The organism is Pseudomonas simiae (assembly GCF_900111895.1).
Classification (GTDB): domain Bacteria; phylum Pseudomonadota; class Gammaproteobacteria; order Pseudomonadales; family Pseudomonadaceae; genus Aquipseudomonas; species Aquipseudomonas simiae.
This window is the reverse complement of sequence record NZ_FOKB01000004.1, coordinates 342852-400522: the sequence shown is the minus strand read 5'-3', so window position 1 is coordinate 400522 and position 57671 is coordinate 342852. Positions and strand designations below refer to the sequence as shown.

The 57671-nt window shown below is 63.2% G+C and carries 26 protein-coding genes and 2 pseudogenes (2 of these 28 cut by a window edge); 16 read left to right on the top strand and 12 right to left on the bottom strand.

The genetic code is table 11. From position 1 onward, the window contains the following. Together BMZ57_RS30155 and BMZ57_RS30150 are read right to left on the bottom strand one after the other, a co-directional pair. Window positions 1–619, bottom strand: the 5' portion of a protein-coding gene (locus BMZ57_RS30155) for a methyl-accepting chemotaxis protein (protein ID WP_406550083.1). Its footprint begins 89 nt before the window's first position; 619 of the gene's 708 nt are visible here — the first part of the coding sequence; it begins with the start codon at window positions 617–619; the stop codon falls past the left edge of the window. A 420-nt stretch (window positions 620–1039) separates the two neighbouring features. Next, window positions 1040–1528: pseudogene (locus BMZ57_RS30150) on the bottom strand (MCP four helix bundle domain-containing protein); the annotation flags it as partial. A 258-nt stretch (window positions 1529–1786) separates the two neighbouring features. Between BMZ57_RS30150 and fmdA the strand changes: the two are divergent. The 5 genes from fmdA to BMZ57_RS15240 are packed head-to-tail and all read left to right on the top strand — an operon-like array spanning window position 1787 to window position 6806. Next, window positions 1787–3016, top strand: a complete 1230-nt coding sequence (gene fmdA / locus BMZ57_RS15260; protein WP_010211069.1) for a formamidase — start codon at window positions 1787–1789, stop codon at window positions 3014–3016. A 2-nt stretch (window positions 3017–3018) separates the two neighbouring features. Beyond that, the gene (locus BMZ57_RS15255) at window positions 3019–3366 is read left to right on the top strand and encodes an FmdB family zinc ribbon protein (RefSeq protein ID WP_010211068.1); all 348 of its coding nucleotides are present in this window, start codon (window positions 3019–3021) and stop codon (window positions 3364–3366) included. 15 nt (window positions 3367–3381) lie between these two features. Continuing rightward, on the top strand, window positions 3382–4425 hold the full coding sequence (locus BMZ57_RS15250) for an aliphatic amidase (protein WP_010211067.1): 1044 nt from the start codon (window positions 3382–3384) through the stop codon (window positions 4423–4425). Window positions 4426–4428: 3 nt separating this feature from the next. Further along, the gene (locus BMZ57_RS15245) at window positions 4429–5394 is read left to right on the top strand and encodes an AAA family ATPase (RefSeq protein WP_042571145.1); all 966 of its coding nucleotides are present in this window, start codon (window positions 4429–4431) and stop codon (window positions 5392–5394) included. Window positions 5395–5450: 56 nt separating this feature from the next. After that, complete coding sequence (locus BMZ57_RS15240; protein ID WP_042571146.1) at window positions 5451–6806, top strand: MATE family efflux transporter; 1356 nt, start codon at window positions 5451–5453, stop codon at window positions 6804–6806. Here the strand turns inward: BMZ57_RS15240 and BMZ57_RS15235 are convergent. Beyond that, window positions 6790–7377, bottom strand: a complete 588-nt coding sequence (locus tag BMZ57_RS15235) for a TetR/AcrR family transcriptional regulator (protein ID WP_042571147.1) — start codon at window positions 7375–7377, stop codon at window positions 6790–6792. The two genes, BMZ57_RS15240 and BMZ57_RS15235, sit on opposite strands and share 17 nt — an antisense overlap. 140 nt (window positions 7378–7517) lie before the next feature. Between BMZ57_RS15235 and BMZ57_RS15230 the strand changes: the two genes are divergently transcribed. Next, entirely contained in the window at window positions 7518–8690 is a 1173-nt protein-coding gene (locus tag BMZ57_RS15230; RefSeq protein WP_010211063.1) for an MFS transporter, read from the top strand. Between the two features lie 9 nt (window positions 8691–8699). Here the strand turns inward: BMZ57_RS15230 and BMZ57_RS29210 are convergent. Then, window positions 8700–8894, bottom strand: a pseudogene (locus tag BMZ57_RS29210) (toxin-antitoxin system HicB family antitoxin); the annotation flags it as partial. Window positions 8895–9196: 302 nt separating this feature from the next. Between BMZ57_RS29210 and BMZ57_RS15220 the strand changes: the two are divergent. Next, a complete protein-coding gene (locus tag BMZ57_RS15220) occupies window positions 9197–23236 on the top strand; it encodes a non-ribosomal peptide synthase/polyketide synthase (RefSeq protein ID WP_069672672.1) in 14040 nt (4679 codons plus the stop codon). Between the two features lie 3 nt (window positions 23237–23239). Further along, window positions 23240–35086: a non-ribosomal peptide synthetase gene (locus BMZ57_RS15215; protein ID WP_069672671.1), complete on the top strand. Its 11847-nt coding sequence runs from the start codon at window positions 23240–23242 to the stop codon at window positions 35084–35086. A gap of 144 nt (window positions 35087–35230) precedes the next feature. Here BMZ57_RS15215 and BMZ57_RS15210 read toward each other — a convergent pair whose 3' ends face one another. Both BMZ57_RS15210 and BMZ57_RS15205 read right to left on the bottom strand, forming a co-directional pair. Then, a complete protein-coding gene (locus BMZ57_RS15210) occupies window positions 35231–37666 on the bottom strand; it encodes a TonB-dependent siderophore receptor (RefSeq protein ID WP_042572041.1) in 2436 nt (811 codons plus the stop codon). A gap of 110 nt (window positions 37667–37776) precedes the next feature. After that, window positions 37777–39429 carry a cyclic peptide export ABC transporter gene (locus tag BMZ57_RS15205; protein WP_044287024.1) on the bottom strand — a complete coding sequence of 551 codons (1653 nt, stop codon included), beginning with the start codon at window positions 39427–39429 and terminating at the stop codon, window positions 37777–37779. A gap of 200 nt (window positions 39430–39629) precedes the next feature. Here BMZ57_RS15205 and BMZ57_RS15200 point away from each other — a divergent pair, with 200 nt between their 5' ends. After that, complete coding sequence (locus BMZ57_RS15200; protein WP_031291047.1) at window positions 39630–40460, top strand: formyl transferase; 831 nt, start codon at window positions 39630–39632, stop codon at window positions 40458–40460. 905 nt (window positions 40461–41365) lie between these two features. On the opposite strand, the gene pvdO is transcribed toward BMZ57_RS15200, so the two are convergent. From pvdO to pvdM, 3 genes are read right to left on the bottom strand one after another with little or no spacing between them, the layout of a single operon-like run. Next, complete coding sequence (gene pvdO, locus BMZ57_RS15190) at window positions 41366–42226, bottom strand: dihydropyoverdine dehydrogenase (RefSeq protein WP_010211056.1); 861 nt, start codon at window positions 42224–42226, stop codon at window positions 41366–41368. 34 nt (window positions 42227–42260) lie between these two features. Continuing rightward, complete coding sequence (gene pvdN, locus BMZ57_RS15185; RefSeq protein ID WP_010211054.1) at window positions 42261–43532, bottom strand: pyoverdine-tailoring periplasmic protein PvdN; 1272 nt, start codon at window positions 43530–43532, stop codon at window positions 42261–42263. A gap of 18 nt (window positions 43533–43550) precedes the next feature. Further along, window positions 43551–44900 (bottom strand): pyoverdine-tailoring dipeptidase-like protein PvdM, encoded by a 1350-nt coding sequence (gene pvdM, locus BMZ57_RS15180; protein ID WP_010211053.1) that lies wholly within the window; start codon window positions 44898–44900, stop codon window positions 43551–43553. Window positions 44901–45042: 142 nt separating this feature from the next. Between pvdM and pvdP the strand changes: the two genes are divergently transcribed. Further along, complete coding sequence (pvdP, locus tag BMZ57_RS15175) at window positions 45043–46677, top strand: pyoverdine maturation tyrosinase PvdP (protein ID WP_069672669.1); 1635 nt, start codon at window positions 45043–45045, stop codon at window positions 46675–46677. Between the two features lie 146 nt (window positions 46678–46823). Here the strand turns inward: pvdP and BMZ57_RS15170 are convergent, their stop codons facing one another. Next, the gene (locus BMZ57_RS15170; protein ID WP_069672668.1) at window positions 46824–48059 is read right to left on the bottom strand and encodes a methionine gamma-lyase; all 1236 of its coding nucleotides are present in this window, start codon (window positions 48057–48059) and stop codon (window positions 46824–46826) included. A gap of 123 nt (window positions 48060–48182) precedes the next feature. Between BMZ57_RS15170 and BMZ57_RS15165 the strand changes: the two genes are divergently transcribed. Both BMZ57_RS15165 and BMZ57_RS15160 read left to right on the top strand, forming a co-directional pair. Further along, complete coding sequence (locus BMZ57_RS15165; RefSeq protein WP_010211050.1) at window positions 48183–48653, top strand: Lrp/AsnC family transcriptional regulator; 471 nt, start codon at window positions 48183–48185, stop codon at window positions 48651–48653. A 182-nt stretch (window positions 48654–48835) separates the two neighbouring features. Further along, window positions 48836–49273, top strand: a complete 438-nt coding sequence (locus BMZ57_RS15160) for a carboxymuconolactone decarboxylase family protein (RefSeq protein WP_021491739.1) — start codon at window positions 48836–48838, stop codon at window positions 49271–49273. 3 nt (window positions 49274–49276) lie between these two features. Here the strand turns inward: BMZ57_RS15160 and BMZ57_RS15155 are convergent, their stop codons facing one another. Then, window positions 49277–51442 (bottom strand): TonB-dependent siderophore receptor, encoded by a 2166-nt coding sequence (locus BMZ57_RS15155; protein WP_069672667.1) that lies wholly within the window; start codon window positions 51440–51442, stop codon window positions 49277–49279. 192 nt (window positions 51443–51634) lie between these two features. On the opposite strand from BMZ57_RS15155, the gene BMZ57_RS15150 reads away from it, so the two are divergent. After that, entirely contained in the window at window positions 51635–52414 is a 780-nt protein-coding gene (locus tag BMZ57_RS15150; protein ID WP_021491737.1) for an acetoin reductase, read from the top strand. Between the two features lie 49 nt (window positions 52415–52463). On the opposite strand, the gene BMZ57_RS15145 is transcribed toward BMZ57_RS15150, so the two are convergent. Beyond that, window positions 52464–54329, bottom strand: a complete 1866-nt coding sequence (locus BMZ57_RS15145) for a sigma-54-dependent Fis family transcriptional regulator (RefSeq protein WP_010211046.1) — start codon at window positions 54327–54329, stop codon at window positions 52464–52466. Window positions 54330–54638: 309 nt separating this feature from the next. Here BMZ57_RS15145 and BMZ57_RS15140 point away from each other — a divergent pair, with 309 nt between their 5' ends. The 3 genes in view from BMZ57_RS15140 to BMZ57_RS15130 are tightly spaced (at most 26 nt apart) and all read left to right on the top strand, a layout consistent with a single transcriptional unit that may run on beyond the window. Further along, the gene (locus BMZ57_RS15140) at window positions 54639–55616 is read left to right on the top strand and encodes a thiamine pyrophosphate-dependent dehydrogenase E1 component subunit alpha (RefSeq protein ID WP_010211044.1); all 978 of its coding nucleotides are present in this window, start codon (window positions 54639–54641) and stop codon (window positions 55614–55616) included. Between the two features lie 26 nt (window positions 55617–55642). After that, the gene (locus tag BMZ57_RS15135) at window positions 55643–56662 is read left to right on the top strand and encodes an alpha-ketoacid dehydrogenase subunit beta (protein WP_010211042.1); all 1020 of its coding nucleotides are present in this window, start codon (window positions 55643–55645) and stop codon (window positions 56660–56662) included. Next, window positions 56659–57671, top strand: partial view of an acetoin dehydrogenase dihydrolipoyllysine-residue acetyltransferase subunit gene (locus BMZ57_RS15130; RefSeq protein WP_038453166.1) — the 5' portion only. 82 nt of this gene lie beyond the right edge of the window; only the first 1013 of its 1095 coding nucleotides appear in the window; its start codon is at window positions 56659–56661; its stop codon lies off the right edge, out of view. Before BMZ57_RS15135 ends, BMZ57_RS15130 begins: the two co-directional genes overlap by 4 nt.

The following is a 57671-nucleotide window of genomic DNA, read 5'->3' as shown; positions in this document are numbered from 1 at the left end:
CCGCCGCCGATTGCACGGTGGAGCTGTGGATGCGCGTGACGTTCTGTGCAACCTCTTCAGCCGCCGCGCTTTGCTGCACGGAAACACTGGCGATCTGCGCGTTCATCGCATTGATCGCGCCGACTTCCTGGCTGATCTTGCCGAGCGCCAACTGAGAGTCGCGGGTCTGCGTCACGGTGGTCTGGGCCAGGCTGCGGCTGCGTTGCATGATGTCGGCGGCGTCCTGGGTGCCGCTTTGCAGCTTGCCGATCATGTCGCGGATTTCCTGGGTGGACTCCTGGGTGCGCGTCGCCAGGGAGCGCACTTCATCGGCCACCACCGCAAATCCTCGGCCATGTTCACCGGCACGTGCGGCCTCAATCGCCGCGTTCAGCGCCAACAGGTTGGTCTGGGCGGCGATGGCGTTGATCACTTCGATCACGGTTTCGATGTTTTCACTGTCGCTGGACACCTGGTTGACCCGAAGGGTGGCCTGGTCGAGGATCGTCGCCAATTCTTCGATGGACACGGTCACTTCGCCCACCAGGCGGTGGCCGCTGTCCACTTCGGCGTCGGCCAGGATAGTCGCCTTGGATGCGGCGGAAGCGTAGCCCGAGACCTCGCTGACCGAGGCGGCCATTTGCGTGATTGCGGCGGCCACGTGCTGGGCTTCGCTGGTCTGCAGGTTGATCTGCTGGCGGTTATCGCTGGCCACTGACAGCAGGGTGACCGAGGAATGGCGCAGGGCCTGGGCTGCCGAGCGCACTTCGCTGATGGTGTCGCTCAGGCGTGCCAGGGCGTTTTTCAGGATGCCCATCACGCTGTCGGGGTAGCGGGTCTCGATGCGCTGGTCCAGCTCGCCATCGGCCAGGCGGCGGATCGCCTCGGCGACTTCCTCCGGCTCTGCGCCAAGGGTGGCCTTGACCTTGCGGATAATCAGCAGTGACACCAGCACGCTCAAGATGATCGCGACGGCGCTGGCCAGCACCATCAGCATGGCAAAGGTGCCGGCAGCCGATTGCACGGTATCCAGGCGTTGCTTGATGTGCGCTTCTTCGAAGTCGATCAGCGCATTCACGCGTTTGAGCCACTCGGTGTAGTGGACCGAAGCCTGGGCCAGCAGCAAGTCCTGGGCGCCGGCAATGTCATTGCTGCGACGCAGGTTGATCACCCGTTCGGTGGACGCCAGGGCCTGGGTCTCGATGGTCTTGATATCACCCAGCAGACGGGTTTCCTCGGCGCTGGCGGTGGTGTTGGCGAATAGGCGGTCCAGCATCACGGCAGAGTCCTGGTAATCGCGCTTGAGCTGGTCGATCTCGGCCAGATGGCGGTTGAGCGCCGCTTCATCCTTGACCAGTACCGCATCGCGAATGGCGATGGCGCGGTTGTGCACGCTGCCACGGAAGTTGATCGCGTAGCGCTGGACGACGGCGGCTTTTTCACCGACATCCTTGAGCGTACTGTCGATAAAACCCACGCGTTGAATACCGACGGCAGTGATCAGCACCAGCAACGACAAGGTGGACGCGAAGCCCAGCCCGATACGCATTGCCAACGACATAGGGTTTTTCATAAAAGGCTCGATATTCAAGGGGGCAGGAGTGATGGCTAAAAGCTATCTTCGCGGTGGAATCTAACGACCTGCCTGCCTGGCGTCCAATCAGTAAATACTTAAGCTGTCATCGAGCGAATTGATGGAATAAAACCGCGACACCGTCGTTAATACGTCATCCAACGTATTTCCCGTTTTTCCTGGCCGCCTGAGACTGGATCCCACGCACCCCGTCATCCGTCCAGGAGCCAGTCCATGACCGAAACGCTGATCAAAGTCGACCTCAACCAGCCTGTCACCGAGAACGAGCAGATCCATAACCGCTGGCACCCGGACATCCCCATGGCCTGTTGGGTCAAGCCGGGCGATGACTTCATCCTGGAAACCTACGATTGGACCGCCGGCGCGATCAAGAACAATGACGACGCCAGCGATGTGCGCGATGTCGACCTGTCGACCGTGCACTATCTGTCGGGCCCGGTGGGTGTACACGGCGCCGAACCGGGGGATTTGTTGGTGGTGGACTTGCTGGATATCGGTGCCAAGGCCGATTCCCAGTGGGGCTTCAATGGTTTTTTCTCGCGGCAGAACGGCGGTGGTTTCCTTACTGATCACTTCCCCAGCGCGCAGAAAGCCATCTGGGACTTCAAAGGCATGTTCACACGTTCGCGGCATATCCCCGGGGTGAACTTTGCCGGGCTGATCCACCCAGGCTTGATCGGTTGCCTGCCCGACCCGGTGATGCTCGCCGACTGGAACCGTCGCGAGCAGGAGCTGATTGACACAAACCCGACGCGCGTTCCGCCACTGGCCAACGCACCGCTGGCCGCCACTGCCCACATGGGCAAACTCACCGGCCAGGCCCGTGACGATGCGGCAGCGACCGGCGCACGCACAGTGCCGCCGCGCGAGCATGGCGGAAACTGCGATATCAAGGATTTATCCCGGGGCTCGAAGATCTTCTTCCCGGTCTACGTCAACGGCGCCGGGCTGTCGGTGGGCGATCTGCACTTCAGCCAGGGCGACGGCGAAATCACCTTTTGCGGCGCGATCGAGATGGCTGGTTGGGTGCACATGAAGGTCGAGCTGATCAAGGGCGGCATGGCCAAGTACGGGATCAAGAACCCGGTGTTCAAGCCGAGCCCGATCACGCCGAACTACAAGAATTACTTGATCTTCGAAGGCATTTCGGTGGACGAACAGGGCCAGCAGCACTACCTGGACGTCAATGTCGCCTACCGCCAGGCGTGCCTGAATGCGATCAACTACCTGACCAAGTTCGGCTACTCGCCGGCCCAGGGTTACGCGCTGCTCGGCTCGGCACCGGTGCAAGGGCATATCAGCGGCGTGGTGGACATCCCGAATGCCTGCGCCACGTTGTGGCTGCCGACGGAAATCTTCGAGTTCGACATCAACCCCAACGCCAGCGGCCCAACTCAATTCCTCGACGGCAGCATCGACCTGCCCATCGCTCCGGACCTCTAGCCATGCCGACCTACGAATACGCCTGCGACACCTGCGGCACCTTCACGATGTTGCGCCCGATTGCACAGCGCAACGAACCCAGCCAATGCCCGTATTGCGCAGGGCCGGGCGGGCAGTTGCGGGTGTCGGCTCCGGCGCTGCAAACCCTGTCGGCCAACCAGCGCAGGGCCATCGCCGGCAACGAGCGCAGCGCCAACGCGCCGCAAACGGTCGGCGAATACCAGGACAGCCGCAAACACCCGGCCGGTTGCAGTTGCTGCGGCACCCGCAAGAAGGTCGAGCCCAGCAAGGCCAACCCCTTGGGGCTCAAGACCCGCACCGGCCCACGGCCGTGGATGATCAGTCACTAGAACAGGAGCGTTGTAATGCGCCATGGCGACATTTCCAGCAGCCCGGACACCGTCGGTGTAGCGGTGGTGAACTACAAGATGCCGCGCCTGCACAGCAAGGCCGAGGTCATCGACAACGCAAGCAAGATTGCCGAGATCATTGTCGGCATGAAACAGGGCCTGCCCGGCATGGATTTGGTGGTGTTCCCGGAATACAGCACCATGGGGATCATGTACGACCATGACGAGATGATGGCGACCGCCGCGAGCATTCCCGGCGAGGAGACCGCGATCTTCTCGGCAGCCTGCCGCCAGGCGAATACCTGGGGCGTGTTCTCCCTGACCGGCGAGCGCCACGAAGAACATCCGCACAAGGCGCCCTATAACACCTTGGTATTGATCAATAACCTGGGCGAGATCGTGCAGCGCTATCGCAAGTGCATTCCCTGGTGCCCGATCGAGGGTTGGTATCCGGGGGATCGAACCTACGTGTGCGACGGGCCCAAGGGCATGAAGATCAGCCTGATCATCTGCGACGACGGCAACTACCCGGAGATCTGGCGAGACTGCGCCATGAAGGGCGCCGAGCTGATCGTGCGGTGCCAGGGCTATATGTACCCGGCCAAGGAGCAGCAGGTGCAGATGTCCAAGAGCATGGCCTGGGCCAATAACTGCTATGTGGCGGTGGCGAATGCGGCGGGGTTCGACGGGGTGTACTCGTACTTCGGGCACTCGGCGATCATCGGCTTTGATGGGCGCACCCTGGGCGAGTGCGGCGAGGAGGAGATGGGTATTCAGTATGCGCAGTTGTCGGTGTCGCAGATCCGCGATGCGCGGGCCAATGACCAGTCGCAGAACCATCTGTTCAAGCTGCTGCATCGGGGCTACACCGGCATGCATGCCTCGGGCGATGGCGACAAGGGCGTGGCGGATTGCCCGTTCGAGTTCTATCGCACCTGGGTCTTGGATGCGCAGAAAGCCCAGGAAAACGTGGAGAAAATCACCCGCAGCACGGTAGGCGTCGCGGAGTGCCCGGTGGCGAATTTGCCCCATGGTGGTCAAGAAAAGACGGCGGGGTAGGGCATGCGCTTTACCTTTGAACCGGCCCAGGTGATGGCCCTGCTGCGCAGCCGGATCATCGGCCAGGAGGCGGCGCTGGCCCAGGTGGAAGGCTTGCTCAAGGTGGTCAAGGCCGATATCAGTGAGCGTGACCGCCCCCTGAGCGTCAACCTGTTCATGGGGCCGACCGGTGTCGGCAAGACCGAAATCGTGCGCCTGCTGGCCCAGGCGCTGCACGGTCGCGCCGACGGTTTCTGCCGCATCGACATGCACACCCTGGCCCAGGAACATTACGCGGCCGCGCTGACCGGCGCGCCGCCGGGGTATGTGGGCAGCAAGGAGGGCATCAGCCTGTTCAACAGCGAGTTGATCCAGGGCACCTACAGCCGGCCGGGGATCGTGCTGTTCGATGAACTGGAAAAGGCCAGCCAGGAGGTGGTACGCAGCCTGTTGGGCATACTGGAAAACGGTCAGCTGACCTTGGCCGGCGGCACGCGCACGTTAGACTTTCGCAACAGCCTGATCTTCATGACCAGCAACATCGGCGCGCAACAGGCGCGTCGGCATCGCCTGCGTTTTACCCAGGGCTGGCGACGTCTGCTGCGCGTGTGTGCACGGGGTGAGGCACAGGTGTTGGAAGAGGCGCTGCATGGGCATTTCGAACCGGAGTTTCTCAATCGGATCGACCGTATCCTGATGTTCGAGCCCATCGACGCGCAGTGGCTGGAGGCGCTGCTGGCGGTGGAACTCGACAAACTCAACCAGCGCCTGGCGGTGCAGCAGCGCTCGTTGGTGCTGGATGCGCAGGCGCGGGCTTGGCTGTGCCGCCAGCACGACATGCGATTTGGCGCGAGGGCGCTGGCCAGGCGCTTGCGGGTCGAACTGGAGCCCGCGATTGCCGAATGCCTATTGCAAGGTAATGCCCGACACCTGAGTGCGACAGTGCGCAACGCCTGTTTGGTGGTCGAACCCGAAAGCACAGGAAGATAGGATCCACTTACGGTATAACCCTCGGACGCTTTAGTTCTTCGAGGCCCCGTTTTTTCATGCAAAGCCCTTTGCAACGCCCGCTGTGGCAGATCTACCTGATCTTTCTGGCACCGATGGTCCTGTCCAACTTCCTGCAAAGTTTTTCCGGCACCCTCAACGGTATCTATGTCGGGCAAATGCTCGGTACCCAGGCGCTGGCGGCGGTGTCGGGGATGTTTCCCATCGTGTTTTTCTTCATTGCCCTGGTGATTGGCCTGGGGGCGGGCGCCTCGGTGTTGATCGGCCAGGCCTGGGGTGCCCAGGAAACGGCAATGGTCAAGGCAATCACCGGCGCGACCCTGACCCTGGGCGCGCTGGTGGGGGTGGTTGCCGCAGTGTTGGGCAGCCTATTTGCGCGCCCGGCGCTGCAGGCGCTGGGCACACCGGTTGATGTGCTCGACGATGCGGTCGGCTATGCGCAGAAGATGATGCTGATCATGCCGCTGCTGCTGGTGTTCATCCTCTACACCCAGCTGCTGCGCGGTGTCAGCGACACGATCTCGCCGTTGCTGGCGCTGATGGTCTCGACCCTGGTCGGCCTGCTGCTGACGCCGGCGCTGATTCGCGGCTGGGTCGGCCTGCCACCCATGGGTATCCAGAGCGCGGTGTATGCCGGGCTGGTGGGCAACGCGTTAGCCATGCTGTTTTTGATCTTGCGCCTTCGGCATAAAAACCATGTGATGGCACCGGACCGCGAACTGCTCGCCGCCTTGCGCCTGGACCGTGTGATTCTTGGCAAAGTCCTGCGTATCGGCTTGCCCACCGGCCTGCAGATGGTGGTGCTGTCGCTGTCGGAATTGGTCATCCTCGCCTTGGTCAACGGCCATGGCTCCCAAGCCACGGCGGCCTATGGCGCGGTGACGCAGATCGTCAACTACGTGCAGTTCCCCGCGCTGTCGATTGCCATCACCGCGTCGATTCTCGGCGCCCAGGCGATTGGTGCCGGGCGTTTGGAGCGCATCGGCCCGATCCTGCGCACCGGCCTGTTGATCAACACCTGCCTTACCGGTGGCCTGATTGTGCTGGGTTACGTCTTGTCGCACTGGTTGCTCGGCCTGTTCATCACCGACGACACGGCGCGGGTCAATGCCGAGCACCTGCTGCACATCATGCTGTGGAGCATCCTGGTGTTTGGCTTCCAGGCTGTGATCGGCGGGATCATGCGCGCCAGCGGTGTGGTGCTGATGCCGGTGGTGATCTCGATTTTCTGTGTGCTCTGCGTTGAACTGCCGATGGCTTACCTGTTGAACGCCCACTTCGGCCTGGAAGGGGTGTGGATGGCGTTTCCGGTGACCTACCTGGCCATGCTGGCATTGCAGACTGCGTATTACCGCCTGGTGTGGCGACACAAGCAGATCAAGCGGTTGGTGTAAGGCTGAGGCCACGCAACAACAGCTCCAGGCCCTGCAAACCTTGCTCCAGCCGCTCGCCCGGATGCTCATCCCGGGCGATCCACAGGGCGGTGTTGACCAGGCTGCCGTTGATCAATTGCGCCAGCGCGGCGCTCGGGGCGGGGCGGATGACACCGGTTTGCATCAGGGCTTCCAGCCGTTGGCGCAACGACTCGACACACTGTTGCTGGGAGCCGGTATCGCCCAATACGGCGGGCGCATCCTGCAACACAATGCGCTGGATCTCGTCGTCCTGAGCCATGCGCAAATAGGCGCGGCAACGTTCGCAAAAGCCGGCCCACGGATCCGTTGCTTCATCTGTAATGCGCTGCAAGTGTGTGTCCATCTCACTGTCGAGTTGGGCAACCACGGCGGCCAACAGTCCTTTTTTGTCACCAAAGTGATGGTACAACGCGCCGCGTGTCAGGCCGGCGCGGGCGGTAAAATCGTCCATCGATGTGTTCGCGTAGCCTTGGGTGGCAAAGGCCTGTCGCGCGCTGGCGATCAGCCGGGCGCGGGTGTCTTCGATCATTTCGGCACGGGCTCGGCTCATGGTAGGTCTCACAACGGACAAGTGAACGATTGACATACGTCGCGTATGTTACGCATTATTTGCCACATACGCACCGTATGTATTTTGCCTCGGTCATTGCAGATAGCAAGTCGCAGGCATTCAGGAAGAGGTCCAGCAGGATGGCAAACCCTTACGCCGAGTTATTCCAGGTCCCCGGCGCCCGGGCCTTTGTACTGGCAGGCATGCTGGCGCGCATGCCCGTGTCGATGACAGGAATTGGCTTGATCACCATGCTTTCCCAGGTGCACGGCGGTTACGGCCTGGCGGGTTCGGTGGCGGCGGTATTTGCCCTGGCCACGGCGTTTTGCGCACCCCAGGTATCACGGCTGGTGGATCGCTACAGCCAGGGCCGGGTGCTGCCGGTGGCCGCGCTGATCGGCGGTGGGGCTTTGTTGATGGTGCTGCTGTGCACCCGCTTGCAGGCACCGAACTGGACGTTGTTCCTGTTTGCCGCCTTGGCCGGTTGCATGCCGAACATGTCGGCCATGGTGCGTGCGCGCTGGACCGAGTTGTACCGTGGCCAGCCCAAGTTGCAGACCGCGTTCGCCCTGGAGTCGGTGCTGGATGAGGTGTGCTTCATCATCGGGCCACCCATTTCGGTGGGTTTGAGCGTGGTGCTGTTCCCCGAGGCGGGGCCCTTGGTGGCGGCGCTGTTACTGGCGGTCGGCGTCACCACCTTTGTATTGCAACGTGAGACCGAGCCTCCCGTCCATGAACATCAGGACCATCACGGCGGCTGGCTGATTGCATCGCCCTCGGTGCTGATCCTGATGATCCTGCTGCTGGCCATGGGCGTGATCGTCGGCGTGGTGGACGTGGTCAGCGTCGCCTTTGCCCAGCATCAGGGCCAGCCGGCGGCGGCGAGCATTGTGCTGTCGGTGTACGCCATCGGTTCGTGCCTGGCGGGGCTGGCGTTCGGTACCCTCAAGCTCAAGGCACCGTTGCCCAGGCAGTTCCTGTTCTGCGGCGTGGCCACCGCGTTGACCACCTTGCCGTTGCTGCTGGTGAGTAACATCCCGGGGCTGGCGGTGGCGATCTTTATTTCCGGGCTGTTCTTCGCCCCCACGTTGATCGTGTCCATGGCCCTGGTGGAGCAGATCGTGCCCGCCAGCCGCCTGACCGAAGGCATGACCTGGCTGATCACCGGCCTCAGCATCGGCGTGGCCATCGGCGCCGCCAGTTCCGGTTGGATGATCGACCACTTTGGCGCCACCAGCGGGTTCTGGGTCGCGTTGGTGGCCGGGGCGGTGGTGCTGGGGGCCGCGGTGCTGGGGTATCGGCGGTTGGGATAATCGGCTTATCGCTGGGCAAGTGTCTGCACTGTGGTGGTGCGGAAAATCGCTCAAGGCTTGGCGAGTCAGGTCATTGAGGGTCAGTTTCTTGCGGGTCGCCGCCAGGGCCGCCGCCAAGTGCAGGTCATGGCCGACCCGGACATTGAAGGAGCCCTTGCAAGGCTTCTCCGGTGTGTGGCCCAGGGACTGGCACGTAATGAGGTAGTAGCCCAGTCGACGCAGCAGCGTGACGAGTTCGGGCCAGGTAAATGCCATGTGCTCATCGAGCAGTTTGGCGAGCAGCTTGTTTTGGGCACGGCGTTTCCTGCGTGTAACTAAATTCAGTTGCAAAAAGTGGTGTTCGTCAATGCTAGCCCGACGTTGTGCGGTCTTCCTGAGACTGATGTAACCCTTGATGACACCTCGCCTTGCGCCTCTCATCCCCCCGCTAATTTTTCCCTCTCCGGTTCGTTTTATAGGGACGACGTGCCTTTGTGCTTCCTGCCTATTGCTCCGGACTCCAAGAAATGAATGCTGAAGACTCCTTGAAACTTGCTCGCCGGTTTATCGGGTTGCCCCTGGAAAAACGCCAACTGTTCCTGCAGGCCTTGCAGAAAGAAGGCGTGGACTTTTCCCGGTTTCCGATTCCGGCAGGGGTGCAAGTTGAGGATCGCCAGGCGCTGTCCTACGCGCAGCAGCGCATGTGGTTTCTCTGGCAATTGGACCCGGCCAGCGGGGCCTACAACCTGCCGGGTGCCGTGCGGCTCAAGGGCGCGTTGAGCCTTAATGCGCTGGAGCAGGCGTTTGCCAGCCTGGTTGCGCGCCACGAAACCTTGCGCACCGTGTTCCAGCGCCAGGCGGATGAACGCCTGTTGCAGGTGGCGGCCGACACGTCGTTGACCGTCGAGCAACTCGATCTGAGTCACCTGGCCCTCGCCGAGCGTGAAGAGGCCGTCAACGCCGCTGCGACCCGTCAATCGCTGCTGCCGTTCGACCTGGAAAACGGCCCGCTGCTGCGCGTGCAACTGCTCAAACTCGACGCCCAGGAGCACGTGTTGCTGCTGACCCTGCACCACATCGTCTCCGACGGCTGGTCGATGAACGTGCTGATCGACGAGTTCATCCGCTGCTACGACGCCCATGAGCGCAGCCAGGCCCCACAATTGCCGGCCTTGCCGATCCAGTACAGCGACTACGCCCTGTGGCAGCGCCGCTGGCTCGAAGCCGGCGAGCAGGCGCGTCAGCTGGAGTACTGGCAGGCGCGCCTGGGTGATGAGCACCCGGTGCTGGAGCTGCCCACCGACCGCCCACGCCCGGCCATGCCGAGCTATCAGGGCACGCGCCATGATTTTGCGATCAGCCCGCAGCTGGCCGCGCAATTGCGCACCTGTGCGCAAAAGCACAACGTCACCCTGTTCATGCTGTTGCTCGGTGCCTTCAACGTGCTGCTGCATCGTTACACCGGGCAGGGCGATATCCGCGTCGGCGTGCCGATCGCCAACCGCAACCGCACGGAAGTCGAAGGCCTGATCGGCTTTTTCGTCAACACTCAGGTCCTGCGCACCGAGCTGACCGGGCAAACCCTTGTCACTGAGCTGCTGCAAAGCATCAAGGAACACGCACTGGGCGCCCAGGCTCATCAGGAGTTGCCGTTCGAGCGGCTGGTGGAAGCGCTCAAGGTCGAGCGCAGCCTCAGCCATACGCCGCTGTTTCAGGTCATGTACAACCACCAGCCAGTGGTGGCCGACATTGCAAACGTCAGCACCGCCTCCGGCCTGGAGCTGGCCCTGGTGGAGTGGCAGGGCCGCACCACTCAGTTTGACCTGACCCTCGACACCTATGAAAAATCCGGCACCCTGCACGCCGCGCTGACCTATGCCAATGACCTGTTCGACGCGCTGACCATCGAGCGCATGGCCGGGCATTGGATCCGCCTGTTGCAGGCCATGGTGGCGGACGGCGCGCAGCGTATCGGCGAGTTGCCGATGCTGGCCGCAGATGAACAGCAATTGCTGGTCCACGCGTGGAACCAGACCGCCGAGGCGTACCCGACCGAGCGCGGCATCCATCACCTGATCGAAGACCAAGTGCAGGCCACGCCCGACGCGCCGGCGCTGGTGTTCGGCACCACGACGCTGACCTACGCCCAGCTGGATGCGCGTGCCAACCAGCTGGCCCATGCCCTGCGCGAGAAGGGCGTAGCCCCGGACGTGCTGGTCGGAATCTGCATCGAGCGCTCCATCGAAATGGTGGTCGGTCTGCTGGCCATTCTCAAGGCGGGTGGCGCCTACGTTCCGTTGGATCCTGAATATCCCCAGGAACGCCTGGCCTACATGATCGAGGACAGTGGCATTCAGTTGTTGCTCAGCCAGCACAGCCTGTTGCCAGTGCTGCCTGTCGAGGGTATCCAGGTGATTGCCCTGGGCCAGCCTGCCAGTTGGCTCGATGGCTACAATGCCGAGTCGGCAAACGTCCCCCTTCACGCGCTGAACCTGGCCTACGTGATCTACACCTCGGGCTCCACCGGCAAGCCCAAGGGTGCCGGTAACAGTCATCGCGCACTGGTCAACCGCCTGTGCTGGATGCAGCAGGCCTACGGTCTGGATGCCCGCGATGCGGTCCTGCAGAAAACCCCGTTCAGCTTCGACGTCTCGGTGTGGGAGTTTTTCTGGCCGTTGATGACCGGCGCACGCCTGGTGGTCGCGGCCCCTGGCGAGCATCGCGAACCGGCCCGCCTGATCGAGACGATTGGTCGGCACGGCATCACCACGCTGCACTTCGTGCCCTCGATGCTCCAGGCGTTTATTCATGAGCCGGGCGTGCAGGCCTGCACCAGCCTCCAGCGCATCGTGTGCAGCGGCGAAGCCTTGCCGCTGGATGCGCAATTGCAAGTGTTTGCCAAGTTGCCCCAGGCCGGGCTGTTCAACCTCTACGGCCCGACCGAAGCGGCCATCGACGTCACCCATTGGACCTGCGTCGACGAAGGCGCCGACAGCGTGCCCATCGGCCGTCCAATCGCCAACCTCGGCACCTACGTGCTCGATGCCCAGCTCAACCCGGTGCCCGCTGGCGTCAGCGGCGAACTCTACTTGGGCGGCATTGGCCTTGCCCGCAGTTACCATCGGCGCCCGGCGCTCACCGCAGAACGTTTTGTGCCCAACCCCTTCGGTGACGGCGCGCGTCTGTATCGCACGGGCGACCGCGTGCGTCAGCGGGCCGACGGGGTGATTGAATACCTTGGCCGTCTCGATCACCAGGTCAAGCTGCGCGGCCTGCGGATCGAGCTGGGTGAAATCGAGACACGCCTGATGCAACACCCCTCGGTGCGCGAAGCCGTGGTGCTGGTGCAGGGTGGCAAGCAACTGGTGGCGTACCTGGTGCTGGAGGACACTGCGCCGGTCGACCTCAAAGCCTGGCTGCTCAGCAGCCTGCCCGAGTACATGGTGCCCAGCCATATGGTGCCCCTGGCCAAGTTGCCCGTGACCGCCAACGGCAAGCTCGACCGCAAGGCCCTGCCATTGCCGGATGTCGCGCCACAGCAGGCCTTTGTCGCCCCGGAAAACGACCTGCAGAAAGCCGTGGCGGCGATCTGGAGCGATGTGCTCGGTGTGGAACAGGTCGGCCTGGACGACAACTTTTTCGAACTGGGCGGCGATTCGATCATCTCCATCCAGGTGGTCAGCCGTGCGCGCCAGGCGGGTATTCGCCTCAGCCCACGGGACCTGTTCCAGTACCAGAGCGTGCGCAGCCTGGCGCTGGTGGCGACCTTCGAGCAGGCGACTGCTATCGATCAGGGGCCGGTGACCGGCGAGGTGATCCTCACGCCCGTCCAACACAGCTTTTTCGAGCAGGCGATCCCGGCGCGTCAACACTGGAACCAGTCGTTGCTGCTGACCCCGCGTGAAGCCCTTGAGCCCGCGCGCCTAGAGGCCGCCTTGACTCGGTTGATCAACCACCACGACGCCCTGCGCCTGCGTTTTGTGCAGCAGGCAGACGGTTGGCGACAAGCTCACGCCGAGCCGGTTGCCACCGCGTCGTTGTGGCAATCCCAGGTTGCTGACGAGGCCGAGTTGGCCGCGCTGTGCGACGAGGCGCAACGCAGTCTCGACCTCGAACAGGGCCCGCTGCTGCGCGCGGTCCTGGCCGTGATGGCCGACGGCACCCAGCGCCTGCTGCTGGTGGTGCACCACTTGGCGGTGGACGGTGTGTCGTGGCGCATCCTGCTCGAAGACTTGCAACAGGCCTATCGCAACGCCGCGTTGCCAGCCAAGACCAGCGCCTACCAGCTGTGGGCGCAGCAGTTGCAGCGCCATGCACAGACGCTGGACGAGCAACTGCCGTATTGGCAAGCGCAGACCGCGAGTGCCGATCTGCCGTGCGACAACCCCCAGGGCGGCCTGCAAAATCGCCTGGGCAGCCTGCTGGAGATCCGTCTCAGTGCCGAACACACTCGGCAACTGCTGCAAGATGCCCCGGCGGCCTACCGCACCCAGGTCAACGACCTGCTGCTGACCGCGTTGGCACGGGTCATCAGCCGCTGGAGCGAGCAGCCCGCCGCGCTGATCCAGCTGGAAGGCCATGGCCGCGAAGACCTGTTCGACACGGTTGACCTGAGCCGCACCGTCGGCTGGTTCACCAGCCTGTTCCCTGTGCGCCTGCACGCCGATGGCGATCTGTCGGCGGCGATCAAATCGGTGAAGGAGCAACTGCGCGCCGTGCCGCACAAAGGCATTGGCTACGGCCTGTTGCGCTACCTCGGCACGCCTGACGCCCGCGAAGCGTTGTCAGCCTTGGCCGCGCCACGCATCACCTTCAACTACCTGGGCCAGTTCGACCGCCAGTTCAATGAGTCGGCGCTGTTCGTCCCGGCTACCCAGGGCAGTGGCCAGGCCCAGGACCCGCAGGCGCCGCTGGCCAACTGGCTGACCGTGGAAGGGCAGGTGTATGGCGGTGAACTCGCTTTGCAGTGGGGATTCAGTCGCGAGATGTTCGACGTGGCGACGGTCCAGCGCCTGGCCGATGACTACAGGGCGGAACTCCAGGCCCTGATCGAACACTGTTGCGCCACGCCGGCGGGGCAGGTCACGCCTTCGGACTTCCCTCTGGCACGCCTGACCCAGCAGCAACTGGACGGCTTGCCCATCGCCGGGCCGGCGATTGCCGATCTCTACCCATTGTCGCCGATGCAGCAGGGCATGTTGTTCCACACCCTGTATGAGCCTGAGGCCGAGGCTTACATCAACCAGTTGCGCCTGGACATCGAAGGCTTGGACCTGCTGGCGTTCGGCCGTGCCTGGCAAGCCGCGCTGGACCGCCATGACATCCTGCGCAGCAGCTTCCACTGGCTTGGCCTGGACAGCGCCCATCAGGTGATCCAGCGCCAGGTCGATGTGCAGTTGCATGTGATCGAAGACATCGACGCCGATTGCGATGCGCTCGCCGTGGCCGAGCGCGAGAAAGGTTTCACACTGAATGCAGCGCCGCTGTTTCGCCTGATGCTGGTACGCGGTGCCGGTACGGCCTGGCACCTGATCTTCACCAGCCACCACATCCTCATGGACGGCTGGAGTAACGCGCAGTTGCTGGGTGAGGTCATCGCTCATTACGCCGGGCACGCCGTGCCAGCGCCGCTGGGGCAGTTCCGCGATTACCTGGGTTGGCTGCATCAGCAAGCTTCGGGCGAAGCGTTCTGGAAAGCCACTCTGGCACCGTTGCAAACGCCCACCTTGCTGGCGCAGGCGCTGCGTGTACCGACCGAAGGCAAAGGCATGGCTGAGCATCAGGTGCTGCTGGGCGACGACTTCACGCGTGCCCTCGGCGAGTTTGCCCGCCGCCACAAAGTCACCCTCAACACCGTGCTTCAAGGCGCCTGGAGCTTGTTGCTGCAGCGCTATACCGGGCAGGACTGCGTGGCCTTTGGCGCCACGGTCGCGGGGCGCTCGGCACCGTTGCCGGGAATCGAACAGCAACTGGGCCTGTTCATCAACACGCTGCCCATTGTCAGCGCGGCCTCGCCAGCGCTGTCGGTGGCCGGTTGGCTGAGCGAACTGCAAGCGCTCAACCTGAGCTTGCGCGACCACGAACATGTGCCGCTCTACGACATCCAGGGCTGGGCGGGGCAGCAGGGCGCTGCGTTGTTCGACACCTTGTTGGTGTTCGAAAACTTCCCGGTGGCCGAAGCCTTGAAACAAGGCGCGCCCGCCGGCCTGACGTTCGGACGCCTGCACAACCATGAGCAGACCCACTATCCGCTGACGCTGGGGATCGAGTTGGGCGCCAGCCTGCGCCTGGAGTTCGGCTACGACCAGGCCCGATTCAGCGCGCAGCAGGTTGCTCGACTGAGCGGCAACCTGCATCACCTGCTGGTGCAGATGCTCGCAGACGCCCAGGCACCGCTTGGCAACCTGCGCCTGCTCGACGCCGCTACTCACCGCGACGTGCTCGCTCATAGCCGGGCGACCGGTGCCGCCCCGCGCCAGCTGCGCGTGCACGAGCGTATCGCCGCCCAAGCTGCCGCCACGCCTGACGCGCTGGCGGTACAAGCGGGCGACGCGCGCCTGAGCTACGCACAGCTGAATGACCACGCCAACCGTCTTGCCCATCGCCTGCTGGCGCTGGGTGTTGGCCCAGGCCAGCGCGTCGGCCTGGCGGCCCGACGTGGCCCGCAGTTGATCGTCAGCCTGCTGGCGGTGCTCAAAAGCGGCGCCGCCTATGTGCCGCTGGACCCGAACTATCCGACCGAACGCCTGGCCTACATGCTGGCGGACAGCCGCCTGGACCTGCTGCTCAGCGAAACCGGGCTGCTGGCCGACCTGCCACTGCCCCAAGGGCTGGCGCGTTTGGACTTCACCGCGTCGGGCGCAGAGTTGGCCGACTACCCGTCGACCCCTCCCGCCAACCATGCCGCCGCTGCCGACCTGGCCTATGTGATCTACACCTCCGGCTCGACTGGGTTACCCAAGGGGGTGGCTATCGACCATGCCGCCCTCAGCCAGTTCTGCGACAGCGCCGAGGCTTACAGCCGCTTGAGTGCTTCTGATCGCGTGCTGCAATTTGCGACGTTCAGCTTTGACGGCTTCGTCGAGCAATGCTACCCGCCGCTGTGTGTGGGCGCGGCGTTGATCATGCGCGGCGATGAGCTGTGGGATGCCGGGCAACTGGCCCGCGAAATCGTCGAGCAGGGCGTGACCCTGGCGGACTTGCCGGCTGCGTACTGGTATCTGCTCGCCAAGGAATGCGCCGTCGACCGACGCACCCTGGGCAACCTGGGCCAGGTCCACGTGGGTGGCGAGGCGATGTCGGTGGAAGGGCTGCGCGCCTGGCACACTGCCGGTCTGGGCGGCGTGCGCCTGGTCAACACCTACGGGCCCACCGAGGCCACCGTCGTGTCCAGCGTGCACGACTGCCAGTTGGCGGACGCCAGCGATGCGTTTGGCGTGCCGATTGGCCGGGCCATCGAAGGCCGTGCCTTGTATGTGCTGGACAGTGGTTTCGAACTGCTGGCCAGCGATGGCGTGGGCGAGCTGTGCATCGGCGCCGAGCACGGCCTGGCGCAATGCTATTTTGACCGCCCGGCGTTGACCGCCGAGCGCTTCCTGCCGGACCCGTTTTCCGCCGTGCCGGGTGCACGGCTCTACCGCAGTGGCGATCTGGCCCGTTACAACGAGGCGGGTGCGCTGGAGTACGTCGGGCGTATCGACCATCAAGTGAAAATTCGCGGTTTCCGCGTGGAAATGGGCGAGATCGAAGCCAGCCTGCAAGCCTTGCCGTCGTTGCGTGAAGCGGCTGTCATCGCGCAACCGAGCGCGACGGGCACGCAATTGGTGGCGTATGTGGTGCCCGTTACGGCGCAGACGCTCGACCCGCAAGCATTGGCGGCCACCTTGCGCCAGTCCCTGCCGGACTACATGGTGCCGGGGCAATGGGTCATCCTTGAGGCCTTGCCGTTGAACAACAACGGCAAGCTTGACCGTCGCGCATTGCCGGCGCCGGACCTGAATCAAGCGCGCCAGGCCTACCTGGCGCCGCAGAATCCCCTGCAATCGCGATTGGCCCTCATCTGGCAAGCAGTGTTGCAAGTGGAACAGGTGGGCCTCAACGACCACTTCTTCGAACGCGGCGGCCATTCGTTGCTGGCGACCCAAGTGGTCTCGCGGGTGCGTCATGACCTGAAGCTGGAAGTGCCGTTGCGCGCACTGTTCGAACAACCGACGCTGGAAGCGTTCGCAGTCGCTTGCGCCGGGTTGCAGACCGCCCCGGCGCTGCCGCTGGTGGCGGTGACGCGGGACCAGCCGCTGGCGCTGTCGTTCGCCCAGGAGCGCCAATGGTTCCTCTGGCAACTGGACCCGACCAGCGCGGCTTACCACGTGCCGAGTGCACTGCATCTGCGCGGACGCTTGGACGTCGCGGCGCTGGAGCAGGCGTTCCAGGTTCTGGTGCAGCGCCATGAGCCGCTGCGCACCACCTTTGTGGAAGAGGGCGAGCACACCTGGCAAGTGATTCATCCGCGCCTGGCGATGCCGATCGAACGCCAGCGGGTCGTGGCCTCGGCGATCGAGCACGCGGTGGCGCAGGAAATCCAGCGTCCGTTCGACCTGGTCAATGGCCCGCTGATGCGCGTCAACTTGCTGGAGGTCGAGGCCGAGCACCATGTGCTGGTGATCACCCAGCACCACATCATCTCCGACGGTTGGTCGATGCAAGTGATGGTCGACGAGCTGGTGGCGCTCTATCAGGGCCAGGCTGAGTTGCCTGCGCTGCCGATCCAGTACGTCGACTATGCCCAGTGGCAACGTGACTGGATGGCGGCCGGTGAAAAACAGCGCCAACTCGACTACTGGCGCACCCGTTTGGGCACCGAGCATCCGGTGCTTGAGCTGCCGCTGGATCATCCGCGGCCGGCGCTGCAAAGCCATCGTGGCGCACGCCGGCAAGTCCAGCTCGACAACGCGCTGGTCGCTGAGCTCAAGGCGCTGGCCCAGCGTCAGGAAGTGACCCTGTTCGTGCTGCTGCTAGCGTCGTTCCAGACCTTGCTGCATCGCTACAGCGGCCAGTCCCGGATCCGTGTCGGCGTACCGATCGCCAACCGTAATCGCCTGGAAACCGAGCGCCTGCTGGGCTTCTTCGTCAACACCCAGGTGCTGCAAGCCGACGTGCACGGGCAGATGGCCTTCGACCAATTGCTCGCCCAGGTCAAGCAGCAGGCCCTGGACGCCCAGGCGCATCAGGACCTGCCGTTCGAACAACTGGTCGAAGCCCTGCAGCCGGAGCGCAGCCTTAGCCATAACCCGCTGTTCCAGGTGATGTTCAACCACCAGGACAACCTGCGTGCGGCCCCGCTGCAATTGCCGGGCCTGGACCTGCAAGCGGTGGATTGGGCCGGGCACAGCACCCAGTTTGACCTGAACCTGGAGACCGAAGAGTCCGCCGAAGGCCTGTGGGCGTCCCTGACCTATGCCACCGACCTGTTCGACGCCACCACCGTCGAGCGCCTGGCCGAGCACTGGCAAAACCTGTTGCGCGCCGTGGTGAACGATGCGTCCCAGGCCGTGGATGAGCTGGCGATGCTCAGCGCACCGCAATGGCAACAGATGGTCGAGGCCTGGAACGACACGTCGGTGGATTATCCCCGCGAGCGTTGCGTGCACACGCTGTTCGAGGCCCGGGCCCTGGCACAACCGGACGCGCTGGCGCTGCAGTTCAAGGGTCAGGCCCTCAGCTACGGCGAACTCAACCGTCGCGCCAACCGCCTGGCCCATCGCCTGATTGCGGCGGGCGTAGGCCCGGACGTGCTGGTGGCGGTGCATGTCGAGCGTTCGCTGGACATGGTGATCGGCCTGTTGGCGACCCTCAAGGCGGGTGGCGCGTATGTGCCGCTCGACCCGCAGTTCCCGGCGGACCGCTTGGCCTTCATGCTTGAAGACAGCCGTGCGCGAGTGTTGCTGACCCAGTCGCACCTGGACGGCAGCCTGGCGCACCCGCAGGGTGTGCAGGTGCTGATGGTCGAGGCGGATGACAACGCCGCCGAGCACGACCCGCAGGTCAACGTCACGCCGGAACACCTGGCCTACGTGATCTACACCTCCGGCTCCACCGGCACGCCCAAGGGTGTGATGGTGCGCCACGAGGCGCTGTGCAGTTTCACCTGCGGGATGGCCGGCACCCTGGACATCGGTGCTGACGCCCGCGTCTTGTCGCTGACCACCTTCTCGTTCGACATCTTCGCCCTGGAGCTGTACGTGCCGCTGACGGTCGGCGCCACCGTGCTGCTGAGTGGCCAGGAACTGGCCCTCGACCCCGAAGCCATCATCGACCTGGTGCACAGCCAGTGTGCCAACGTCCTGCAAGCCACGCCGTCGACCTGGCGCATGCTGCTGGAGAGCCCGCGTGCCCAGCTGCTGCGCGGTATCAAATGCCTGTGCGGCGGCGAAGCACTGCCGTCGGACCTGGCCCAGCGCCTGCTCGACCTGCAAGGCCCGCTGTGGAACCTCTATGGCCCGACGGAAACCACTATCTGGTCGGCAGCCCATCGTCTGCACGAGGCCCAGCCTTTGGTCGGGCGGCCTATCGCCAATACCGCGTTGTTCATCCTCAATGCCGGCTTGACCCCAAGCCCGGTGGGCGCGGCCGGTGAGTTGCTGATCGGCGGCGTCGGCCTGGCGCGCGGTTACCACGAGCGTCCCGCGCTGACCGCCGAGCGATTTGTGCCTAACCCGTATGGTGCGCCGGGCGAACGCCTGTACCGCACCGGCGACCTGGCCCGCTACCGCGCCGACGGTGTGGTGGAGTACATCGGCCGGGTCGACCATCAGGTCAAGGTGCGTGGGTTCCGTATCGAACTGGGTGAAGTCGAAGCCTGCCTGCGCGAGCAGGCCGGTATACGCGAAGCCGTGGTCCTGGCCGACAACGATCGTTTGATCGCCTACCTGGTCAGTTCCGCGCCCGACGCGCCGGAGGTCTACAAGGCGGCCCTGCGCGAGCGCCTGCCGGACTACATGGTGCCGGCGCACCTGATGTTCCTCGACAGCCTGCCCCTGACCCCCAATGGCAAGCTTGATCGCAAGGCATTGCCGGCGGTGGACGCGGCGCTGTTGCGCACCGGGCATGTGGCGCCCGTGACGCCGCGTGAGCAGCAGGTCGCGGCCATTTGGGCCGACGTGCTGGATCTGCCGCAGGTCGGTCTCGATGACCACTTCTTCGAACTGGGTGGGCATTCGCTGCTGGCCACACGGGTAGTCTCGCGGGTTCGCCAGGCACTGGCGCTGGAAGTGGCGCTCAAGACTCTGTTCGAACACCCGCTGCTGGGTGACTTCGTGCAGGCCCTGGGCGAGGAGGGCGTGGTTGCGCCGGCCTTGCTCAAGGCTGACCGCCGCCAACCGCTGCCGCTGTCCTACGCCCAGGAACGCCAATGGTTCCTCTGGCAACTGGACCCACACAGCACCGCGTACCACATCCCCAGCGCCTTGCGTTTGCACGGGCAGCTTGACCTGGGGGCGCTGCAACGCAGTTTCGATACCTTGCTGGCGCGCCATGAAAGCCTGCGCACCCATGTGCGCCAGGACGCCGCCGCTACCGTGCAGGTGATTGAGGACTCGGGCCTGATCGAAATCGACCTGGCCGACACCGATGAAGCCAGCCTCAAGGCACGGGTCGCTGAGGTGGTCGCGCAGCCGTTCGAGCTGCTGCGCGGGCCGCTGCTGCGGGTCAAACTGCTGCGCCTGGCGGCTGATGATCATGTACTGGTGCTGGTGCAGCACCACATCGTCTCCGATGGCTGGTCGATGCAACTGATGGTCGAGGAACTGGTGCAGCTGTATGCCGCCTTCAGCCAAGGCCACATGCCAGACTTGCCAGCCTTGCCGATCCAGTACGCCGACTACGCCCTGTGGCAGCGCAACTGGATGGAGGCCGGCGAGAAGGCCCGCCAACTGGCGTACTGGCAGGCCCAGTTGGGTGGCGTGCAGCCGGTACTGGAGTTGCCTTTCGACTTCCTGCGCCCGGCGGTACAAAGTCACCGTGGCGCACGCCTGGGAATCGAGTTGCAACCGCAGCTCTTGGCCGGTTTGCGCCGCTTGGCCCAAGGCGCCGGTGTGACGTTGCCGATGGTGCTGTTGGCGTCCTACCAGGCGTTGCTGCACCGCTACAGCGGCCAGGAAGACGTGCGCGTGGGCGTGCCGATTGCCAACCGCAATCGCCTGGAAACCGAGGGGCTGATCGGCTTCTTCGTCAACACCCAGGTGCTCAAGGCCGATATCCACGGGCAGATGAGTGTCGTGCAACTGCTGCAACAGGTACGCCAGCGCTCTCTGGAGGCCCAGGCCCACCAGGACCTGCCGTTCGAGCAACTGGTAGAAGCCCTGCAACCCGAGCGCAGCATGAGCCTGAGCCCGCTGTTCCAGGTGCTGTTCAACCATCGCGTAACCTCGGCTGCCCATCACCTGCAGCGCCTCACCGAACTCGATGTCGAGGTGCTGAGTTGGGATGAAGGCGTGGCCCAGTTCGACCTGGCACTGGATGTGGAGGAAAGCCAGGCGACCCTGCGGGCTTCCCTGAACTACGCCACCGACCTGTTTGCGCCCGCCACGATTGAACGCATGGCCGGCCACTGGCAGAACCTGTTGCAGGCGATGGTCGCCGACCAACAGCAACCCATCAGCCAACTCAACCTGCTGGGCCAGGACGAGCAACACCACATTCTTCAACTGTGGGACCAGACCGACGCCGGCTTCTCGGCCAAGCGTCTGGTCCACGAATTAGTCGCCGACCGCGCCCGGGAAAACCCGGATGCAGTCGCGGTGAAATTCGACGCGCAAACCCTGAGCTACGGCGAGCTGGATCGCCAGGCCAATCGCTTGGCCCATGCATTGATCGCCCGTGGCGTCGGCCCCGAAGTGCGCGTGGCGATTGCCATGCCGCGTAGCGCCGAGATCATGGTGGCGTTCCTGGCGGTGATGAAAGCCGGTGGCGTCTACGTGCCGCTGGACATCGAGTACCCGCGTGATCGCCTGCTGTACATGATGCAGGACAGCCGCGCGCAGTTGCTGCTGACCTACACCCGTGCCTTGCAGCAACTGCCGATCCCCGACGGCCTTGATTGCCTGGCAATTGATCGTACCGAGGAATGGGCAGGCTTCAGCGACACGGCACCGCAGGTGAAACTGGACGGCGACAACCTGGCCTACGTGATCTACACCTCCGGCTCCACCGGCATGCCCAAGGGCGTAGCGGTGTCCCACGGCCCGTTGGTGGCGCACATCATCGCCACCGGCGAGCGTTATGAAACATCCCCGGCCGATTGCGAACTGCATTTCATGTCGTTTGCCTTCGACGGCTCCCACGAAGGCTGGATGCACCCGCTGATCAACGGCGCCAGCGTGCTGATTCGCGATGACAGCCTGTGGCTGCCGGAGTACACCTACCAGCAGATGCATCGCCATCACGTGACCATGGCCGTGTTCCCGCCGGTGTACCTGCAACAGTTGGCCGAACATGCCGAGCGCGACGGTAACCCGCCCAAGGTTCGTGTGTACTGCTTCGGCGGTGATGCCGTGGCCAAGGCCAGCTATGACCTGGCTTGGCGCGCACTCAAGCCGACCTACCTGTTCAACGGCTACGGCCCGACGGAAACCGTGGTCACGCCGTTGCTGTGGAAAGCGCGCAAGGGCGACCCCTGCGGTGCCGTCTACGCACCGATCGGCACGCTGTTGGGCAATCGCAGCGGCTACGTGCTGGACGCGCAACTCAACCTGCAACCCATCGGCGTCGCCGGTGAGTTGTACCTGGGCGGCGAGGGCGTGGCTCGGGGTTACCTGGAGCGTCCGGCCCTGACCGCCGAGCGTTTTGTGCCGGACCCGTTCGGCAAGCCCGGCAGCCGTGTGTATCGCAGCGGCGACCTGACCCGTGGCCGCCCGGATGGTGTGGTGGATTACCTCGGTCGCGTCGACCATCAAGTGAAAATCCGGGGCTTCCGTATCGAGCTGGGCGAGATCGAAGCCCGTCTGCGCGAACAGGACAATGTCGGTGAAACCGTCGTGGTGGTCCATGAAGGCCCGACCGGCAAACAACTGGTCGCCTACGTGGTACCGGCAGACACCCTCCTGGCCGATGAAAGCGAGTTCCGCGACAGCCTGCGCCGCGCGCTCAAAACCCACCTGCCGGACTACATGGTGCCGACGCACTTCATGTTCCTGGCGCAAATGCCGCTGACCCCCAACGGCAAACTCGACCGCAAGGGCTTGCCCGAACCGGACGCGAGCCTGTTGCAACAGGCCTATGTGGCCCCCGAAACCGAGCTGGAACAGCAGATCGCCGCGATCTGGGCCGACGTGCTGCGCCTGCCGCAGGTGGGCCTGAACGACAACTTCTTCGAAGTGGGCGGCCATTCCCTGCTGGCGATCCAGATCACCTCGCGGGTCCAGGCCGAACTGGGCCTGGAAGTGCCGTTGCTGGAAGTGTTCCAGACCGAAACGCTGCGCGCCTATGTACAGGCCGCCGCCACCTTCCGCGCCGGCAGTGCGGAAGATTTTGATGACCTTCGTGACTTTTTGAGCGAACTAGAGGCGATTTGACCCATGCTTTCCAACCCTAATATCGATCTGGTTTCGCGCTTCCTTCGCCTGCCTCTGGAACAGCGCCAGCAGTTTTACCAGCGCCTGCAAAGCCGGGGCATGAGCTTCGCTCAACTGCCGATTGCCTCGATCCGTGAGGACGGCCAGATGCTGCCGTTGTCCTACGCCCAGGAGCGCCAGTGGTTTCTCTGGCAACTGGACCCGGACAGCGCCACTTACCATATTCCCGGCGCACTGCGTTTGCAGGGCCGTCTGGACTTGGCGGCGCTGCAACGCGCGTTCGACAGCCTGCTGGCCCGCCATGAAAGCCTGCGCACACGCCTGGTACAGGACGGCGAGCGCCTGCTGCAAAACGTAGCGCCTGAGGCGCGCATCGAGATACGCCAGGACGTTGCCGACGAACAGCAATTGCTGGCGCGCGTCGAGGCTGAGATAGCCCGGCCTTTCGATTTGCAGGCGGGGCCGCTGTTGCGCGTGAGCTTGCTGCAATTGGCCGAAGACGAGCATGTGCTGGTGATGGTGCAGCACCACATCATTTCCGATGGTTGGTCGATGCAGGTCATGGTCGAGGAACTGGTGCAGTTCTACGCCGCGCACAGCCAAGGCCGGGAGGTGCAACTGCCGGGTTTGCCGATCCACTACGCCGACTACGCGCTGTGGCAGCGCAGCTGGATGGAGGCCGGGGAGAAGGCCCGTCAATTGGCCTACTGGCAGGACCTGCTGGGCGGTGAGCAACCGGTGCTGGAATTACCCCTGGACCATCCGCGCCCGGCGCAGCAAAGCCATTGCGGCGCCAGCTTGCAGGTGCATCTGCCGGCGGACCTGGTGGCCGGTATCAAGCGCCTGGCCCAGCAAGAGGGCGTAACCCCGTTCATGCTGTTGCTGGCCTCGTTCCAGACCCTGCTGTTTCGCTACAGCGGCCAGTCGGACATCCGCATCGGCGTACCGAATGCCAACCGCAACCGCGTGGAAACCGAGCGGCTGATCGGCTTTTTCGTCAACACCCAAGTGCTCAAGGCCGACCTGGACGGGCAGATGAGCTTTGCCGAACTGCTGCAACAGGCCAAGCGCCGCTCCCTGGAAGCCCAGGCGCACCAAGACTTGCCGTTTGAACAACTGGTGGTGGCGCTGCAACCTGAGCGCAGCCTGAGCCACAACCCGCTGTTCCAAGTGATGTTCAACCACCAGACCGACGCCCAGGGCGGACGCGATGGCCAGCAATTACCCGGCCTGCGGGTGGCGCAGCTGGATTGGGAAAGCCAGACCACGCATTTCGACCTGAGCCTGGACACCCATGAGTCCGCCGACGGCCTCTGGGCGGCGTTGACCTATGCCACCGACCTGTTCGAAAGCGCAACCATCGAACGCTTGGCGCAGCATTGGCAGAACCTGCTCCAGGCGGCAGTGAGCGCACCTCGCAGCCGTCTTTGCGCGCTGTCGATGCTCGATGCACCCGAACAACAGCGGATGCTCAAGGACTGGAATGCCCCCGCCACCGTCGCCGCACCGCATGCCGTGCACCAGTTGTTCGAGGCGCAGGCCCGCGAACATCCGGCGCGCCAGGCACTGGCCTTGGATAAGCAAACCCTCAGCTACGGTGAACTGAACCGCCAGGCCAATCGCCTGGCGCACTACCTGATCGCCCAAGGCGTAGGCCCGGAAGTGCTGGTGGGGATCGCGGTCGAGCGCTCCTTTACCATGGTGGTCAGCCTGTTGGCGGTGCTCAAGGCGGGTGGTGCCTACGTGCCGCTTGACCCTGAATACCCGCGTGAACGCCTGGTGCATATGCTCGATGACAGCGGTGTGCGCCTGGTGTTGACCCAATCCCACCTGCGCGATCGCTTGCCATTGCCGGCCGATCTGACGGCGCTGGACATCGACCTGGCCGACGCGCAGCTGGCGCAGTGTGCCGAGCACAACCCGCCTCCCGCGTTCGAGCCCCGCTGCCTGGCGTATGTCATCTACACCTCCGGCTCCACCGGCAAGCCAAAAGGCGTTGCCATCAGCCATGCGGCATTGAGCGAATTCGCCGGTATCGCGGCCGAGTATTCGCGCCTGGTCGCGGACGACCGCGTACTGCAGTTCGCGACCCTTAACTTCGATGGCTTTGTCGAGCAGCTGTACCCGGCCCTGACCTTGGGCGCGACGGTCGTGTTGCGCGGGTCGCAGTTGTGGGACGGCGCGGACCTGTACCGACAGATTATCGACCAAGGCATCACCCTGGCCGACTTGCCCACGGCCTATTGGAAACTGTTCCTGCAGGATTGCCTGGCAGCGGGGCCACGGCCCTATGGCGCATTGCGCCAGGTGCATATCGGCGGCGAAGCGATGCCGCTGGATGGCCCGGTGCTGTGGCGACGCGCGGGGTTGGGGCATGTACGCCTGCTCAATACCTACGGGCCGACCGAGGCCACGGTGGTGTCCAGTGTGCTCGATTGCAGCGATGACAACGCCGTGATGGGTGCGACGGCCAGCCCGATTGGCCGCGCGTTGCCGGGGCGCGGCCTGTATGTGCTGGACCCTGACCTTAACCTGTTGCCGGTGGGCGCCGTGGGTGAGCTGTACATTGCCAGTGCCAGTGGCCTGGCCCGTGATTACCTGCAACGCCCGAGCCTGACTGCCGAACGTTTTGTCGCCGACCCGTTCAGCACCCTGGGCGAGCGTCTTTACCGCACCGGTGACCTGGCGCGTTATCGCGCTGACGGGGTGATCGAATATGTCGGTCGCGTCGACCATCAGGTCAAAATCCGAGGGTTCCGTATCGAGTTGGGTGAGATCGAAGCGCTGCTGTTGGCCCAGGAGGCGGTGCGCGAAGCCTTCCTGCTGGCCGCCGACAACCAGTTGGTGGCCTACCTCGTACCGGCCCAGCCGTTGTCCGCGGCGGAACAGGCTGCGGCGGGCGAAACGCTCAAGGCCACCTTGCGTGAGCAACTGCCCGATTACATGGTGCCTGCGCACCTGATCTTCCTCGACCGCATGCCGTTGAACCCCAACGGCAAGCTTGACCGCCAAGCGCTGCCCAAACCCGATGGCAGCGCGGTGCAACAGGCCTGGCAGGCACCGGTTACGCCACGGCAACAGCAGGTTGCGGCGATCTGGGCCGATATTCTTGGCGTCGAGCGTGTGGGCCTGACCCATCACTTCTTCGAGCTGGGCGGGCATTCACTGCTGGCCATGCAAGTGGTCTCGCGCATTCGTCAGGCATTGAAGCTCGAAGTGCCGCTCAAGCTGCTGTTCGAACAGCCGCGCCTGGAGGGGTTTGTCGCCGCACTGGCAACCCAGGACCCAGACGCACCGACCGCGCCCGCGCTGTTGCCGGTAGGGCGGGACCAGCCGTTGCCGCTGTCCTACGCCCAGGAGCGCCAGTGGTTTTTGTGGCAACTGGAGCCACAAAGCGCCGCGTACCACATCCCCAGCGCCTTGCGTTTGAAAGGGCAGCTTGACTTGGGCGCACTGCAACGCAGTTTCGATACCTTGCTGGCACGGCATGAAAGCCTGCGCACCCATTTGCGCCAGGAGCGCGACCGCACGGTTCAGATAATTTCGCCGCAGGTGTCGTTGCAGATAGCGCACGCCGAGGTGCATGAAGCGCAGCTCAAGGCGCGGGTCGAGGCCGAAATCGCCCAACCCTTCAATCTGGAACAAGGACCTTTGCTGCGGGTTTCCTTGCTGCGCATCGCCGCTGATGAACATGTACTGGTCTTGGTGCAGCATCACATCGTGTCCGATGGCTGGTCGATGCAACTGATGGTTGAAGAGCTGGTGCAACTGTATGCGGCCTACAGCCAGGGGCAGGTGTTGCAATGGCCGGCGCTGCCGATTCAGTACGCTGACTACGCCGTATGGCAGCGCAGCTGGATGGAGGCGGGCGAGAAGGCCCGTCAACTGGCGTATTGGCGCGAGATGCTCGGCGGTGAGCAGAGCGTGTTGGCGTTGCCGTTCGACCACCCGCGTCCGGCGGTGCAAAGCCATCGTGGCGCGCGCCTGGCATTCGAACTGCCCGGCGCGTTGACCCAAGGCCTCAAGGCCCTGGCCAAGCAGCAGGACGTGACCTTGTTCATGCTGCTATTGGCCTCGTTCCAGACCTTGCTGCATCGCTACAGTGGCCAGGAAGAGATCCGTGTCGGGGTACCGATCGCCAACCGCAATCGCAGCGAGACCGAGCGTCTGATCGGCTTCTTCGTCAACACCCAGGTGCTCAAGGCCGATCTCCACGGGCAGATGAGCGTCGAGCAACTGCTGCAACAGGCCCGGCAACGGGCGCTGGACGCCCAGGCTCACCAGGACCTGCCCTTCGAACAACTGGTGGAAGCGCTGCAACCCGAGCGCAGCCTGAGCCACAACCCGTTGTTCCAAGTGATGTTCAACCACCAGACCGACGTGGGCCAGGCTCAGGTTCAGCAGCAACTGCCGAATCTTTCGGTAGAGGGGTTGGAATGGGAAAGCAAGACGGCGCATTTCGACCTGGACCTGGATATCCAGGAATCCACCGAAGGTATCTGGGCCACGCTCGGCTATGCCCAGGACCTGTTTGAGGCCGGTACCGTGCAACGCATGGCGCGACACTGGCAGAACCTGTTGCAAGGCATGGTTGCCGACCCACGGCAGACTCTCAGCCAATTGAACCTGCTGGACAACACCGAACGGCAGCAGATCCTTCAACGGTGGGACCAGAGCGACGCAGGTTTCTCGGCCAAGCGTCTGGTTCACGAGTTGGTGGCCGACCGCGCCGGGGAAACCCCCGAAGCGGTGGCGGTGAAATTTGGCGAGCAACAGCTGTCTTATGGCGAGCTGGACCGCCAGGCCAATCGCCTGGCCCATGCGTTGATCGCCCGTGGCGTCGGCCCCGAAGTGCGCGTGGCGATTGCCATGCCGCGCAGCGCCGAAATCATGGTGGCGTTCCTGGCAGTGATGAAAGCCGGCGGCGTCTACGTGCCGCTGGACATCGAATACCCGCGTGACCGCCTGCTGTACATGATGCAGGACAGCCGTGCCCGATTGCTGTTGACCCATTCGACGGTGCAACAGCGCTTACCGATTCCAGACGGCCTGGAAGCCCTTGCCGTGGACCAGACGCAAGCCTGGTCCGCTGACGACGACACTGCACCCGAGGTGGCGCTGGACGGCGACAACCTCGCCTACGTGATCTACACCTCCGGCTCCACCGGCATGCCCAAGGGCGTGGCGGTTTCCCACGGCCCGTTGGTGGCGCACATCATTGCCACCGGCGAGCGTTATGAAACGTCGCCGGCCGATTGCGAACTGCACTTCATGTCGTTCGCGTTCGACGGCTCGCACGAAGGCTGGATGCACCCGCTGATCAACGGCGCCAGCGTGCTGATTCGTGATGACAGCCTGTGGCTGCCGGAATACACCTACCAGCAGATGCATCGCCATCACGTGACCATGGCGGTGTTTCCGCCGGTGTACCTGCAGCAGCTGGCCGAACATGCCGAACGCGACGGTAACCCGCCCAAGGTTCGTGTGTACTGCTTCGGCGGTGATGCCGTGGCCCAGGCCAGCTATGACCTGGCTTGGCGCGCACTCAAGCCGACCTACCTGTTCAATGGCTACGGCCCGACGGAAACCGTGGTCACGCCGTTGCTGTGGAAAGCGCGCGAGGGCGATCCCTGCGGTGCCGTCTACGCACCGATCGGCACGCTGTTGGGCAATCGCAGCGGCTACGTGCTGGATGCGCAACTCAACCTGCAACCCATCGGCGTCGCCGGCGAGTTGTACCTGGGCGGTGAGGGCGTGGCTCGGGGTTACCTGGAGCGTCCGGCCCTGACCGCCGAGCGCTTTGTGCCGGACCCGTTCGGCAAGCCCGGCAGCCGTGTATATCGCAGCGGCGACCTGACCCGTGGCCGCCCGGATGGTGTGGTGGATTACCTCGGTCGCGTCGACCATCAAGTGAAAATCCGGGGCTTCCGTATCGAGTTGGGCGAGATCGAAGCCCGCCTGCGCGAGCAGGACAGTGTCGGCGAAACCGTGGTGGTGGCCCAGGAAGGGCCGAGCGGCAAGCAACTTGTTGCCTATGTAGTGCCGCTCGACCCGCTGCTGATCGACGACGCAGTGGCGCAGTCGACCTGCCGCGAAGCCCTGCGCCGCGCCCTGAAAGCCCGCTTGCCGGACTATATGGTGCCCACGCACCTGATGTTCCTTGAGCGCATGCCGCTGACGCCGAACGGCAAGCTTGACCGCAAGGGCCTGCCGCGCCCGGATGTCAGCCAGATGCAGCAGGTGTACGTGGCGCCGCAGAGTGAGCTGGAGCAGAAGATCGCCGCGATCTGGTCCGACGTGCTGCGTCTGCCACGTGTTGGTTTACACGATAACTTCTTCGAATTGGGCGGTGACTCGATCATCTCGATCCAGGTGGTCAGCCGTGCCCGTCAGGCCGGTGTGCGCTTCACGCCCAAGGATCTGTTCCAGCACCAGACGGTCCAAAGCCTGGCGGCCGTGGCCCGCGAAGGCGAGGGCGCGGTGGTGCTGGATCAGTCGGCATTGACCGGTGAGTTGTTGTTGCTGCCCGTCCAGCAGGCGTTTTTCGCCGATGACATCCCCCAGCGTCACCACTGGAACCAGTCGGTGGTGCTACAGCCTCACCAGGCGTTGCAGGCGCCGCTGCTGGTGGCGGCGCTGCAGGCCTTGATCGTGCATCACGACGCCTTGCGCATCGGTTTCGTCCAGGGCGCGGCAGGCTGGAGCGCGGCGTATCGCGGGCCGCAGCAGCATCAGGCCGAGCAGGTCCTGTGGCAGACCACCTTGAATGCGGTCGAAGAGTTGGAGGCCCTGGGTGAGGAAGCCCAGCGCAGCCTCGACCTGAGTGAAGGGCCGCTGCTGCGTGCAGTGCTCGTCGACCTGGCCGACGGCTCCCAGCGCTTGCTGCTGGTGATTCATCACTTGGTGGTGGACGGCGTGTCCTGGCGCATCCTGCTGGAAGACCTGCAAACGGCTTACCGCCAAGTTGCCCAAGGTGCCACGGTCGTGTTGCCCGCCAAGACCAGCGCGATCCGGGCCTGGGCCGAGCGTCTGCAAGCCTATGCACGCAGCGCCGCACTGGCGCAGGAACTGGCCTGGTGGCAGACGCAGTTGCAAGGCAGCCCAACCGGCCTGCCGGGGGCCGATCCACAGGCCAGTTTGAGCAACCGGCATGCGCTGAGCGTGACCACCCATCTGGATCAGGTCTTCACGCGGCGTCTGTTGCAGGACGCCCCCAGTGCTTACCGCACCCAGATCAATGACCTGTTGCTGACCGCACTGGCGCGCGTCGTTGTGCGCTGGACCGGTGACGCGTCGATGTTGATCCGCCTGGAAGGCCATGGCCGTGAAGACCTGTTCGACGAGATCGACCTGACCCGTACCGTCGGCTGGTTCACCAGCCTCTACCCGGTGAAGCTGGTGCCGACCGATTCGCTGGCCGGCTCCCTCAAGCAGATCAAGGAGCAGCTGCGCGCGATTCCCGACAAGGGCCTGGGCTTTGGTGCCCTGCGTTACCTGGGGAATGCCGAGGCTCAACAGGCCCTGAGCGAACTGCCGCGCCCACGCATCACCTTCAACTACCTGGGGCAATTCGACGGCAGTTTTGACGGCGGCGAAGAAGGCTTGTTCGTCCCCTCCGGTGATGGCAGTGGTGCCGAACAGAGTGGCGAGGCCCCGCTGGGCAACTGGTTGGAAATCAACGGCCAGGTCTACGCGGGCGAATTGAAGTTGAACTGGAGCTTCAGCCAGCAGATGTTCGACGAGGCGACGGTACAACGCCTGGCGGATGACTACGCCGCGGAACTCAAGGCGTTGATCGAGCACTGTGGTGTCAACCAGGGTGTCACGCCTTCGGACTTCCCGCTGGCGCGCCTGTCCCAGGCGCAACTGGACAGCTTGCCGGTGACGGTGGCTGACATCGAAGACGTTTACCCGCTGTCGCCGATGCAGCAAGGCATGCTCTTCCAATCGCTGTACGGCGAAGGCTCGGGTGACTACATCAACCAGATGCGCATCGATGTCGAGGGCCTGGATGTACCGCGCTTCCGCCAGGCCTGGCAGGCGGCGGTGGACAGCCATGAGATCCTGCGCAGCGGATTTCTCTGGCAGACCGAGCTTGAGCAGCCGTTGCAGGTGGTCTACAAACAGATGCGCATGCCGTTCGCCGAGCTGGACTGGCAAGGTCGTCCTGACAGCAGTGCGGCACTCGATAGCCTCGCCGAGTCGGCGCGGGCCCAGGGGTTCGTGCTGGAACAGGCGCCGTTGCTGAGCCTGACGGTGGTCCGTACGGGGGCGTCCCGTTATCACTTGATCTACACCAACCACCACATCTTGATGGACGGCTGGAGTGGTTCGCAGTTGTTTGGCGAGGTGCTGCAACATTACGCCGGTGAACCGCTGCGTGCGCCCATCGGGCGTTACCGCGATTACATTGCCTGGCTGCAGGCGCAGGACAAGTCGGTCAGCGAGGCATTCTGGAAAGCGCAACTGCTCAACCTGCAGGAACCGACCCGCTTGGCCCGTGGCCTACAGGCTGCGCAAAGCGAGGCGCTGGCGGTCAACGGCGAGCACCGTCTGAACCTGGACGCCAGCCAGACCGCTCAGCTCAAGGCCTTCGCACAGCGCCATAAAGTCACCCTCAATACGCTGGTGCAAAGCGCCTGGCTGCTGCTGTTGCAGCATCACACCGGACAGGCCACCGTGGCGTTCGGCGCCACCGTGGCAGGCCGTCCGGCGCAATTGCGCGGTATCGAACAACAGGTGGGTCTGTTCATCAACACCTTGCCCGTCGTTGCCACGCCGGATGCACAGATGACGGTCAGCCAGTGGCTGCAGCAGATCCAGGCGCAGAACGTGCGCTTGCGTGAGCAGGAGCATACGCCGCTGTTCGAGATCCAGCGCTGGGCCGGGCTTGGGGGCGAAGCGCTGTTCGACAGCATTCTGGTGTTTGAGAACTACCCGGTCTCCGAAGCGCTGGAGCAGGGCGCACCCTCGGGGCTGACGTTTGGTGCCGTCCACAGCCTGGAGCAAACCCATTACCCGTTGACCGTTTTGCTGGGCATCGGTGACACCTTGGGCGTGGAGTTCAATTACGACCGCCACGCCTTCAGCGCGGCGCATATCGAACAGTTGGCCGAGCACTTCCAGCAGCTGTTGCAGGCATTGGCAGTGGACGGCGCCCAGCGTTTGGCAACGTTGCCTTCGCTGGCCCGTTCCGAGCGTGAAACGGTCCTGCATGCCTGGAACGCCACAGCCGCGGACTACCCGCTGCACCTTGCGGTGCATCAGCTGATCGAAGCCCAGGTGGTGCGCACACCGGACGCACCGGCGCTGGTATTCGCCGGGCAGGTGTTGAGTTACGCCGCGCTTAACCGTCGGGCAAACCGCCTGGCGCATCGCCTGATAGCAGCCGGCGTTGGGCCGGATGTCCTCGTGGGACTGGCGGTTGAGCGTTCGATTGAAATGGTCGTTGGCCTGCTGGCGGTACTCAAGGCCGGTGGCGCTTATGTGCCGCTGGACCCGGAATACCCCCGCGATCGATTGGCCTACATGCTGCAAGACAGCGACGTGAAGCTATTGTTGACCCAGGCGCATTTGCTGGAGCAACTGCCGATTCCAACGGGCTTGCACAGCCTGGTGCTGGAGCAGGGCGATGAGGGGTTGCAGGCCTACGCCGAGCAGAATCCGCTAGTCACCGTCGATGGCGAAAACCTCGCCTATGTGATCTACACCTCGGGCTCCACCGGCCAGCCCAAAGGCGCGGGTAACCGCCATTCGGCGCTGACCAACCGGCTGTGCTGGATGCAGCACGCGTATGGCCTGGAGGGCAGTGATACGGTCTTGCAGAAGACGCCGTTCAGTTTCGACGTGTCGGTGTGGGAGTTCTTCTGGCCGTTGATGACCGGCGCGCGCCTGGTCGTGGCAGCGCCGGGCGACCATCGTGATCCGGCCAGGCTGGTGAGCCTGATCAACGCCGAGCACGTCACGACGTTGCACTTTGTGCCGTCCATGCTCCAGGCCTTCTTGCAGGATGCCGGCGTCGGCGCCTGTCACAGCCTGCAGCGCATTGTGTGCAGCGGTGAAGCGCTGCCGGTGGATGCCCAGCAACAGGTGTTCGCCAAGCTGCCCCATGCCGGTTTGTACAACCTGTATGGGCCGACCGAAGCGGCAATCGACGTGACCCATTGGACCTGCGTCGACGAAGGGCGTGACGCCGTGCCGATTGGTCGGCCGATCGCCAACCTGGGCTGCTACGTATTGGACGGCAACCTGGAACCGGCACCCGTTGGCGTGTTGGGTGAACTTTATCTGGGCGGCGTCGGCCTGGCGCGCGGTTATCACCGTCGGCCGGCGCTGACCGCCGAACGCTTTGTGACCGATCCGTTCGGCAGTGGCAGCCGTTTGTATCGCACCGGAGACCTGGCGCGTTATCGCGACGATGGGATGATCGAGTACGCCGGGCGCATCGATCACCAGGTCAAGCTGCGTGGCTTGCGCATCGAGTTGGGTGAAATCGAGGCCCGCCTGCTGGAGCACGCGTATGTGCGTGAAGCGGCGGTGCTCGCCGTGGACGGCACGCACCTGGTGGGCTACCTGGTGCTGCAGGCGCCGAGCGAGGACTGGAAAGCACAGGTGGCGATGCACCTCGCGGCGCAGTTGCCGGACTACATGGTGCCGGCACAGTGGGTGGTGTTGACACAGATGCCGCTGAGCCCCAATGGCAAGCTGGACCGCAAGGCGTTGCCTAAACCGGAGGCGCAAGGTGCAGGCGCGTATCAGGCCCCGCAAAGCGTCATCGAGCAGCAGGTCGCGGCGATCTGGCGGGATGTCCTGGGTGTCGAGCGCGTAGGGCTGAACGACAACTTCTTCGAGTTGGGCGGTCACTCCTTGCTGGTGCTGATGCTCAAGGAACGTATCCGTAAAGTCAGCGGTGTCGGCTTGTCCGTCAGCCAGTTGATGCTTAACCCGACGGTACGTGGCCAGGTTAACTGCCTGCAGGGCGACGCGCGCAGCTCGTTGATCGTCAAGCTCAACAGCCAGACCGAAGGCACGCCGTTGTTCATGTTCCACCCAAGCTTCGGTTCGGTGCATTGCTACACCGCGATTGCCCTCGCGCTACGGGAGCAGCGTCCGGTGTTCGGGGTGATCTGTCGTGCGCTGGCCGAGGCGGGGGCAGAGGTGCCCGAATGGCAAGCCATGGTCGAGGATTACGCCGAGCAACTTCTGTTGGCCCAGCCCCAAGGCGCCTTCCGCCTGGCAGGCTGGTCGTTGGGTGGCAACCTGGCTATGGAAGTGGCCTACGTGCTGGAGCAAGCGGGACGCGACGTCGAATTTGTCGGCTGGATCGACTCCGCGCCGCCGCAGTGGCTCACGCCCTATTGGCAGGCGGTCGTCACCGAGGATGACCGTGAAATCTCGGCGAACGAGCGGCGTGCGGCCTTGTTGGGCGTGATGTTCCCGGCGTTTGCCGAGCGGATTCAGGCGGCCTGGCAGCAATGTCAGCGCGATGCCCAAGACGAAGCGGGGCAATGGCAAGGGTTTATCGCCTGGGCCGAGCAGACCCTGGGCGAGGCCTTTACCGGTATCAAGGATGAGTTGCTGCGTGGCAACGAGGCGCAGATTTCCTGGGAGGTCGACCGCGCGCTCAGTGAGCGTCTGTCGGCGGCGGACTTCAAGCCGATCAAGGCCCCGGTCAGTTGCTGGTGGGCGTCCATGAGCCGCGCCGGCCAATTCAAGGACCTCATTGAGCAGCACATGGCAAACACCCTTGTTCAGGGGCGGATCGAGCGTTCAGTGGTGGTCGAGACTGATCACGACGGGATCATCGACAGTGCCGAGTTCATCCGTAGCCTGGTGGCCGCCATGGAATAACACCTCAAATGATGAACACTGAACCTGTGGCGAGGGGGCAAGCTCCCTCGCCACAGGGGAGGACGGGGCACAAAAAAGCCCGATGAAAGCAGCGCTTCCATCGGGCTTTCGATTGATCGCCGCAAGGGCGATCAAGGCATCACATCAGAAGTCCCAGCGGGTGCTGAACATCACGTTGCGCGGCTCACCGTAGGCAGCCGAGTTATAGAAGCCCACGTTGGTGTAGTAGGACTTGTCGAAGATGTTATTGAAGTTGACAGTCGCCGAGAGGTTCTTGGTGACCTGGTAGCGGGTCATCAAGTCCACCAGCCAATAGGCCTTCTGGGTGATGTCCTGGTTGGTGTTGAGCGGCGAGTTGTAGATTTCATACCAACCCTTGCTCTGCCAGCGCAGGCCGCCACCAATGGTGAATTGATCCAGGTCGCCCTTGAGCTTGTAGGTGGTGTTCAGGTTGACCTGGTGCTCAGGCTCGAAGGTGGAGATTTTCTTGTCGTTATCGTCACGTACGATCTTGTGGGTGTAGCCGCCCTGAACCTGCCAGCCTGGGCTCAGCTCACCGGAAACTTCAGCTTCATAGCCTTTGGTCACGGCCTTGGAACCCTTGAACGCGTAGTTGTTGGGGGCCGGGGTCTGGTTGTTGTAGGCATCGTCCGAGATAGCGCGGTTGGTCTCATGCACTTCGAAGTAAGCAACGCTGGCGTTCAGGCGGCCATCGAGGAAGTCGCCCTTGAGGCCCAACTCATAGTTTTGCCCTTCATCCGGTTCCAGCAGCTTCTGATTCCGATCTTTGTAGGTGCTTTCCTGGGGTTGGAAAATATCGGTGTAGCTGGCGTACGCCGAAATGTTGTCATTGAGGTCGTAGACCACACCGGCGTAAGGCACGAACCGGCCGGTTTCCTTGTAGGAAGGGTTGATGCCGGTGACGTGGTAGTTGGCGACGCGCCCACCGAGGATTACGTGCAGGTCATCCATCACGTTCAAGCGTGTGGTCATGTAGTAGCCGGTCTGGCGGATGGTGTCGTCGATGTATTGTTGGACAGGGCCGTAGATCGGCTTGGCGATGTGGCCATTCCAGTTATAGAAATCGACTTTATTGCCGCCTGGCCATTCTGGCGACCAGTACCCCTTGCCTTGCCAACGCGACGTGCCGATCGAGCCGCCCACCACCAGTTCATGTTCGCGGCCGAACAGGCTGAAAGGCCCGGTGGCGTAGAGGTCGGCCGAAGTGCTTTTGGTTTCACCGGTGTATTTCTGACCGTTGATCTCGGCGGTGCCATCGGCTGCCGGCTGGACAAACTGGATCGAACCGAGGTCGGCATGGTAGCTGTTGATCTTGTGGTCGAGCTGGAATTTAGTGACCCAGCCGTCACCCATATCATGCTCAAGCATGGCAAAGGCGGTGCGGGTGTTCTGTTCCCAGGAACTCCAGGTGGTGCCGTTGTTATAGGAGCGTGGCATCTTGTTGATGCTGCCGTTGGAGTTGACCAACGGGAACGAACCGGACCAGCTGGAGCCTTTTGGAATGTTGTCCTGATAGTCGAAGCCGACGGTCAACATGGTGTCGGGTGACAGGTCGAACTCGGTAATGCCGTAGTAGGTTTCGGTCTTGCGCGAGTAGTGGTCCATGAAGGACTTTTTGTCCTGGTACGCCGCCACTGCACGGCCCCGGACATTGCCGCTGTCGGTCAACGGGCCGCTCACATCCACTTCGCTGCGATAGTTGTCCCAGGAGCCGGCCCCCAGTTGCACGTGGCCCTTGAACTCCGACGTCGGCTTCTTGCGGATCAAGTTGATGGTCGCGCCCAGGGAGCCGGCGCCGTTGAGCAGGCCGGTGGCACCCTTGAGCACTTCGACGCGGTCATAGATCGCCATGTCGCTCAGGGTGTTCCCCGCCGAGTAGCCGACGTTGCGCACGGTGGACGGAATACCGTCGTACTGGAAGCTGTTGACCGAGAATCCACGCGAGTAATAGTTGGTACGGTCGGTGTCATAGGCCGATACGGTGATGCCAGGCGTGTGGCGCATCACGTCATCGACGTTGTTGAGGCCGAAGTCCTCGATATGTTGGCGGGTAATCACCGTGATCGACTGTGGGGTTTCCCGCGGGGTCAGGGTCAGCCGCGTGGCCGTGGCAATGGTGCCCGGCGTGTAGGAGCCGGAGCCCTCGGTGATGTTGCCCAGCACGTTGCCGGTCACTTGGGTCGGACTCAATTCCAGCCCGGCGGACGCGCCGGCGGCGGTAACGGTCAGCGCGTTGCCACTGAGGCTGTGGGTGGTTGAAGTGCCTGCCAGCAAGGTGTTGATCGCCTGCTGCGGATCCAGTTTGCCTTTGATCGCAGTGCTGTTTTTTCCTGCTACGTCGGTCGGGCTGTACAGCACCTGCAGGTTGGCCTGGCGGCCGAATTCCTGCAGTGCACTCCCCAGTGCCTGTGCTGGAATGTCCAACTCGATCTCCTGTGCCTGCACATAGCCGGCAACCGGCAGCGATACCGCAAGGGCAAGCGCGCTCGGCAGGAGGTTGATGTTCAGGGCCCTGGTTAGCGCTTTGCTCAGTGGGCTGAGACCGAGTCGTGCTGACATGGATGGTTTCTCTTCTGTGTTTTAAGTGGGCAAATTTTAAAGTTTATTGAGGTTGGTTCTCATTACCACTAGTGAGACGTTTCTACTTCGGAAAACCGGAAAAGAAAATTTCATGCAGGCTCCATCTCGTGCACCACCTGGCCGGCGCGCAGCCGTACGAGCTGATCGGCGATGTCGAAATAACGGTCGTCATGGCTGATCACGATGATGGTTTTGCCCAGGCGCTTGAGGTCCGGCAGCAGTTCGGTATAGAAAATTCGACGGAAGGCCGGGTCCTGGTCGGCGGCCCATTCGTCGAACACCAGCACTGGGCGTTCTTCCAGCCATGCGTTGACCAGTGCCAGGCGCTTGCGCTGGCCGGTGGACAGGTCGGTGGTGCTGAATACGCCGTCCTTGACGCTGACCTTGTGCGCGATCTCCAGGCGTTCCAGGTATTTAGTCGCGCTGTCCAGTGACTGGGTGGCGCTGCCCTGGACGAGGTCGTCGAACAGGTAATAGTCGGCGAATACCGTGGTGAACAATTGGCGATAGTCATCGCGCTCGGGGTCGGTCACGGCCTCGCCGTTGAGCAGGATTTCGCCGGACTGCGGCGGGTAGAGCCCCAGCAGCAATTTGATCAGCGTGGTCTTGCCACTGCCGTTTTCGCCGACGATAAACACGATGTCGCCCTGGGCAATGCTCAGGTTGATCGGCCCCAGGTGAAACGGCTCGCTGCCTTCCACGGCCGGTGGGCTGTAGCTCACGTTGCGCAGTTCCAGGCTGTTGACGATCGGTGTCGGCGCCTCGCTGTCATCCATCAGCAGGTGCGGTTCCGGAGAGGAGAAGCGCTCCGACAACTCGCTGATACGCCCAAAGGCAATCTTCGCCTTGCCCACCACGGGCAGGTAACCCAGCAGGTGTTCCAGCGGGCCTTTCATGTACAACAGCACCAGCACGAAGCCGGTGATCACGGTCGGGTCCGGGTTCGGGTTATAGGCCTGCATCGCCAGGGCCAGGCCGATGACGACGAAGAACAGCATCGAGCCGAAGGTCTTGGCGAGGATATAGATGTTGACCGAACGCACCTGAATATCGCTGATGCGGTCCGCCGTTTCCTGGATACGGTGGGTGTTCATGCGAAAGCGTCGTGGCCGATGCATGCGCAGTTCCTTGGCGCCGGACGCGATGGCGTTGTAATAACGCTGCAATTCGTCTTCATGGCTGCGTGCCAAGTCAAAGCCTTGGATACCTTTGCCGCCGGCGATGAACTGCACGGCGCTGCCAATCACGATGGCGACGACCATCATCAGGAACATCGGTACCGACAGGTACGCCAGGTAGCCCAGGCAGCCCAGCGTCACCGTGGCGGCAATGGCCAAGGGCGTGAACGCGAAGGAGAAGTCGCTGATGGTGTCGACATCGTGGGTCAGCACCGGGATCAGTCGATGGGAGCGGTAGCGCTCGATTTGCCCGATGGGCGCCGACAGCACTTTTTCCCCCAGGTCTTTGCGCAGGGCGGCAATGATCCGTTGGCCGACGTAGTTGGTGCCGATGTCGGAAATGATCGAGCTGACCAGGGCCAGCACGCACAAGGCTGCAAAGGTCAGGATCACGCCCTGGGTCATGCCTTGTGGGGAGTGCAGGGCATTGTTGATCGTCGCCAGCAGCAACGTGATGGCCAGGCCGCCGGCCATGCCCAGGGCGACGGAGACGGTCACGATGGTGCGAAAGGGCCTGAGCAATGCGAGCAGACCGTTGAAGGCGCCGCGCTTGGGGTCGGTCATAAATACTTCCCGGAAAGTGAAAAAGAGGGGGCTGGGCACACAGACCCTTACCCATGACAAACGAAGTGTCGGCGCGACTATTTAGCTCGGTGTGCCGGGCGGTGGCCGGGGTGGATAAATTGCGCGTGGGCTGGTTCGTTCTTGTGGTGTAGGCGCACGCGTATTGGCGCGTGCCTGATCTATCCAGCGAGAGCGAGACGATGACGAAAAAGAATCTGGTGTACGTGTGGTCCCTGCGCAATGCCGCGGCCGACAAGGCCGGGCAGCCGGTGGCGTACAAGGACCATGAGCGCTACATGATGTCGGTGCTGGAATCCCTGGTGGGGGCGCTGAACGACACGCCGCTGGGCGAGGCCTACAACCTGGTGGGCGTGGTGTATGACGATGACGAGCAGAACCCACGGGACCAGCAATTGGTCAGCGACTACGGTTTTGCCTACCAGCCGGGTCGCCAGTGGCTGTATCCCGCCGACCTGCGCGTGCAGGGGCGCCTGGTCAATGATCTGTTGCTGAGTGTGCCGTCGACCTATCGGCGCCTGCCTCGGGGCAGCGCGGAACATATCGCCGGCAAGCAGGATTTCGAACGCCGCCTGCATGACACGCTGGTGGAGTTGAAGGCCGATATCGTGGTGCTGGACGGCCTGCTGGTGATTCTGGACGAGCTGGTGCGCCCCGGTGCGCCGTTTGCCCGTCGCATCATGAACATCCACCCAGGTATCACCCGCATCGAATCGCCGTACGAGCGCCGTGGTGCTTATGCGACCTGGAATGCCCTGTACGGCGCGCGTGGGCTGACGGTCACGGATTGGGCGACCAAGGCCACGACGCCCTCGGCGCCGCTGTACCTCACCGGCGCGTCGTTCCACTACGTGGACAACGGCATCGACTCGGGCGAAGTGTTCCACGACGTGCTCAAGACCGAGATCTCGCCGGAGGACACCATCCTTGAGTTGCGTTGGAACAACTTCAATAACAGCCTGTTCCCGGCGTTGCATGAAGGGTTGGCGTTGTTGGCGCAGCAGGGAATCTAAAGCGGGCACAGTTAAAAATGTGGGAGGGGGGCTTGCTCCCGTGGCGGCCTGACAGCCGAGCGCCATCTAACGGTTAAGCTGCGATCCAAATGTGGGAGGGGGCTTGCCCCCGATAGCGGTGTGTCAGTCGATTCATCAGGTGACTGATTCAGCGCCATCGAGGCCTCGGCATCTACACAATTCTGGGTATGGCGCTGGACCTGTGGCGAGGGAGCTTGCTCCCGTGGCGGCCTGACAGCCGAGCGCCATCTAACGGTTAGGCTGCGATCCAAATGTGGGAGGGGGCTTGCCCCCGATAGCGGTGTGTCAGTCAATTCATCAGGTGACTGATTCAGCGCCATCGAGGCCTCGGCATCTACACAATTCTGGGTATGGCGCTGGACCTGTGGCGAGGGAGCTTGCTCCCGTGGCGGCCTGACCGCTGGCCTGGATGTTGGATCAGACTGGGTACATATCCGTTATTTGGGTAACGGCCGCTATGGGTTCCGCCCTTACGGCGGGTCACTTTTGGAAAGGCCCAAAAGTAACCAAAAGGCCTTCGCCCCAACACTCGGCACCTCGCCTAGGCTCGGTGTGCCCGTAATCCGACAGGTATTTGGGGGGCCGCCGCTACGCGCCATCCATGGCGCGGGGCGGCTAAACCGGCATCCCTGCCGGTTTACCCCCCAAATCCCTGTCGAATTCCGGCCAGCGTGTTTGACGGGGCGCCTGAGATCAAAAGCGAGATCAAGAGCGGCTCGCTTCGCATCGTGGTTACCTGGGTTACCTGGGTTGCCTTGGTCGCCGGGGTTGCTACAGCGTTGTGTAGAGACTTATGCCGCCGAGGGCGGTAGGTCAGGTACTGATACTCTGACGGGTACACCACCATCGGGTAAGTCCCCTCCCTCATTTGATCTTCTGCGTTATTACAGGTCGCGCACGACCCTGAAGCCAATCCAATCCCCCCGCGTCTGCGGGTAGATGTTGTTGCGGTTGCCGGAGCGCGAGAACACCGGCGCTTCTCCCCAGTCATTGCCGCGAATCATGTAGCCCTCGCAGTTTGGCTCCATCCACGCGCTGCCGTCGGTAGGCGCGCCGATATAGTTGGAGTGCTCGCAGTCGGCCACTCGCTCGTAGACGTTGCCATGCATGTCGTACATGCCAAACGCATTCGGCGGGTAGCTGCCGACGGGCGACGAGTAGCTGTACCCATCGGCCGGGCCATAGGTGTTGGCGTGCTTGGCGATGCTGTAGTCCTTGCCCTCGTCGAACGGGAAGGGGAATGGTCCGGTAGAACCGGCGCGCGCAGCGTATTCACGTTGGGCTTCGCTGACCATGTGGTACTGCTGGCCGGTTTTTTTCGACAGCCAGGCCACGTACTGCTTGATGTCGTCCATGTCCATGCACACCGCCGGCTGGCGTGGGCCCTGGGGGTAGCGCGGCTTGCTGGCAATGCATTCGCGGCCGGGGCGGGTGTCACCGTCGGCGATCTTCACCCCGGTCTGGCGGATGTAGCTGTCCCATTCGCCGGCGGTGATGTGAAAGCGGCTCATGGCGAACGGTTTGGCGAAGGTCACGTCGTGCATCGGGCCTTCATCCGGCTCGCGGCCGACTTCATCGTCCGGCGTACCCATGGTGAAGGTGCCGGCGGGCAGCACCACCATTTCCGGACAGTCCTTGCAGTCCTTGAACACTTTGCCGGGTTGCGGCGCGGCGGCCTGGGCCAGGTTGGGCAGCAAGGCGCTGCACAGGGCGGAAAGCGCCAGGGCTGTGAGCGGTTTGTTCATGTGGGCCTCTCATTCAAAGGGGAAAAGGTGGGTGTCACGCCCGCTGGCTCAGCAAGGTCATGAAGCGCTGGACCTCGGCGGAGGAATTGAGCAGGCCGGGGGCGGTTCGGATCACCGGGCCGACATCGCGGTCCACGGCGTCGATCACCACGCGGTTTTTCATCATGTAGGCCGCCACGGCATCACTGTCCTGGCCGTTGACGCGGAAGAAGGTGAAACCGGCCGACAGTTCAGGGCTGTGGGGGGTGACCAGTTCGATCTTTGGGTGTGCCAGCAACTGGTCTTTCAGTTCGGTGTTGAGTGCATGAATCCGCGCCTGCACCTGCGCCTTGCCCAGTTGCAGATGCAGCTTGAAGGCTTCGTCCGCCGCCCAGCGATGCTCGAAGGCGTGGTAGCCGCCCGGGGTCATGACGGTGGCGAAGTCCTTGTCTTCGGAGAAGGTTGGCACCATCGGGGTCACGTCGTTGTTTTGCGGGTCGCGGGCGCAGACCAGGCCCGTGCCGCGTGGGCCGAACATCCACTTGTGGGTACCCGCGATGAAAAAGTCGCAATGCATATCCGGGAAGTCGAGGTTTTCTACGCCGAAACCGTGCACGCCATCCACCACGTAAAGGATACGGTCCTTGTCGTCACGGTTGCGGTTGTGTTCTTCGACCAGCTTGCCGATCTCGCCAATGGGCAGCTTCACGCCGCTGCCGGACTGCACCCAGGTCATGCCGAGGACGCGGGTGTTGGGACGGATATTGCGCTGGATGTTGCCCAGCACCTCGTCGGCAGACACGCGGTTGGCGCTGTCGAACAGGCGAATCTTGCGGACCTGGGTCTGCTCCTTGCGCACGCGGAAGTCCAGGCTGTACTCGGTGGCGTAGTGTTCGTGGACGGTGGTGAGGATTTCCTGGTCAGGTCGCACCTTGATCCCACCGTAAATCATCGCCAGCCCTTCGGACGTGCTGCCGGTGAGGGCGATCTGCGGCGGGGTGGCCTTCAGGTAGCGTCCCGCCCACTCGCGCACCTGACCTTCGCGCTTCCAGGTTTCCTGCAGGTCCCAGTCCATGGCCAGCCCTGGGTTGCGGTCGATCTGTGCGCGGTAACGCTCGATAGCCTCGCGCACCGGCTTGGGGTGGGTAGCCACCAGGAAATTGGAAAAGTGCAGGTAATCCGGGTCCTGGTTGAACAGTTGCTTGAGCCCCGTCCATGGGTCATCGGTTGCAGGGGCGGCAAGGGCCTGCGGAAGCAGGGCGGCGCCCAGTGGCAGGCTGGCGGCAAATACACCAGCCTGCTTGAGAAAGGTACGGCGGTCGGTCATGGACGGGCTTCTGGATGATTAGCGGTTGGCCAAGGGTTTGGCGGCTTTTTGTACCTGGTCCCACACCCGCAGGAAGTTGCCTCCCCACAGCTTGGCGATATCGGCCTCGGAATAGCCGCGCTGGATCAATTCGGCAGTGACGTTGCGTATCTCGCCGACGTTGTTCCAGCCCTGGATGCCGCCCCCGTCGTTGAAGTCCGAAGACAGGCCGACATGATCGATGCCGATCTTGCGCACGGTGTAGTCGATGGCATCCCCCAGATCCTTGAGGGTGGCCTTGGGTTCCTCGTCGAGGATGCCGTACAGCGCGCTGGCGTACTCGCCGAACCTGTGCTCGGGCCAGGCGGCGATGATTGCGTCGCCCGGCATCAGCGCCACGGCCAGATTAGGCAGGGGCGGCAGGTCGAAGCGTGCGCGCAGGGCGTTGAGCTTGTCCTGGGTCGGCTGGCTCAGGGGACGCAGGTAGGCGGAGAAGCCCACGATCTGCACGACGCCGCCGCTGTTCTTGATCAGTTGCAGCTCTTTGTCGCTCAGGTTGCGCGGGATATCCACGGAGGCGCGCGGCGCCGAATGGGACGCCACCATCGGTGTGCGGCTCAACTGCGCCACTTGCTCCAGGGCCTTGGTCGACATTTGCGACACATCGATGATCACCCCCAGGTCATTGAGGCGGTGCACCGCTTGCTTGCCAATGTCCGACAAGCCGTCAAGGGCGTCGGTGGAATCATTGAAAAACGGCAGCGGCCGCGACGAGTCCGACCAGGCATTGTTGCCCACATAGCTGAAGCCGAACATGCGCATGCCGCGCGCCGCCCACAGGTCCAACTGGTTCAAGTCGTTGCCCAGCGGGTAGGCGTTGAGCATGCTGATGAAGATCGCGAACTTGCCCTCGCCATGCAGGCGCCGGAAGTCATCCGGGGTGTAGGCGATGGCGACCTGGTTGGGGAAGTCACGCACCATGCCGCTGATGATCTTGTAGCGCACTTCCTGTTCGTTGCGCGCGGCTTCGACAAACCCATCGGTGGGTTTGTGCGGGGCGTTGGGACCGTTCCAGATTTCCGGCCAGCCGAAAATGGTCAACGCTGCGCCGGACAAGCGCCCGCGTGCCGCCTTGGCCAGGTCGAACTGACCTTCGCCGTCCTTGTCCGCCTCGTTGCCTGCGGTACCGAAATCCACGGGCACGGTGATATGGCTGTCAAACGACAACAACCTATCCTGCATTTCATCGGCCTGCTTGATCACCGCCAACGGGTAACCGGCATTGCCCTTGAACCAGTGATCCCAGACCAGGAAACCGGCCCCGGCACCGATGGCCAGTGCCAGGGGCAAGCCGATATACAGCGCCTTTTTCGAACGTGGTTTTGTCATTGCCATCTCAGTCAGTTGAGGCCTTCGCTATCAGGGAGGAACGAGTGATGGGTGGGGAAATTTAGGCGGGCAGGGCGCGCCGGTAAATTTCCCCGGCGGGCAAACGTTCTAGCTCTGATAAAGCCGTTTCCTAAGGTAGACAATGACCATCTCTCGACGTGTGTTCATCGCAGGCCTGGCGCTGACAGGCGCGGCTGTGCCGGCCGCCTTCTATGCCCATCGCGAGTTGACGCGCGAAGAAGAATTCCCCATCACTCCCGGCGAAGCCTCGGTGGACCTGGCCGACACCGCCGGCCAGCACCTGGCGAACACGCTGCGTGGGGTTTGGGACCTGCGCCTGGAAGGCCGCGACGCCGGCCTCAAAGGGCTGCCACTGCAAGATCTGCAACTGCTGCTCGACATCGCGCCCCGTGGACGCGGTTTGCGGGGGTACCTGGACACCGCCGCCCATCTGCGCGCCGAGGGCGAGCCGCGTTACCGTGTGCTGGGTGACCTGCTGACAGGGGAGAGCGCCGTGCTCTATTGGCGCCTGATCGACCGCGCTTCGGCCGACGGCGCGCCGGCCTATGAATTCAAGATGACCCTTGATGAGGTCTGGGCTGCCTTTGCCAACGCTGGCAGCAGCACCCTTAGTGGGCAGATCCTCGACCTCGACCGGCCGCTGGCTTTAGTTGAGCGCGACAATCGTTTCATTGCCCACAAGCAGTGGTTCCCCGAGGCTCGCCAGCGCATTGGCCTCAATCCGACCCTGCTGGCCTGGCTGATTGCCCCCGAGCACCGTCTGTTTCACCAGCTGTGGCACGCGACCCGCGACCAGTGGCACAAGCTCTCCGAAGAGAAGCGCGATGCCCTGCGCGGCATCGGCTGGCAACCCGGCCCACGCGGCCAGGAACGCGATGCGCGGGGAAAACACAAGGACCGCAACGGCTCGGGGATCGACTTTTTCTTTATGCATCGGCACATGCTCGGCACTGCGCGTTCAATGCAGGATTTGCCCTCGTGGCCGCAATTTCCCGAACCGCAACCGGCCCTGGAGCTGGATCGCCTGGGCTTCCTGCGTTACTTCGACAACCACGACGGCTTCGCGCTGCCGCCCACCTGGTCGGCCCCGGACGATACCGAGTACACCCAGTGGGTCAGCGACATCAAGGCTGCCGAGACCTATCACAGCAACTTCCAGGTCTGGGAGTCCCAATACCGTGACCCACGTTACCTGGCTAAATTCACCCTCGGTCAACTGGGTTCTGAGATGGAGCTGGGTCTGCACGACTGGTTGCACATGCGCTGGGCTTCGGTGCCGCGCGACCCCTCCAACGGCGCCCCCGTGCCCATGGCTCGCGACCCCGCCGACTTCGCTGCGCGCTGGTATGCGGCGGAAAACGATTTCCTCGGCGACCCATTTTCCTCTCACGTCAACCCGGTGTTCTGGCATTTCCATGGCTGGATCGACGACCGCATCGAGGACTGGTTCCGCGCCCATGAGCGCTTCAATCCGGGCGAAGTCCAGCGCATGGAAGTCAACGGCGTGGCCTGGTTCGCACCGGGCCGTTGGGTGGAAGTCGGCGACCCCTGGCTGGGCCCGGATACCCATGGCTGCAGCACCACGCCGGGGTTGCAGATGGGCCGTTCGATGGAGATGGACCCCGAGACCATGAAGCTCGCGCTGCGCATTACCTTTGGCGAAGACGAACACCTGTTGCAGGGCCTGTTCAAGCGCGTGCCGAGACGACCGTGGTACGCCCGTCACCTGAAATTACCCCCCCGCCTGAACCTGTAAGCCGGCAAGCCGAGCCAGGGGCTGGAAGACCGCGTCAATCATGCGGGGGGGCCGTTACCGAGCGTCCCCCTGAGATCGACATTCGCATGGCGGCACGGTTGGATGGCGGCGGCGACGGGAAGGGGGGCCAATCCTAGAAAATCGGATTAAAAGCTCGCCAGCTTGGAAGGACGCGTGGCAGTACGGGTGCACTTGGCCAGTGCCTGTTGCACATCCGCCAACAGGTCGGCCACGTCCTCAAGCCCTACCGACAAACGCACCAATCCCTCGCTGATGCCGTGCGCCGCGCGCTCCTGCGGGGTGTAGGTGGAATGGGTCATGCTCGCCGGGTGCTGGGCCAGTGACTCGGCATCACCCAGGCTGACCGCACGGGTAAACAACTTGAGCGCATTCATGAACCGCCGACCGGTTTCGATGCCGCCCTTGAGTTCGAAGGCGATCATGCCTCCGGGCATTTTCATCTGCTGTGTCGCCAGTTCGTACTGCGGGAACGAGCGCAATCCCGGGTACGTCACCGACTGCACGGCCGGGTGTGCCTGCAAGGCTTCGGCCACGGCCTGGGCGTTGCTGCAATGGCGATCCATGCGCAGGGCCAGGGTCTTGAGGCCGCGCATAAGCAGCGAGGCGTCCTGGGGCGACATCACCGCACCGGTCAGGTCCTTGAGGCCTTGCAGGCGAATGCGCTGGGCCAGGGCTTGGTTGCTTACGGCGATGCCCGCCGTGATATCGCCGTGGCCGCTGAGGTACTTGGTGGCCGAGTGCACCACCACGTCGGCGCCCAGCTCGAGGGGGCGTTGCAGATAGGGCGTGCAGTAGGTGTTGTCGACGACCAGGGTGACGTTCGGCTGCTGGTGGGCGAGGGCGGCCACGGCAGCGATATCCACCAGTCGCAGGTTGGGGTTGGCCGGGGTCTCGCAGTAGATCATGCGGGTGGCCGGGGTGAGTGCAGCTTGCAGTGCCGTCAGGTCAGTGAGGTCGACGTGCCGCACCTTGATACCGAATTCGCCGATGCCATGGTGCAGCAGGGCGAAGGTGCAGCCGTACAGGGTCTGGCTGACGATCACTTCATCGCCAGGGCGCAGCAGGGTCCAGAACGTCGCGGCAATCGCGCCCATGCCGGAACTGAACGCCACTGCCTCGTCGCCGTTTTCCAGGGTCGCCATGCGCGACTCCAGCAGCGCCAGGGTCGGGTTGGAAATACGCGTATAGAAGTGCCCACTGGCTTCGCCGGCGAAACAGGCAGCGCCGTATTCGGCGGTGGGAAAAGCAAAGGTGGCAGACAGATAAATCGGCGGAACGAGCGCGCCGTGATGGTCCTTGGGGTCATAACCGTGGTGGATGGCGCGGGTGGAAAAGCCGAATGCATTGTGTTTATTGTTCATGTCGGGCGCTCCTTATTTCCTACAATGCTATGCTCATAATTGAAGATAAACTTTGCGATATTTGCCGCTAATTCCCGCACCACGGGATGAAAGTCCGCTAAAAACAACAATCAGAGGCAAGTTATGCCCGTCAGCCTGGATCGTACCGACAAAGCCCTTTTAAACGCGTTGCAAGGCAACGCCCGTCTCACCGTGGCCGAGTTGGCCGACCGCGTATCCCTGACCACCTCGCCATGCTGGCGACGGGTGCGTAACCTGGAAGAGAGTGGGGTGATCAGTGGTTACCAGGCGATCCTCTCGCCCAAGGCCTTGGGGTTTGGGGTGACCGCCTTTGTGAGCATCATGATGGAGAGTCACACCCAGGAAATCGCACGGGCTTTCGAGCAGCGGCTGCTGGAGATACCGGAGATCGTGGCGTGCCATAACGTCTCGGGGCGCTATGACTTTTTGCTGGAAGTGGTGGCCAAAGACCTGGAGTCGTTTGGCGAGTTTGCGCGGGAGGTGTTGCAGACGCTGCCTTGCGTCAAGGAGATTTATTCGAGCTTTTCCTATAAGTCGGTCAGGGCGTTGAGGGTGATTCCGTTGCCGGGGTGATTGGGCAAATCCGTTATTTGGGTAACGGCGACTCAGGGTATCGCCGTTACCGAAGAAACGGATATCGACACACTCCCCACGCCCAAAAATTGGTCACCCATTCTTACCCCAAATTGGATATTCCGCCCCCAAGGCCCGATGACTAACCTAGCCATCAATCCCCACTGCCCTGGAGCATCCCCATGCAAACCCGTACCGATTTCTACACCGCCTCCCCAGACGCCATGAAAGCCATGCTCGCCCTGGAAGCCGCCGTCGGCAAATTGTCCATCGAACTGCCGCTGCTGGAGCTGGTGCGCTTGCGCGTTTCACAAATCAACGGCTGTGCTTTCTGCCTGGATATGCACACCGCCGATGCCCGCAAAGGGGGCGAGACCGAACGCCGCCTGTACACCGTGTCGGCCTGGCGTGAAACGCCGTTCTTCACCCCGCGTGAACGCGCCGCCCTGGCCTGGGCCGAGAGCTTGACCCTGATCAGCCAGACCCATGCTCCGGATGAGGACTTCAACGCACTGGCCGCCGAATTCAGCCCTCAGGAGCAGGTTGACCTCAGCGTGGCGATCGCCACCATCAACAGTTGGAACCGCTTGGCCGTGGGTTTCCGCAAGATGCCCAAGTAAGCCTTAAAAGTTGACCGACGCACTCAGGCGCGCGTTCAAGGGCGCGCCCTGGAACAGATAGTCATCGCCCATGTACTCGCCCGCGTCGCGCCAGTATCGCTTGTCGAACAGGTTGTCGACGCTCAGGCGAAATACCGTTTCATAGCCGCTCACCTTGGTGGTGTAGCGGCTGCCTACGTTCACCACGGCGTAATCGCCCACCTCCACATTGCCGCTGCGATTGGCGTACTTCTTGGCGCTGTATTGCACACCGCCCAGTACCGCCAGGCCGTTCACCCACGGCAACGCATAATCCGCATACACACTGGCGCGCAGCTTGGGCACGTTGATCGCTTGGTGGCCCTCATAGTCCGCGGTACCACTACCGGTCACCCGTGCGCGAATCGCCGTCACGCTGGTTGCGATCTGCAGGCGCTCGGTGGCCCAGCCGTTGGCCGACAGTTCCAGCCCGGTGTTTTTCTGCTCGCCCTGTTGCACATAGGTGAAGAAGCCGGCGCCATCCGGCTTGGCGTACTGGTAGGCCTGGCGGGTCTGGAACACCGCGGCGGCAAAGCTGATGCGGCGCCAGTCGTATTTCACCCCGGCTTCTATTTGCCGTGAAGTGGTGGGCGCCAGGGTCTCATCAGCGTTGCTGGCGAACCACGGCGCAGTGCCGCCCAGGGACAAGCCTTTGCTGTAGCGGGTGTAGAGCGAGATGTTTTCCACGGGCTTGTAGATCAACGACGCTTGCGGCAGGAAGACGGATTGCTGAGTGTGGCGTGTCTGGTTGCCAGTGGTCCCGTCGAAAGCTTTTTCATCCAGGCGTACTTCGCGGCCGCCGAGGAGGGTTTGCCATTGTTCGTTGAGGCGGATGCGGTCGGTGACGAACAGGCCGTATTGGCGGCTGTCGAGGTTGCGGTGGCTGTCGTTCAGTGGTTTGTCAGTGGGCGTGAAGCTCGGTACATCTTCATCGATATTGGCGGTGCCGATGAACTCGTTCACCGATTTGCGCTTGTCGATCACGCGGCGAAAAGCACTGGTGCCGAAGGTCAGTTCATGGCCGATGCCGCCGGTGTCGAACAACCCGGTCATGGCCGCCTGCACTTCGTCGTCGCGGCGGGTGTCGTCCGGGCTGCGGTAGTCGTAGACGTCGTAATTGCCTTCAGGGCTGAAGTAGTTGGGCACGCTCGATGAGCTGCAACTGGTCGACCCGTAGCAGCCCCAGGCAAACGAACTGTAGTCATCGATCACCACCTTGCTGCGCGCCGCGCTCACGCTGCCTTTCCATTGATCATTGAAACGGTATTCGAACTTGCCGTTGAGGTTCAGCGAGTCGATGCCCACCTGCCTGGAACCGGTCTGGTGACCCAGCAGTGTTTTCGGCGAGGCATTGTGTGGCACTTCGGTGCCGCCCAACAGCTGGTAGCCCGGCACCGAGCGCTGCTGCTTGTTTTGGTACTCGGCGTCCAGTTGCAATACCGCGTCAGGGCTGATGTTCCAGTCGAAGGCCAGGGACACGAAATCGCGCTGGCCATTGGCGTGCTCAACATAGGCGTTGAGGTCTTCATGGGCCACGTTGGCACGCAGGCCGAACTGTTGCTCACTGCCGAACCAGCCGCCGACATCGGTGGCCACATAGCCGCTGCCACGGTCGTCGGTGGAGACGGTCACCGAACGCACGTCTTCCGGGCGCTTGGTGACGTAATTGATCACGCCGCTTGGTTCCGAGATACCGCTTTGCAGGCCCGCCAGGCCCTTGAGCACTTCCACCTGCTGCTTGTTTTCCAGGGCGACGTTCTGTTCGCCGGTGATGGTGCGCCCATTGATCTTGTAGCTGCTCGCCGCATTCAGCGAGAAGCCGCGCACCACGAAGTTTTCGTAGTAGCCGATGGGTGCATAACTGTCACCTACCGAAGCGTCGTTGCGCAGCACTTCACTGAGCAGGCGCGCCTGCTGGTCCTTGATCAGCGCGGCGTTGATCACCGTGATCGAAGCCGGGGTGTCGAGCAGTGGTGCGTCATCGAAGCCGCCCACCGAGGCGGTTTCACTGCGGTAACCGGATTCATCCTGGCCCTGGACGTTAACTGCCGGCAGTTCGATTTCCGCCGCCAGGCTGCTGCCAATGCCACCACTGAGTAGCAGGCCGAGGGCGAAACGTGAGGAGACGACGGGACGAAAACGCAAAACCATGGGGGCAGGGCCTTAAAGCGCGGGGCGGGGGGCGCATAAGCTAGGCATAAGTGCGCGCTTTTACAAGTTTTCGAGAATGGCTCGCGGCTTGAGACGCTCAGTCTCAAGCCGCACACCCATCAGCCCGCGCCTCGACACGCCTTGGTGGACCTGCGATAGACAAGGCTTCCCTCATCATCGCAGGAGAACATCATGGCAATTACTGGAAAAGTCGCGCTGGTCACCGGCGCCGGTCAAGGCATTGGCCGGGCTATCGCCTTGCGCCTGGCACGGGACGGTGCCGACATCGCCCTGGTGGACATCAATGGCGCCAGGCTCGAAGCCGTGGCCAGCGAAGTCGTGGCGCTGGGCCGCCAGGCTTCGGTGTTCGTCGCCGATGTGTCCAAGCGCGAGCAGGTGGTGGCAGCGGTAGAGCACGCGCACCAGACCCTGGGTGGCTTCGACATCATCGTCAACAACGCCGGGGTCGCGCAGATCGACTCACTGCTGGAGGTCAGCCCGGAACAGGTCGAGCGCACCCTGGGTATCAACGTACAGGGCGTGCTGTGGGGTATCCAGGCGGCCGGCAAGAAGTTCAAGGCGCTCAAGCAGAAGGGCAAGATCATCAACGCCTGTTCCATTGCCGGCCACGAAGGCTTTGCGTTACTGGGTGTGTACTCGGCCACCAAGTTCGCCGTGCGCGCTTTGACCCAGGCCGCGGCCAAGGAGCTGGCGAGCGCCGGGATCACGGTCAACGCTTATTGCCCGGGTGTAGTGGGTACCGATATGTGGGTCGAGATCGACAAGCGCATGGCCGAAATCACCGGCGCTGATGTGGGCGCGACCTACAAGAAGTATGTGGATGGCATTGCCCTGGGCCGTGCAGAAACGCCGGAGGACGTGGCAGGGTTGGTCTCGTACCTGGCAGGGCCGGACTCCGACTACATGACCGGCCAATCGCCGCTGATCGATGGTGGCCTGGTCTACCGCTGACCCTCCATCTCCCCCGTAGGGGCCGGCAAGCCGGCTCCTACGGTGTGGGTCAGTGCCGCGGTTTGCCGGGCATGTCGATGCCCAGTTGGTTGACGCGGCGGTACAGCGTCGCACGGGAAATTCCCAGCGCCTGGGCCGTTGGCAACGGCTTCCAGCGATGACGAATCAACGCATCCAGCACCACCTGGCGTTCCGGGCTCGCGCGATCTTCCGTCGGTGCCGCAACCTGTTCCCCACGCACTTCCACCGGCAAATCCGCCACCTGAACCGTACCGCCCTCACACACTGCACAGGCGTACGCCAGCACATGCCGCAGTTGCCGCACATTGCCGGGCCAGGCGTAACCCAGTAGCAGTTGCAACGCCGAAGGGGCGATGCCGACCGAGACCCTGCTGTTGCGTGCTTCCTGTTCCAGCAGCCGATTGATCAGGGCCAGCTTGTCGGTCCGTTCGCGCAACGGTGGCAGGCAGAAGCGTGCGCAACCCAGGCGAAAGAACAGGTCTTCGCGAAACCGGCCTTCACTGACCAGTACCGACAAATCACGGTGGCTGGCACAGATCACATGGATATCCACTGCACGGGTTTTCGCTGCGCCCAATGGCGCCACTTCACCCTCGGCCATCACCCGCAACAGGCGCGTCTGCAAGGCCAGCGGCATGTCGCCGATCTCATCGAGGAACAGCGTGCCGCCGTCGGCCTGCACCAACAGCCCCGGCATGCCTTTGCTGGACGCGCCGGTAAAGGCCCCGGCCACATAGCCGAACAGCTCGCTTTCAATCAGGTTTTCCGGGATCGCCGCGCAGTTCACCGCCACGAACGGCCCCGTGTGACGGGCGCTGCGCTCATGCAGCTGGCGGGCAAACACCTCCTTGCCCGCACCGGTTTCGCCTTGCACCAGCACTGGCAGGTTACGGTTCTTGACTCGCAGGGCCAGGCGCAGATGCTCCTCCACGCGCGCATCGACCAGCGGGATCACCGCCGCACGCGCCGGTTTGCGTCGCGGGGCATTGACGCGTACGTGCAGGACCCCCGGCTCCCCCAACCATGGCAACTGCTGGGTGGCATCGTGGGTCACGGCGCGCAAGGCGTCCAAGTCGAATACATCACCGATATGCTCCGGCACCTGGCCAAAGCGCCGGCGCAGAGCCTGGCGCGCCTTGCTGTTCAGGGCATGCAGGCGGCCGTCCTGGTCCCAGGCCAGCAGCAGGTCGGGCTGGCTGTCCACGTATCCCGGTGTGCTGTGGGCCTGCAGCACCCAGTGCTGGCGGGCGCTGTGCATGAAAAAAGCGTTTTCGATGGCCTGGGCGCTCTGGGCTACCATCTGGCGCACCAAGTGCTGGCTGCGGCGGTCATCCGGGGATTTGAGTGCCGAGGCATCCATTACCCCCAACAGATTGCCTTGAGGGTCGAAGATCGGCGCGGCGGAGCAGGTAAGGCCGATGAAGGCTGCGCGGAAGTGGTCGCGCTTGTGCACCGTCACCGCTGATTGGCTGGTGAGCACCGTGGCCACGCCGCAAGTGCCTTCTTCGGCTTCCGACCAACAGGTGCCGAGGTACAGGCCGGCCTTGCGGCAGTCGTTGCGGATCGAGGTGTCCACGCGATGGTCGATGGTCTGGCCCTGGGCGTCGGTCAGCATCACGCAGTAATCGGCATGCCGCACGCGGTGGTGCAGTTGCCCGACTTCTTCGCTGGCAATGCGCATGAACAGGTCGGCGCGCTCGCGGCACTCCCTGAGCAATGGTTCGCTAAGGATGCGCGGCCCCTGCAGGGAACCGGGGTCCAGGTGATGTTGCTCCATGGAGCGTCGCCACGAATCGAAAATCAGCGACGGCACCGGAGCCTGGGGCAGGCGATCGGCGTTGCGGACCACACGACTGACGCAGTCGACGTGTTCTCTGGAGTGCGCGGCGAGCATAAAGCCTCCGGTTCTCGATCTTTGTTGTTATGCCCGTTATTAAGCGCGCATGCGTCGGGTCGGACAAGCGCGGGCTGACCAACTGCCCAGGATGAGACGCAGCGTCTCAAACCGCCCGAGACGCGGCCCGCACGTTGCAATGCCGCGTCTCATTCTGCGCTGGCTTGTCTTAGCGGCACAACCGTAAGGAACTGCTCTGGATCAAGGCTTTGCCAGGTTTTTGCTGGCCTTGGCACAGGCTGTGCTGAAGGGCTTGTAGCTGGCCGCAGCCAGCCTTTTGTGCGTCGAGACAACCTGGAGAACAACAAGATGTCCACTCACCTGTCCACCGATCAATTGCTGCATGCCTACACCGTGATGCGCACCATCCGTGATTTCGAAGAACGCCTGCATGTGGAATTCGCCACCGGCGAGATCCCCGGTTTCGTGCACCTGTACGCCGGCCAGGAAGCCAGCGCCGCCGGGGTCATGGCTCACCTCAATGATGAGGATTGCATTGCTTCCAACCACCGCGGCCACGGCCATTGCATCGCCAAGGGCGTGGATGTGTTTGGCATGATGGCCGAGATCTACGGCAAGAAAACCGGCGTATGCGGCGGCAAGGGCGGCTCCATGCACATTGCCGACCAGGAGAAGGGCATGCTCGGTGCCAACGGCATTGTCGGCGCCGGCGCACCGTTGGCGGCCGGTGCGGCGCTGGCCTCCAAGCTCAAGGGCAGCCAGGGCGTGGCCGTGGCGTTTTTTGGCGACGGTGGTTCCAACGAAGGCGCGGTGTTCGAGGCGATGAACCTGGCCTCGATCATGAAACTGCCGTGCCTGTTCGTCGCGGAAAACAACGGCTATGCCGAGGCCACCGGTTCCGGTTGGTCGGTGGCGTGCAAGGACATCGCCGAACGGGCCGTGGGCTTTGGCATGCCGGGAGTGATCGTCGACGGCAATGATTTCTTCGCCGTGCACGCAGCGCTTGGCGTCGCCGTGGAGCGTGCGCGCAAGGGCGACGGGCCAACGTTGGTGGAAGTGAAGTTAAGCCGCTTCTACGGCCACTTCGAAGGCGATGCACAAACCTATCGCGGCCCCGACGAAGTGAAAAACCTGCGGGAAAACGCGGACTGCCTGGCGCTGTTTCGTCAGCGTTGCAGCGCCGAAGGCTGGCTCGATGCGGCGCAATTCGAGCGCATTGATGGCGAGGTCGCGCAGTTGATCGAGGACGCCGTGCGCCTGGCCAAGTCCGACCCCAAACCCCAGGCCGCCGACCTGCTCAGCGACGTCTACGTCGCGTATCCCTAATAACAACAATAGGTGGAGAGAATCTTATGGCTCGCAAAATCAGCTATCAGCAGGCAATCAACGAAGCCCTGGCCCAGGAAATGCGCCGCGACCAAAGTGTGTTCATTATTGGCCAGGACGTGTCCGGCGGCACCGGCTCACCTGGCGAGCAGGACGCCTGGGGCGGCGTGCTCGGCGTGACCAAGGGCCTGTACCCGGAGTTTCCCGAGCGCGTACTCGATGCGCCGTTGTCCGAAGTCGGCTACGTGGGCATGGCGGTCGGTGCTGCCACCCGTGGCATGCGCCCGGTGTGCGAATTGATGTTCGTCGATTTTATCGGCTGCTGCCTCGACCAGTTACTCAACCAGGCCGCCAAGTTCCGCTACATGTTCGGCGGCAAGACCACAACGCCGCTGGTGATTCGCGCCATGTACGGCGCCGGCCTGCGTGCGGCGGCCCAGCATTCGCAGATGCTCACTTCGATGTGGACCCACATTCCCGGCCTCAAGGTGGTGTGCCCGGCCACGCCGTATGATGCCAAGGGCATGCTGATCCAGGCGATCCGCGACAACGATCCGGTGATTTTCCTTGAGCACAAGATGCTTTACAGCCTGCAGGGCGAGGTGCCCGAAGAGCTGTACACCGTGCCTTTCGGTGAGGCCAACTTTGTTCGCGAGGGCAAGGATGTGACCCTGGTGACTTACGGGCGCATGGTGCATATCGCCCTGGAGGCCGCCGCCCAGCTGGCACGACAAGGCATCGACTGTGAGGTGCTGGACCTGCGCACCACCAGCCCGCTGGATCAAGACAGCATCCTTGAAAGTGTGGAAAAGACGGGCCGCTTGGTGGTGATCGACGAGTCCAACCCGCGTTGCTCCATGGCCACTGATATCAGTGCGTTGGTCGCCCAGCAGGGCTTTTCGTTCTTGCGCGCGCCGATCCAAATGGTCACCGCGCCGCACACGCCCGTGCCGTTCTCCGATGCACTGGAAGACCTGTACATCCCCAATGCGGCGAAGATCGAGGCCGCCGTGCTGAAGATCGCCGACAAGAGGACCGCCGCATGATCCATACCTTGACCATGCCCAAGTGGGGGCTATCGATGACCGAGGGCCGTATTGATGTCTGGCTCAAGCAACCCGGCGACCGGGTAGAGAAGGGTGAGGAAGTGCTGGACGTGGAGACCGACAAGATCTCCAGCAGCGTCGAGGCACCGTTCACTGGCGTGCTGCGCCGTGTGCTGGCGCTGAGTGACGAGACGCTGCCGGTGGGCGCATTGCTGGGGATTGTGGTAGAGGGCGAGGCCACCGAGGCAGAAATCGATGCGGTCATCGAACATTTCAACGCCGGGTTTGTTTCCAGTACCGCCGAAGCAGAGGCCTCGGGGCCCAGTGCGCAGAAGGTTGAAATAGGCGGGCGTTTGTTGCGCTATCTCGACTTGGGCGAGGGTGGCATTCCGTTGGTGCTGGTTCATGGATTCGGTGGCGACCTGAACAACTGGCTGTTCAACCAACCGGCATTGGCCGCCGAACGCCGTGTGGTCGCCCTTGACCTGCCAGCCCATGGTGAGTCGGGCAAGCAACTGCAACGCGGCGATGCTGATGAGCTGAGCCAAGCGGTGTTGGACCTGCTTGATCATCTAAAGCTAGACCGCGTGCACCTGGCCGGCCACTCCATGGGCGGGCTGGTCGTGCTGACCGTTGCCGACCGGGCGCCCCAGCGCGTCGCCTCACTGACCCTGATCGCCAGCGCCGGTCTGGGCATGGACATCAACGGTGATTACCTGCAAGGGTTTGCCGAGGCCAACAACCGCAATGCGCTCAAGCCGCAATTGATCCAACTGTTCAGCGATCCCGCGCTGGTGACGCGGCAGATGCTGGAGGACATGCTCAAGTTCAAGCGGTTGGAAGGAGTCGACCCGGCATTGCGGCAGCTCAATGCCGCGTTGTTCGAAGGCGGACGACAGAGGTTGGACAGGCGTCATGTGGTGGGCCGACAGCCGAGCCTGGTGATCTGGGGCAGCGACGATGCAATCATCCCGGCCAGTCACGCCGAGGGGTTGGACGCCCAAGTGGA

Bases quoted from the DNA above. Each gene is read 5' to 3' on its own strand.
- BMZ57_RS15150 (WP_021491737.1), top strand. From the start codon at position 51,635: ATGGCAATTACTGGAAAAGTCGCGCTGGTCACCGGCGCCGGTCAAGGC.
- pvdM (WP_010211053.1), bottom strand. From the start codon at position 44,900: ATGACAAAACCACGTTCGAAAAAGGCGCTGTATATCGGCTTGCCCCTG.
- BMZ57_RS15140 (WP_010211044.1), top strand. From the start codon at position 54,639: ATGTCCACTCACCTGTCCACCGATCAATTGCTGCATGCCTACACCGTG.
- BMZ57_RS15155 (WP_069672667.1), bottom strand. From the start codon at position 51,442: ATGGTTTTGCGTTTTCGTCCCGTCGTCTCCTCACGTTTCGCCCTCGGC.
- pvdO (WP_010211056.1), bottom strand. From the start codon at position 42,226: ATGAACAAACCGCTCACAGCCCTGGCGCTTTCCGCCCTGTGCAGCGCC.
- BMZ57_RS15220 (WP_069672672.1), top strand. From the start codon at position 9,197: ATGAATGCTGAAGACTCCTTGAAACTTGCTCGCCGGTTTATCGGGTTG.
- BMZ57_RS15215 (WP_069672671.1), top strand. From the start codon at position 23,240: ATGCTTTCCAACCCTAATATCGATCTGGTTTCGCGCTTCCTTCGCCTG.
- pvdN (WP_010211054.1), bottom strand. From the start codon at position 43,532: ATGACCGACCGCCGTACCTTTCTCAAGCAGGCTGGTGTATTTGCCGCC.
- BMZ57_RS15135 (WP_010211042.1), top strand. From the start codon at position 55,643: ATGGCTCGCAAAATCAGCTATCAGCAGGCAATCAACGAAGCCCTGGCC.
- BMZ57_RS15235 (WP_042571147.1), bottom strand. From the start codon at position 7,377: ATGAGCCGAGCCCGTGCCGAAATGATCGAAGACACCCGCGCCCGGCTG.
- BMZ57_RS15245 (WP_042571145.1), top strand. From the start codon at position 4,429: ATGCGCTTTACCTTTGAACCGGCCCAGGTGATGGCCCTGCTGCGCAGC.
- BMZ57_RS15160 (WP_021491739.1), top strand. From the start codon at position 48,836: ATGCAAACCCGTACCGATTTCTACACCGCCTCCCCAGACGCCATGAAA.
- BMZ57_RS15205 (WP_044287024.1), bottom strand. From the start codon at position 39,429: ATGACCGACCCCAAGCGCGGCGCCTTCAACGGTCTGCTCGCATTGCTC.
- BMZ57_RS15230 (WP_010211063.1), top strand. From the start codon at position 7,518: ATGGCAAACCCTTACGCCGAGTTATTCCAGGTCCCCGGCGCCCGGGCC.
- pvdP (WP_069672669.1), top strand. From the start codon at position 45,043: ATGACCATCTCTCGACGTGTGTTCATCGCAGGCCTGGCGCTGACAGGC.
- BMZ57_RS15145 (WP_010211046.1), bottom strand. From the start codon at position 54,329: ATGCTCGCCGCGCACTCCAGAGAACACGTCGACTGCGTCAGTCGTGTG.
- BMZ57_RS15200 (WP_031291047.1), top strand. From the start codon at position 39,630: ATGACGAAAAAGAATCTGGTGTACGTGTGGTCCCTGCGCAATGCCGCG.
- BMZ57_RS15165 (WP_010211050.1), top strand. From the start codon at position 48,183: ATGCCCGTCAGCCTGGATCGTACCGACAAAGCCCTTTTAAACGCGTTG.
- BMZ57_RS15255 (WP_010211068.1), top strand. From the start codon at position 3,019: ATGCCGACCTACGAATACGCCTGCGACACCTGCGGCACCTTCACGATG.
- BMZ57_RS15250 (WP_010211067.1), top strand. From the start codon at position 3,382: ATGCGCCATGGCGACATTTCCAGCAGCCCGGACACCGTCGGTGTAGCG.
- fmdA (WP_010211069.1), top strand. From the start codon at position 1,787: ATGACCGAAACGCTGATCAAAGTCGACCTCAACCAGCCTGTCACCGAG.
- BMZ57_RS15210 (WP_042572041.1), bottom strand. From the start codon at position 37,666: ATGTCAGCACGACTCGGTCTCAGCCCACTGAGCAAAGCGCTAACCAGG.
- BMZ57_RS15240 (WP_042571146.1), top strand. From the start codon at position 5,451: ATGCAAAGCCCTTTGCAACGCCCGCTGTGGCAGATCTACCTGATCTTT.
- BMZ57_RS15170 (WP_069672668.1), bottom strand. From the start codon at position 48,059: ATGAACAATAAACACAATGCATTCGGCTTTTCCACCCGCGCCATCCAC.